Source organism: Bifidobacterium sp. LH_389 (assembly GCF_056357235.1).
In genome coordinates this window covers 516,743-566,063 of the sequence record NZ_JBKEVR010000001.1, presented here as the reverse complement: position 1 = coordinate 566,063, position 49,321 = coordinate 516,743, and the positions used below count along the sequence as shown (strand labels likewise).

The 49,321-nt window shown below is 65.7% G+C and carries 36 protein-coding genes (1 of these 36 only partly in view); 27 read left to right on the top strand and 9 right to left on the bottom strand.

Annotation, left to right across the window (positions count from 1 at the left end; genetic code table 11):
• The first annotated feature begins 343 nt into the window (after nucleotides 1-343).
• From AC1AZA_RS02455 to AC1AZA_RS02430, 6 genes are all read left to right on the top strand, one after another.
• Nucleotides 344-958 (top strand): 50S ribosomal protein L25/general stress protein Ctc, encoded by a 615-nt coding sequence (locus tag AC1AZA_RS02455; RefSeq protein WP_476513142.1) that lies wholly within the window; start codon nucleotides 344-346, stop codon nucleotides 956-958.
• A gap of 272 nt (nucleotides 959-1,230) precedes the next feature.
• Nucleotides 1,231-2,358, top strand: a complete 1,128-nt coding sequence (locus AC1AZA_RS02450; RefSeq protein WP_476513141.1) for a branched-chain amino acid aminotransferase — start codon at nucleotides 1,231-1,233, stop codon at nucleotides 2,356-2,358.
• Between the two features lie 263 nt (nucleotides 2,359-2,621).
• A complete protein-coding gene (locus AC1AZA_RS02445; RefSeq protein WP_476513140.1) occupies nucleotides 2,622-2,855 on the top strand; it encodes a helix-turn-helix domain-containing protein in 234 nt (77 codons plus the stop codon).
• Between the two features lie 179 nt (nucleotides 2,856-3,034).
• On the top strand, nucleotides 3,035-3,334 hold the full coding sequence (locus AC1AZA_RS02440; protein WP_476513139.1) for a hypothetical protein: 300 nt from the start codon (nucleotides 3,035-3,037) through the stop codon (nucleotides 3,332-3,334).
• 1 nt (nucleotide 3,335) lies between these two features.
• Nucleotides 3,336-3,650, top strand: coding sequence for a type II toxin-antitoxin system mRNA interferase toxin, RelE/StbE family (locus AC1AZA_RS02435; RefSeq protein WP_476513138.1), 315 nt, complete (start codon nucleotides 3,336-3,338; stop codon nucleotides 3,648-3,650).
• 236 nt (nucleotides 3,651-3,886) lie between these two features.
• Nucleotides 3,887-4,636, top strand: coding sequence for a trimeric intracellular cation channel family protein (locus tag AC1AZA_RS02430; protein WP_476513137.1), 750 nt, complete (start codon nucleotides 3,887-3,889; stop codon nucleotides 4,634-4,636).
• A 92-nt stretch (nucleotides 4,637-4,728) separates the two neighbouring features.
• On the opposite strand, the gene rpsT is transcribed toward AC1AZA_RS02430, so the two are convergent.
• Nucleotides 4,729-4,989 carry a 30S ribosomal protein S20 gene (gene rpsT, locus AC1AZA_RS02425; protein ID WP_476513136.1) on the bottom strand — a complete coding sequence of 87 codons (261 nt, stop codon included), beginning with the start codon at nucleotides 4,987-4,989 and terminating at the stop codon, nucleotides 4,729-4,731.
• A 198-nt stretch (nucleotides 4,990-5,187) separates the two neighbouring features.
• Here rpsT and lepA point away from each other — a divergent pair, with 198 nt between their 5' ends.
• The 7 genes from lepA (at nucleotide 5,188) to AC1AZA_RS02390 (ending at nucleotide 17,558) form a co-directional block, all read left to right on the top strand.
• The gene (lepA, locus tag AC1AZA_RS02420; protein WP_476513135.1) at nucleotides 5,188-7,068 is read left to right on the top strand and encodes a translation elongation factor 4; all 1,881 of its coding nucleotides are present in this window, start codon (nucleotides 5,188-5,190) and stop codon (nucleotides 7,066-7,068) included.
• Between the two features lie 2 nt (nucleotides 7,069-7,070).
• Nucleotides 7,071-8,285 carry a radical SAM family heme chaperone HemW gene (gene hemW, locus AC1AZA_RS02415; RefSeq protein ID WP_476513134.1) on the top strand — a complete coding sequence of 405 codons (1,215 nt, stop codon included), beginning with the start codon at nucleotides 7,071-7,073 and terminating at the stop codon, nucleotides 8,283-8,285.
• 892 nt (nucleotides 8,286-9,177) lie between these two features.
• Nucleotides 9,178-10,863 (top strand): potassium-transporting ATPase subunit KdpA, encoded by a 1,686-nt coding sequence (kdpA, locus tag AC1AZA_RS02410; protein ID WP_476513133.1) that lies wholly within the window; start codon nucleotides 9,178-9,180, stop codon nucleotides 10,861-10,863.
• Between the two features lie 13 nt (nucleotides 10,864-10,876).
• Nucleotides 10,877-13,033, top strand: coding sequence for a potassium-transporting ATPase subunit KdpB (kdpB, locus tag AC1AZA_RS02405; RefSeq protein ID WP_476513132.1), 2,157 nt, complete (start codon nucleotides 10,877-10,879; stop codon nucleotides 13,031-13,033).
• Nucleotides 13,034-13,064: 31 nt separating this feature from the next.
• Nucleotides 13,065-13,706: a K(+)-transporting ATPase subunit C gene (kdpC, locus tag AC1AZA_RS02400; RefSeq protein WP_476513131.1), complete on the top strand. Its 642-nt coding sequence runs from the start codon at nucleotides 13,065-13,067 to the stop codon at nucleotides 13,704-13,706.
• A gap of 208 nt (nucleotides 13,707-13,914) precedes the next feature.
• Nucleotides 13,915-16,833 carry an ATP-binding protein gene (locus tag AC1AZA_RS02395; protein WP_476513130.1) on the top strand — a complete coding sequence of 973 codons (2,919 nt, stop codon included), beginning with the start codon at nucleotides 13,915-13,917 and terminating at the stop codon, nucleotides 16,831-16,833.
• Complete coding sequence (locus AC1AZA_RS02390; protein WP_476513129.1) at nucleotides 16,830-17,558, top strand: response regulator; 729 nt, start codon at nucleotides 16,830-16,832, stop codon at nucleotides 17,556-17,558. Before AC1AZA_RS02395 ends, AC1AZA_RS02390 begins: the two co-directional genes overlap by 4 nt.
• 271 nt (nucleotides 17,559-17,829) lie before the next feature.
• Here the strand turns inward: AC1AZA_RS02390 and AC1AZA_RS02385 are convergent, their stop codons facing one another.
• Together AC1AZA_RS02385 and AC1AZA_RS02380 are read right to left on the bottom strand one after the other, a co-directional pair.
• Nucleotides 17,830-19,695, bottom strand: a complete 1,866-nt coding sequence (locus AC1AZA_RS02385) for a PH domain-containing protein (protein ID WP_476513128.1) — start codon at nucleotides 19,693-19,695, stop codon at nucleotides 17,830-17,832.
• Complete coding sequence (locus tag AC1AZA_RS02380) at nucleotides 19,695-20,198, bottom strand: PH domain-containing protein (RefSeq protein WP_476513127.1); 504 nt, start codon at nucleotides 20,196-20,198, stop codon at nucleotides 19,695-19,697. The genes AC1AZA_RS02385 and AC1AZA_RS02380 overlap by 1 nt, the downstream gene beginning before the upstream one ends.
• A 176-nt stretch (nucleotides 20,199-20,374) precedes the next feature.
• Here AC1AZA_RS02380 and AC1AZA_RS02375 point away from each other — a divergent pair, with 176 nt between their 5' ends.
• Both AC1AZA_RS02375 and AC1AZA_RS02370 read left to right on the top strand, forming a co-directional pair.
• Nucleotides 20,375-20,989, top strand: coding sequence for a DUF805 domain-containing protein (locus AC1AZA_RS02375; protein ID WP_476513126.1), 615 nt, complete (start codon nucleotides 20,375-20,377; stop codon nucleotides 20,987-20,989).
• Between the two features lie 5 nt (nucleotides 20,990-20,994).
• Nucleotides 20,995-22,491 carry a sensor histidine kinase gene (locus tag AC1AZA_RS02370; RefSeq protein ID WP_476513125.1) on the top strand — a complete coding sequence of 499 codons (1,497 nt, stop codon included), beginning with the start codon at nucleotides 20,995-20,997 and terminating at the stop codon, nucleotides 22,489-22,491.
• Nucleotides 22,492-22,865: 374 nt separating this feature from the next.
• On the opposite strand, the gene AC1AZA_RS02365 is transcribed toward AC1AZA_RS02370, so the two are convergent.
• Both AC1AZA_RS02365 and AC1AZA_RS02360 read right to left on the bottom strand, forming a co-directional pair.
• Nucleotides 22,866-23,825: a hypothetical protein gene (locus AC1AZA_RS02365; RefSeq protein ID WP_476513124.1), complete on the bottom strand. Its 960-nt coding sequence runs from the start codon at nucleotides 23,823-23,825 to the stop codon at nucleotides 22,866-22,868.
• Nucleotides 23,826-24,181: 356 nt separating this feature from the next.
• Entirely contained in the window at nucleotides 24,182-24,904 is a 723-nt protein-coding gene (locus tag AC1AZA_RS02360) for a LuxR C-terminal-related transcriptional regulator (protein ID WP_476513123.1), read from the bottom strand.
• A gap of 122 nt (nucleotides 24,905-25,026) precedes the next feature.
• On the opposite strand from AC1AZA_RS02360, the gene AC1AZA_RS02355 reads away from it, so the two are divergent.
• Entirely contained in the window at nucleotides 25,027-26,979 is a 1,953-nt protein-coding gene (locus AC1AZA_RS02355) for an ABC transporter ATP-binding protein (RefSeq protein WP_476513122.1), read from the top strand.
• A 116-nt stretch (nucleotides 26,980-27,095) separates the two neighbouring features.
• Nucleotides 27,096-28,943: an ABC transporter ATP-binding protein gene (locus AC1AZA_RS02350; RefSeq protein ID WP_476513168.1), complete on the top strand. Its 1,848-nt coding sequence runs from the start codon at nucleotides 27,096-27,098 to the stop codon at nucleotides 28,941-28,943.
• A 19-nt stretch (nucleotides 28,944-28,962) separates the two neighbouring features.
• On the opposite strand, the gene AC1AZA_RS02345 is transcribed toward AC1AZA_RS02350, so the two are convergent.
• Complete coding sequence (locus AC1AZA_RS02345) at nucleotides 28,963-29,340, bottom strand: HepT-like ribonuclease domain-containing protein (RefSeq protein ID WP_476513121.1); 378 nt, start codon at nucleotides 29,338-29,340, stop codon at nucleotides 28,963-28,965.
• A gap of 5 nt (nucleotides 29,341-29,345) precedes the next feature.
• Nucleotides 29,346-29,867, bottom strand: a complete 522-nt coding sequence (locus AC1AZA_RS02340; protein ID WP_476513120.1) for a helix-turn-helix domain-containing protein — start codon at nucleotides 29,865-29,867, stop codon at nucleotides 29,346-29,348.
• Nucleotides 29,868-30,044: 177 nt separating this feature from the next.
• Here AC1AZA_RS02340 and AC1AZA_RS02335 point away from each other — a divergent pair, with 177 nt between their 5' ends.
• Nucleotides 30,045-31,142: an aldose 1-epimerase family protein gene (locus AC1AZA_RS02335; protein ID WP_476513119.1), complete on the top strand. Its 1,098-nt coding sequence runs from the start codon at nucleotides 30,045-30,047 to the stop codon at nucleotides 31,140-31,142.
• A gap of 54 nt (nucleotides 31,143-31,196) precedes the next feature.
• Here the strand turns inward: AC1AZA_RS02335 and AC1AZA_RS02330 are convergent, their stop codons facing one another.
• Nucleotides 31,197-31,847, bottom strand: coding sequence for a TetR/AcrR family transcriptional regulator (locus AC1AZA_RS02330; RefSeq protein ID WP_476513118.1), 651 nt, complete (start codon nucleotides 31,845-31,847; stop codon nucleotides 31,197-31,199).
• A gap of 173 nt (nucleotides 31,848-32,020) precedes the next feature.
• Between AC1AZA_RS02330 and AC1AZA_RS02325 the strand changes: the two genes are divergently transcribed.
• The 6 genes from AC1AZA_RS02325 (at nucleotide 32,021) to AC1AZA_RS02300 (ending at nucleotide 44,319) form a co-directional block, all read left to right on the top strand.
• Nucleotides 32,021-32,722 (top strand): ABC transporter ATP-binding protein, encoded by a 702-nt coding sequence (locus tag AC1AZA_RS02325; protein ID WP_476513117.1) that lies wholly within the window; start codon nucleotides 32,021-32,023, stop codon nucleotides 32,720-32,722.
• Between the two features lie 5 nt (nucleotides 32,723-32,727).
• Entirely contained in the window at nucleotides 32,728-36,063 is a 3,336-nt protein-coding gene (locus AC1AZA_RS02320) for an FtsX-like permease family protein (protein WP_476513116.1), read from the top strand.
• Nucleotides 36,064-36,450: 387 nt separating this feature from the next.
• Nucleotides 36,451-37,428 (top strand): hypothetical protein, encoded by a 978-nt coding sequence (locus tag AC1AZA_RS02315; RefSeq protein WP_476513115.1) that lies wholly within the window; start codon nucleotides 36,451-36,453, stop codon nucleotides 37,426-37,428.
• A 162-nt stretch (nucleotides 37,429-37,590) separates the two neighbouring features.
• Complete coding sequence (gene gltB / locus AC1AZA_RS02310) at nucleotides 37,591-42,162, top strand: glutamate synthase large subunit (protein WP_476513114.1); 4,572 nt, start codon at nucleotides 37,591-37,593, stop codon at nucleotides 42,160-42,162.
• A gap of 1 nt (nucleotide 42,163) precedes the next feature.
• Nucleotides 42,164-43,696, top strand: a complete 1,533-nt coding sequence (locus AC1AZA_RS02305) for a glutamate synthase subunit beta (protein WP_476513113.1) — start codon at nucleotides 42,164-42,166, stop codon at nucleotides 43,694-43,696.
• Nucleotides 43,697-43,842: 146 nt separating this feature from the next.
• Nucleotides 43,843-44,319, top strand: a complete 477-nt coding sequence (locus tag AC1AZA_RS02300; RefSeq protein ID WP_476513112.1) for a DUF2975 domain-containing protein — start codon at nucleotides 43,843-43,845, stop codon at nucleotides 44,317-44,319.
• Nucleotides 44,320-44,446: 127 nt separating this feature from the next.
• Here the strand turns inward: AC1AZA_RS02300 and AC1AZA_RS02295 are convergent, their stop codons facing one another.
• Nucleotides 44,447-46,537 (bottom strand): SWIM zinc finger family protein, encoded by a 2,091-nt coding sequence (locus tag AC1AZA_RS02295; RefSeq protein ID WP_476513111.1) that lies wholly within the window; start codon nucleotides 46,535-46,537, stop codon nucleotides 44,447-44,449.
• A gap of 137 nt (nucleotides 46,538-46,674) precedes the next feature.
• Between AC1AZA_RS02295 and glgA the strand changes: the two genes are divergently transcribed.
• The 3 genes from glgA to AC1AZA_RS02280 form a co-directional block, all read left to right on the top strand.
• A complete protein-coding gene (gene glgA, locus AC1AZA_RS02290) occupies nucleotides 46,675-47,922 on the top strand; it encodes a glycogen synthase (protein ID WP_476513110.1) in 1,248 nt (415 codons plus the stop codon).
• Nucleotides 47,923-48,173: 251 nt separating this feature from the next.
• On the top strand, nucleotides 48,174-49,166 hold the full coding sequence (locus AC1AZA_RS02285; RefSeq protein WP_476513109.1) for an ABC transporter ATP-binding protein: 993 nt from the start codon (nucleotides 48,174-48,176) through the stop codon (nucleotides 49,164-49,166).
• 108 nt (nucleotides 49,167-49,274) lie between these two features.
• On the top strand, nucleotides 49,275-49,321 hold the 5' portion of the coding sequence (locus tag AC1AZA_RS02280; RefSeq protein ID WP_476513108.1) for a hypothetical protein. It continues 1,720 nt past the right edge of the window; 47 of the gene's 1,767 nt are visible here — the first part of the coding sequence; it begins with the start codon at nucleotides 49,275-49,277; its stop codon lies beyond the right edge, outside the window.

Here is a 49,321-nt window from a genome sequence, read left to right as displayed (position 1 = left end):
GCGCACGCCGAGTCCCTCGCGGTTCCTTAGCTCGTCGATGCGGTTTCTTTCCTCGGCCGACAGGTGGGAATACACTTTCGTCATGAGCGCGACACTTTCTCTTCGGTTGTGGACTTGAACACTTCCAACCTTAGAGCGGGTGTTGCGCTTCTATTTAGAACCCGGGCGGGGCACGGGTTGTCCAGCGTGATGGTATACTGGTGGACTGTTGTCTTGGCGAGGGAATGCGGCCGGTCCGCTTCCGTTATCGACTCGACGTGATGGTACGGCTCCTTGGGTCGTTTCGCGGCGCGTCGTGGCGCCGGGACGGAGCAAACTGAAATTATTTCAAGGAGAAAACATCATGGCACATACCATCGTGCTCGAGGGCGAAGTCCGCAACGAGTTCGGCAAGGGCGCTGCCCGCCGCATGCGCGTCGCCAACCAGATTCCGGCCACCATCTACGCCGGCGGCGCCGAGCCGACCTTCATCAAGCTGCCGCTCAAGTCCACCACCTACGAGCTGCGCAACCGCAACGCCCTGTTCAACATCAAGTTCGACGGCCAGAGCAAGATGGCCATCGTCAAGGACGTGCAGCACAACCCGATCAAGCGCATCATCGAGCACATCGACTTCTACGAGGTCCGTGCCGGCGAGAAGGTCAACGTGACCGTGCCGGTGTTCGTCGAAGGCCTGCCGAAGGGCGCCGCCGTCGCGTTCGTGGACCTGCAGCACCTCGAGGTCCGCGCCGACGTGGCCAACCTGCCCGAGAAGATCGTCATCGACGTCAACGGCCTGGCCGACGGCGACAAGGTCCTCGCCAAGGACGTCAAGCTGCCCGAGGGCTCCGAGCTCGTCATCGACGATCCGGATACCTCCGTCGTGTCCGTCGAGGTTCCCGAGGACGCCGCCCCGGAGACCCCGGCCGCCGCTCCCGCCGCGGATGCCGCCGCTCCGGCCGCCGACGCCAAGGCCTGATCCCTCCGATCGGTCCAGAACCCCTGAGCAACGGGGAGTCCGCCGCCACGCGGGCTCCCCGTTCTGGCATTCCGGGCATCCTCGGCATTCCGGGCTTCCCGGGCGGCATGGCGCGACGATCTTTCATAATGTGAACCGTGTCACGCCGCCGGCGTCCGAATGTGCGATAGTGCCTCCTAGGCCGAACGCCACAAGCGCAAGGCATCTTGACCATATCAGCGTCTGCCGCGACGTTCCATCCGCCGGCCGGCGCCCATCAAAGAAGCAAGAATATGACTGAAGCATCTCATCACGATCCGGCGGCGCTCGACAAGCTCACCGAAGCGTTCACCGTCCTGCCCAACGACAACCCGGCCTCCGACGCCAAGCGTCAGGAGCTCATCGACAAGCCGGCGTTCGGACAGGTCTTCTCCGATAACATGACTCACATGACCTGGACCAAGGGCGAAGGTTGGTCCGACCGTCGCGTCGAGCCGTACGCGCCGCTCAAGCTGGATCCGGGTGCCTCCGTGCTCCACTACGCGCAGGAGGTCTTCGAGGGCCTCAAGGCGTACCGTCACGCGGACGGCTCCACCTGGCTGTTCCGCCCGGACGCGAACGCCGAGCGTTTCCAGAACTCTGCCAAGCGCCTGTACCTGCCCGAGCTGTCCGTGGACGACTTCCTCGGTTCCGTGGCCGCGCTCGTCAAGCGCGACGCCAACTGGGTGCCGTCCCGCCGCGAATACACGCTGTACATGCGTCCGTTCATGTTCGCCTCCGAACCGTTCCTGGGCGTGCGCGCCCCGCAGGAGGTTGACTACTGCGTGATCGCCTCCCCGTCCGGCCCGTACTTCCCCGGCGGCGTCAAGCCGGTGAGCATCTGGGTGGAGGACAAGTGGTTCCGCACCGGCCCCGGCGGCACCGGCTTCGCCAAGTGCGGCGGCAACTACGCGGCCTCCCTGCTCGGCGAGTACACGGGCATTGAGAACGGCTGCCAGCAGGTGTGCTTCGTGGACGCCGCCACCAAGACGTACCTCGAGGAGCTCGGTGGCATGAACATGATGATCGTCCACAAGGACGGTCACGTGGAGACCCCGTCCCTGACCGGCAACATCCTGCCCGGCGTCACCCGCCGCTCGCTGATCCAGCTCATGCAGGACCGCGGCATCGACGTGGTGGAGACCATGATCAAGCTGACCGACCTGCTCGAACAGATCAAGTCCGGAGACGTCACCGAGGTGTTCGCCTGCGGCACCGCCGCCATCATCACCCCGATCGGCCGCTTCAAGTCCAAGGAATTCGACGTGACCGTGGGCGACGGTGGATCCGGCGAGCTCACGCTGGATCTGCGCAACGAGCTGCTCGGCATTCAGCTGGGCGAGCGCGAGGATCCGCACAACTGGATGTGGAAGGTGTGCTGACAGGCTTACTGCCAGCCTGTTTTGAGGCCCCTTGCGAATCGCGGTATTCGCAAGGGGCTTTTTCGTTGGTTTTCGTGATGAGGTGGGTGGCTCAGGGGTTGCCGTGCTACGCACGGATTTCGCTCAATCCGCGCGCGTGAGTTCGTGGAGCGAGCGGTGCGATGGATGCGAGGATGGCATGGTTCCGGTGCCTGGTCGGTGAACTCGGCTGGGACCTCGCGTTGCGTGAGTAGAATCGGACTCACCAGAGGTAGGTGAGTCACATGAGTTTGAAGAGTCTACGGCTGAAGCGCGGATGGAGCCAAGCAGAATTAGGCGGCAAGGTTGGCATGTCCCGAGGCAACGTTGGTGATTACGAGACTGGACGTCGTCCGATCGAGAATATGACGTTGGGCATGGCTATCAAGCTATGTGATGCCTTACGTGTGTCTAATCCGCGTAAGTTGCTGGATGATGATTCGCCCGAGGAATCGGCGGGTAATCCGACTCAAGCCTAGGCGTGCTCTTTATGGGGACGTCTGGGCGCTAGGCGTGTCCGATCGGACGCGCTGAAGCTGGGGTAAAAGTGAGCCCACGTAGTTGCACCTACGTGGGCTCATGCCTAGCTAAATAAATATCAAACCAATTCAGTGAGGCATGTCTATTATAGCATGCCTCACAAGGGAGTGAGGTCATTATGACTACATTCGCTGGTCGAGGCGGCGTGATGCTGTATCCTGTAGGTATCCGACGGATCGGGGTGATTGCCATGGTGAAGGTCAGGGGCAGGCGTCCGCATGTGGTTTCGTTCAACCGGAACACGTACGTGCGTGCGATGCGCGGTGCCGCGTTGCAGGGCACGACGTTGGAGGCCGAGCTGAACAAGGTGGTCGCCCGGTATGCGGATGAATCCGATGCGCTGCCGGAGGGTGCGATGGTGTTCCGCACGCGTGATGGGCTGTTGAGGCATCTGCGTTCGGTGCTGGACGGCGAGTAGCGTGTTCGACTATGTCGATACGCCGACGTTCGATGCCGATCTGCGTCGCCTGAAACGGTTCCGTCGTGAGTATGCGGAATCCGTGTTCGATCTGATCGAGAACCATCTTACCGTGTACGGCGGGGTTCCCGAGTCGTGCGAACCGCATGCGCTGGTCAATCCTCGGGGATGCTTTTCCGGGTATATGGAGTGTCACGTCGAACCGGATGTGCTGTTGGTGTACAGGGTGACGCGCAAGCATGTGCTGCTGGCGCGTATCTGTACGCACGGGGAGTTGGAGTCGTGCCGGTTCGGCCGTGAATGGCCGGCCGGCTAGTCGGCGGTTCCGTGCCCCCTTGTTTTTCGTGAAGCCTAGGCGGTGCCATCGTTGCCTAGGCTTTTCCGTTGTCCTTTGGCGTTATGGAGGTTTTTGGGTTCTTCCGATTGTGGCATGTAAGGGCCGTGACCTCGGGCGCGCCGCGGACGGCCGTTGAGCAGGGGAGTGGCTATGCTGGCACGCGGCGACCTGCCCGGACGACCGGCGGGCATGCGACGGACGAGGGAGGGCACACGATGACGGTGGCGCTGGAGTCGAACGCGGTGTTCGTGGGGATCGAGTATCTGGCTATCTTCGTGTGGGGGCTGTCCGGCGGATTGTCCGCCGTGCGCAAGGGCTTCGATCTGTTCTCCATACTCATGTGCGCGTGGATGACGGCGCTCGGCGGCGGTCTCGTGCGCGACACCCTGCTCGGCGACCTGCCCCCGGTGGGCATCACCGACAAGGGCTACATCCTCACCTGTCTGGTGTCAGGTCTCATCGTGGCCGTTGCGCATCCGGAAGTGAGCCGGTTCAAGTGGACGATGGTGGCGATCGACGCGCTGGGGCTCGGCCTGTTCGCCGTCAACGGCACCGCGAAGGCACTGGCGTTCGGATCGTCCGGTATGACGGCTGTGTTCCTCGGCATGGCCACGGCGCTGGCCGGCGGACTGTTCCGCGACCTCATGGTGGGGGAGGTGCCCATGATCATCGGCGACCGGCACCTGTATGCCGTGCCCTCGCTGGTGGGCTGCGTGCTGACGGTGCTCGTGTACAAGGGCGTGCGGGCGTCCGCGATCGGCATGCAGGCGGAAATGATTCTGGACGTGGTGATCGTGATCGTGGTGTTCACGCTGCGCATGGTGTCCGTGGCTTGCAACCTCACGCTGCCCGGTGCGGTGGATCGCAGGAGCGTGACTGACGGGACGGATGCGGATAACGGGGAGACAGTGGACGGCGGGGAGCATTCCGGCGATGCGCAGGCCGAAGGGCATGCCCTGAAATAGTGCCTTGCAATAATGCCCTGAAAAGGGGAAAGTCCCGCAACCCCTGTGCGGGACTGCGGGACTTTCCGAAGGTTGACCCTGAACGGTCAGGATCAGAGCGCGTTGATCGCCACGGCGAGGCCGGACTTGCGGTTCGCGGCCTGGTTCTTGTGAATCACGCCCTTGCTGGCAGCCTTGTCCAGACGACGGGCGGCCACCTGATAGGCGGCTTCGGCGGCGGCCTTGTCACCGGAGGCGATGGCCTCGCGGGTGTGACGGATGGCGGTCTTCACGGCGGACTTGACCTGAACGTTGCGCTGGTGCGCCTTCTCGTTGGTCAGCACGCGCTTCTTCTGCGACTTGATGTTAGCCACTATCTACTCCAAACGACGTAAACGTGTATTACAAGGACATACAAACTGACATGATAACACAGGTTCACCCCAAACGGTGCCGTGTTTTGCGAATTGGCGGGGAATTCGGGGAAAATGCCCGTGAGTCTCGGCACGTAGGGTATGCCGGACGCTACACTTGGTTCGTTTGAACCTTGTGAAGTGAAGGAGCCGAGTCAGGTGGTTGAGCAGAGGAACAAGCCCGGGTATACCGATCAGTCGCTGATCCGCAACTTCTGCATCATCGCGCACATCGACCACGGCAAGTCGACCGTGGCGGACCGCATTCTGCAGCTGAGCGGCATCGTGCCCGAACGCGAGATGCGCGATCGCTTCCTCGACCGCATGGACATCGAGCAGGAGCGCGGCATCACCATCAAGTCGCAGGCCGTGCGCGTGCCGTGGACGTTCGACGGCACCGAGTACACGCTCGGCATGATCGACACCCCCGGCCACGTGGACTTCACCTACGAGGTCTCCCGCGCGCTCGCCGCCTGCGAGGGTGCGGTGCTGCTCGTGGACGCCACGCAGGGCATCGAGGCGCAGACGCTGTCGAACCTGTACATGGCCATCGACCACGACCTGACCATCATTCCCGTGCTCAACAAGATCGACCTGCCGAGCGCCGAACCGGATCGTCACGCCGAGGAGATCGCCGGGCTCATCGGCTGCGACGCGTCCGACGTGCTGCGCGTCTCCGGCAAGACCGGCGAGGGCGTGGCCGACCTGCTCGACCGCATCGTCATGGAGGTGCCCGCCCCGCACGGCGACCCGAAGGCCCCGGCGCGCGCGCTCATCTTCGACTCGGTGTACGACTCGTACCGCGGCATCGTCACTTACATCCGCATGGAGGACGGCGAACTCAAGTCCCGCGAGAAGGTGCACATGATGGGCATCGGCATGACGCACGAGCCCATCGAGATCGGCGTGATCAGCCCGGACATGACGCCCACCAAGGCGCTCGGCGCCGGCGAGGTCGGCTACATCATCACCGGCGCGAAGGACGTGAGCCAGTCCAAGGTGGGCGACACGCTGACCTCCGCCGCCCGCCCGGCCACTGAACCGCTGCCCGGCTACCGCGACCCGAAGCCCATGGTCTACTCCGGTCTGTTCCCGATCGACAACGCCCAGTTCCCCGAACTGCGCGACGCGCTCGACAAGCTCAAGCTCAACGACGCGGCCCTGATCTACGAGCCGGAAACCTCCGTGGCGCTGGGCTTCGGCTTCCGCTGCGGCTTCCTCGGCCTGCTGCACATGGAGATCGTCTCCGAGCGCCTGGAACGCGAATTCGGACTCGACCTCATCTCCACCGCGCCCAACGTGCCGTACGACGTGACCGCGGAGGACAACACCGTGCACCACGTGACCAACCCGAGCGAGTTCCCGGACGGGAAGATCAAGAAGATCGTCGAGCCGATGGTCGCGGCGGACATCATCACGCCCAAGGAGTTCATCGGTTCGGTGATGGATCTGTGCCAGGACCATCGCGGCATCATGGGCACCATGGAGTACATCTCCACCGACCGCGTGGAGATGCACTACCGCATTCCGCTCGCGGAGATCGTGTTCGACTTCTTCGACCAGCTCAAGAGCCGCACCAAGGGATACGCCTCGCTCGACTACCATGAGGACGGCGAGCAGGCGGCGGATCTGGTGAAGGTGGACATTCTCATTCAGGGTGAGAAGGTGGACGCGTTCAGCGCGATCGTGCACCGGGACAAGGCGTACAGCTACGGCGTGATGATGACCAAGAAGCTGCGCGAACTGATTCCGCGCCAGCAGTTCGAGATTCCCATTCAGGCGGCCATCGGCTCGCGCATCATCGCCCGCGAGAACATCCGCGCCTTGAGGAAGGACGTGCTCGCCAAGTGCTACGGCGGCGACATCACGCGCAAGCGCAAGCTGCTCGAAAAGCAGAAGGCCGGCAAGAAGCGCATGAAGATGCTCGGCCACGTGGAGGTGCCGCAGGAGGCGTTCATCGCCGCGCTGTCCACCGGAGACTCCGGCAACGACCGCGACACGAAGGACAAGATCCGTGCCGCGCAGAAGACCGAAGGCTGACGTTGTCCGCATTCGAGGTCTACGTTCATGTGCCGTTCTGTATACGGCGCTGCGGCTACTGCGACTTCAACACCTACACGGCCACGGATCTGGGCGGGGGAGCCTCGCGCGGCAACTACGCGACCATGGCGATTCGCGAGATGCGTCTGGTGCGCGACTGGCAGCTCGCCCATGGCATCGAGGAACCGCCTGCATCCACCGTGTTCTTCGGCGGCGGCACGCCCACCATCCTGCCTGCGCATGACCTGACGACTCTGTTGGACGCCGTGCGCGAGGTCTGGGGCGTGGCTCCGGGCGCGGAGATTACCACCGAGGCGAATCCGGACACCGTGGATGTGGCTTACATTCAGGAGCTGGCGGACGGCGGGTTCACGCGCATCTCCTTCGGCATGCAGTCCGCGGTGCCGCACGTGCTGCATACGCTCGACCGCACGCACACGCCCGCCAACGTGGAGGCCGGCGTGCGCGCTGCGGACGCTGCCGGTCTGCGCTCCAGCGTGGACCTGATCTACGGGGCGCCGGGGGAGAGCCTCGACGACTGGCGTACGAGCGTACGCACCGCCGTGGCGCTCGGTGCGAATCATGTGTCCGCCTATGCGCTCACCGTGGAGCCGACCACGAAGATGGGCCGGCGGATCGCCGCCGGGACGCTGCCCAAACCGGATGACGACGACGAAGCCGCCAAGTACGAGATCGCCGACGAACTGCTGTCTGCGGCGGGCCTCGAATGGTACGAGATCTCCAACTGGTCACGGCCCGGATACGAGAGCCGACACAATCTGGGCTATTGGCGCAACGTGGACTGGGCGGGCCTCGGCCCCGGTGCCCATTCGCACGTCAACGCAGGCACGGATGCACACGGTAATCCCCGCAAGGCCTTGCGCGCGTGGGACATCGCGCACCCGCGCCTGTGGGGCGTGGCGATCGGCGAGGGTCGCGTGCCGTGGGGCGGCAGCGAGGAGATCGATGCGGGGGAGAACCTCGAGGAGCTCATCATGCTAGGGCTTCGCCTGCGCGAGGGGCTGGACCTGAAGCGCGTCGAGTCGGCCGGCGGACGTGCGATCGACAGCACGGCGCTGGAGGGCATGGTCCGGGAGGGGCTCATCGTGATTACGCCCGGCGCAGGGGACGCGGGCGACCGCGTAGTGCCCACGCTGAAGGGCCGCCTGCTCAACGACGCCGTGATCGAGCGGTTCTTCGACCTTGCGGGGGTGTGAGACCTTATCTACGCTGCTACATGGCGTGCCGCCCTGCATATTTCCGATTTGTGTGGTGGTTTTTCGCCCTCCGCTTCGGTAGGCTCCGCGTGAAATGACCGGAATCGGACCGTACTTATCGGACGTACCGCCGGAAAACCACCACACAAATCGGAAATATGCCGGCCGTCGACCTTCGGACGGATCCGACGCGGTACGTAGCTACGTGGTCTTGCTGATGTCAGTCTGACGTTACGTTGTTTGCCTATGTCATATGCACGTATATGTACGTACGTCCATATGCCGACGTCCGGTGAGGGCTCGGGGCGTCCGGTACGGCAATTGCCAACGGGGCATGCCGACATGCAGGGCGGGGGAATGCGCGCACTGCGGCGTGTGCAGGGCGGTCGCAGCGGATCCCGTATGATGCGGATACGCCATCGCTTGGTTGCTGTGCGTGCGGGACGCATGGCCGTGCGCACGGTGCTGCCGAAGGACGGTTTCGGCGGGCGCGCGGAGGCATCGGAGGCCTGTGCCCGAGCTAACCGTTGCCTCACGGTGAACAGTGTTAGCAAACCGTTAGGGAATCGCCATCGCAGTAGGGCGGCGGCATATGGGAACCGTTAAAACCGTCACACAACCTTCAAATCGCCTTTAGAGTGAAACCGCAATGGTCCGGCGAAGGCAACTTCGTCGGATTTTGTTTGACTGAAGGAGAAAACATGCCCTGGTGGGTTGATGTTGCCTACGTGGTCGGCACGATCGCATTTTTCGTCGTGGTCGACCTCTTCGGAAAGTGGGTGGATAAGCTATGATGACCGTTTTCACCACCCTTGGCGTCGTTCTGGGTCTCGTCGGCATCGGATACATGATCTATTCGCTGTGCCGCCCCGAGAAGTTCTGAGGTGTTCCGATGGTATATATCTTCGCATTTCTGGCATTCGCTCTGATTGCCATCATCCTTGCGGCCATCTACAAGCCGTTGGGTGACTACATGTACAACGTGTTCACGTCCGACAAGGACCTCTTCTTCGAGAAGTGGATCTACAAGATCATCGGCGTGGACTCCAAGAAGGGTCAGACCTGGAAGGCCTACCTTCGCGGCGTGCTCGGTTTCTCCCTGATGAGCGTGCTGTTCCTCTACCTGCTGCAGCGCATCCAGACCTGGCTGCCGTTCAACATGGGCTTCGACAACGTCCCCGGCCCGCTGGCCTTCAACACCGCCGCCTCCTTCGTGACCAACACGAACTGGCAGTCCTATTCGCCTGACGTGACGCTCGGCTACACCGTGCAGTTCGCCGGTCTGGCCGTGCAGAACTTCGTGTCCGCGGCCGTGGGCATCGCGGTGGCCATCGCGCTCGTGCGTGGCTTCGCGTGGCGCAAGGCCGAAACCATCGGCAACTTCTGGGTGGATCTCACCCGCGCCACCCTGCGCCTGCTCATGCCCATCTCCATCGTGGTGGGCATCATGCTCATCGCGCTCGGCGTCTCGCAGAACTTCGCCGACTGGGTCCACGTGACCACCATCGCCGGCAACGAGCAGACCATCATGCAGGGCCCGGTGGCCTCGCAGGAGGTCATCAAGGAGCTCGGCACCAACGGCGGCGGCTTCTTCAACGCCAACTCGTCGCACCCGTACGAGAACCCGAACATGTGGACCAACCTCATCGAGATCCTGCTCATGCTGTGCATCCCGGTGGCGCTGACCCGCACCTTCGGCCGCATGGTCGGCAACATCCGCCAGGGCTACGCGCTGCTCGGCGCCATGGTCGTCCTGTTCGCGATCAGCTTCACCTGCGTGGTGACCGCCGAGTCCTTCTCTTCCGACCCGATCACCTCCCTGACCGGCGGTTCGATGGAAGGCAAGGAGAACCGCTTCGGCATCGTGTGGTCCGGCCTGTTCGGCACCACTTCGACCAGCACCTCCACCGGCGCCGTCAACTCCATGCATGACTCCTACACCGCTCTGGGCGGCATGATGTACATGCTCAACATGATGCTCGGCGAGGTCAGCCCCGGCGGCGTCGGCGCCGGTCTGTACGGCATCCTTGTGATGGCCATCGTGACCGTGTTCATCGCCGGCCTCATGGTCGGCCGTACGCCCGAGTACCTCGGCAAGAAGATCGGTCCTCGTGAGATGAAGATGGCTTCGCTGTACTTCCTCGTCATGCCGATCACTGTGGTCGCCGGCGTGGCCCTGAGCTTCGCCGTGCCGTTCGCGCGCGAGTCGATCTTCGACACCTCGCTCAACAACAGCGGCAACCACGGCTTCTCCGAGGTCGTGTACGCGTTCACCTCCGCCGCGAACAACAACGGTTCCGCGTTCGCCGGCATCACCGCCGACACCCCGTGGCTCGACACCATGCTGGGTCTCGCCGTGCTGCTCGGCCGCTTCCTGCCGATCGCTCTGGTGATCGCCCTGGCGGGCTCGCTCGCCAAGCAGGACATCGTTCCGGAGACCTCCGGCACGATGAAGACCGACAACAAGCTGTTCGTGTTCCTGCTCGTGTTCGTTATCTTCATTATCTCCGCGCTCACCTTCTTCCCGACGCTCGCCCTTGGCCCGTTGGCTGAAGGTCTGGAAGGTCTGGTGGCCTGAAATGTCAGCTGTCATGTCTAACGCAGATTCCAACGACGTCATCAAGGACGTCAAGAAGTCCAACAACCAATCCCTCGGTGCCATGCTCATCAAGAGCCTGCCCGACGCGTGCCGCAAGTTCGACCCGCGCAACATGTGGCACAACCCGGTCATGTTCATCGTGTGGGTCGGCGCCGCGTTCCTCACCCTGCTGGGCATCGCCCAGCTGTTCGACCCGGCCGACCTCGCGCAGGGCGAGCCCGTGTTCTTCACGTGGATCGTCGCGATCGTGCTGTGGCTCACCGTGCTGTTCGCCAACCTCGCCGAGGCCGTGGCCGAGGGCCGCGGCAAGGCGCAGGCCGACGCGCTGCGCAAGACCCGTACCACCACCCCGGCCCGCGTGGTCGTGGGCTACGACGAGCAGAACGATCCGGACGCCCGCGGCCCCGAAAAGGGCATCGGCTCGGCGACCATCCAGGAGATCCCCAGCTCCGATCTGAAGCAGGGTGACGTGGTGGTCGTCTCCGAAGGCGAGCTCATCCCCGGCGACGGCGACATCATCTCCGGCATCGCGTCCGTGGACGAGTCGGCCATCACCGGCGAATCCGCGCCCGTGATCCGCGAGTCCGGCGGCGACCGCTCGGCCGTCACCGGCGGCACCCGCGTGCTGTCCGACCGCATCGTGGTGCGCATCACCCAGAAGCCCGGCGAGTCCTTCGTGGACAAGATGATCGCTCTGGTCGAAGGCGCCAACCGCCAGAAGACCCCGAACGAGATCGCCCTCGACGTGCTCCTGAGCTCGCTGACCATCATCTTCCTGGTCGTCGTGCTGTGCATCAACCCGCAGGCCTCCTCCGTGGACTCCTCCGTGAGCCTGACGGTCCTCATCGCCCTGCTGGTCTGCCTCATCCCGACCACCATCGGCGCCCTTCTGTCTGCCATCGGCATCGCCGGCATGGACCGTCTGGTCCAGCGCAACGTGCTTGCCACCTCCGGCCGCGCCATCGAGGCGGCCGGCGACGTGACCACCCTGCTGCTCGACAAGACCGGCACCATCACCTACGGCAACCGTCAGGCGTCCGAATTCCACGCGCTGCCCGGCGTCGACCACGACGAGATCGTCAAGGCCGCCGCGCTGAGCTCGCTCGCGGACTCCACCCCCGAAGGCCAGTCCATCGTGGCCCTCGCCAAGGAGGACGGCTTCGACGTGCAGGACGTCCCCGGCGCTACCGCCGTCGCGTTCACCGCCGAGACCCGCATGTCCGGCCTTGACCTGCCGAACGGCGACCGCATTCGCAAGGGTGCCACCTCCGCCGTCGAGGAGTGGATCGCCAAGGAAGGCGGCGTGATGAGCACCGAGGTGCGCGACGCGCTGCACGACCGCGTGGCCTCCATCTCCGGTCAGGGCGGCACCCCGCTCGTCGTGGCCGAGCAGTATGCGAACGGCGAGGCCAAGGTCCTCGGCGTCGTCCAGCTCAAGGACGTCGTCAAGAAGGGCCTGCGCGAACGCTTCGAGGACATGCGCAAGATGGGCATCCGCACCGTCATGGTCACCGGCGACAACCCGCTGACCGCGGCCGCGATCGCCAAGGAAGCCGGCGTCGACGACTTCATCGCCGAGGCCAAGCCCGAGGACAAGCTCGCCTACATCAAGAAGGAGCAGGCCAAGGGCCAGCTCGTGGCCATGACCGGTGACGGCACCAACGATGCCCCGGCCCTGGCGCAGTCCGACGTCGGCGTGGCGATGAACTCCGGCACCTCCGCTGCTAAGGAGGCCGGCAACATGGTCGACCTCGACTCCGACCCGACCAAGCTCATCGACATCGTCGAGATCGGCAAGCAGCTGCTCATCACCCGCGGTGCGCTGACCACCTTCTCGATCGCCAACGACATCGCGAAGTACTTCGCCATCATTCCGGCCATGTTCATGACCCAGTTCCCGGGCCTTGGCGTGCTCAACGTGATGGGTCTGCACAGCCCGCTTTCGGCCGTGCTCTCCGCGATCATCTTCAACGCGATCATCATCGTGCTCCTGATCCCGCTCGCCCTCAAGGGCGTCAAGTACCGTGCCGAGGCCTCCGAGAAGATTCTGGGTCGCAACCTCAGCATCTACGGTCTGGGCGGCATCATCGCGCCGTTCATCGGCATCTGGATCATCGATCTGTTCATCCGCCTGATCCCGGGCTTCTGATCGGTACCAAGCGAAGGAAAGTGTGCAAGCAATGAAAAACGCAATGTCTCTGAACCTGCGCAGCTACTGGGCCGGTTTCAAGGCCGTGATCGTGTTCACCGTCATCGTGATCGTGTACACGTTCTTCATGACCGGCGTCGGCCAGCTCGGCATGCCGGACAAGGCCAACGGCTCCATGATCACCAACGCCCAGGGCGAGGTCGTGGGCTCCTCCCTGATCGGCCAGTCGTTCGTCGACTCCAACGGCGACGCCCTGCCGCAGTACTTCCAGGCCCGTCCGTCCGCGGCTTCCGACCCCAACCTGCCGGAAGACCAGACCGACAACGTGAACTACGCGGCGAACGCCTCCTCCGGCACCAACAAGGGTCATCAGGACGAGGACCTCATCAAGTCCGTCACCGACCTGCGCGAAGCCATCGCCGAGCGTGAGGGCGTGAGCGTCAAGGACGTTCCGGCGGACGCCACCACGTCCTCCTCCTCGGGTCTCGACCCGAACATCAGCCCCGCTTACGCGGCCATTCAGGTCAAGCGCGTGGCCGATGAGCGCGGTCTCAAGGAGGATCAGGTCGAGCAGCTGGTGGAGAAGAACACCACGCATCGCGGCCTCGGATTCATCGGCGAGGACGTGGTCAACGTGGTGACGCTGAACCGCGATCTCGACGCGCTCAAGTAGCTCCGATTGATCAGGGTCCGCCCGCCCCGGACGGACCCGACGCCCCGGCTCCTCGCCATGCGCCTGCAGTGTGCGGCCATGAGCGGGAAACCGGGGCGTTTACTCTGTCGGGGTACACTGAAAGCCTGAAATCCGGAACCCGAAAAAGGAATTTCGGGTTCGCAAAGTATATCGTTGTACGCCATTTCGACCGTCTGGGGGTTCATTCATGGCTCGCGCACGCGGATCGTTCAGGGTGCTGCTCGGCGCCGCGCCCGGTGTGGGCAAGACCGTCGCCATGCTCAAGGAGGGCCGGCAGCTCAAGACCGAGGGCAAGGACGTGGTCGTCGCCCTGCTGGAGACGCACGGACGCAAGGGCACCGCACGCTCGGCCAGGGGACTGGAGGTCGTGCCCCGCCGTCGCATGCGCTACCGCGGCATGTGGCTCGAGGAGATGGATCTCTTCGGCGTGATCGAACGCCACCCGGACGTGGCCCTGGTGGACGAGCTGGCCCACACCAACGTGCCCGGCTCGGTGCACGAGAAGCGCTGGCAGGACGTGGAGGACCTGCTCGACGCGGGCATCGACGTCATCACCACCATCAACGTCCAGCACATCGAGTCGCTCAACGACGTGGTACGCGAAATCACCGGCAGCACGCAGAAGGAGACCGTGCCGGACAAGGTGCTGCGCTCGGCCACGCAGGTCAAGCTCGTCGACCTTCCCCCCGAAGGTCTGCGCGAGCGTCTCGCCGCCGGTCTGGTTTACAAGCCGGACCGCGTGGATGCGGCCCTGAGCAACTACTTCCGCGTGGGCAACCTGACCGCGCTGCGCGAGCTGGCCCTGCTGTGGCTGGCCGGCCGCGTGGACGAATCGCTCAAGGAGTACCGCGAGGAGCACCACATCAACGCGAAGTGGGAGACCCGCGAACGCGTGATCGTCGCCCTGTCCGGCGGCCCCGAGGGCGACCAGCTCCTGAGGCGCGGCGCCCGCGTGGCCCGTGCGTCCGGCGGCGGCGACCTCATCGCCGTGCACGTGACCAGCGAGGACGGGCTCGCCAGCTCCAACCCCACCCTGCTCATCAAGCAGCGCGACTTGGTGGAGAAGCTCGGCGGCACGTACCATCAGATCATCGGCGAGGACGTGGCGGAGGCGCTGCTGGACTTCGCGCGCGCCAACAACGCCACGCAGGTGATCGTCGGCGTCTCCCGGCGCAGCGCGCTGAGCCGCTGGCTGGGCCGGCCGTCCGCCACGACGGGCATCGTCGAGAAGTCCGGCGACATCGACGTGCATATCGTCACCCATTCGTTCGCGGCGGGACGCGGCCTGCGCCGGCTGCCGCGGTTCCAGCGGTCCATATCCATCAACCGCAAGATCGGCGGACTGCTGTTCGCGCTCCTGTCCGTGCCGTTGGCCAGCTGGTTGCTGTTCATGTTCTCCGATCCCTCCTCGGCCCAGCGAGACGCGTTGATCCTGCAGCTGCTCGTGGTGGTGGGTGCCGTGATCGGCGGCATGTCGTCCGCCACGCTCGCCGCCGTGCTGAGCGGTCTGGCGCTTGACTTCCTGTACACCGAGCCGATCGGCACGTTCCATGTGCTGCACATGCGCGACATGGTCACCATCGTGCTGTACGTGGTGGTGGGTCTGATCGTCTCCGCCGTGGTGGACCGGGCTGATGCGCGCGCACGTCAGGCGCAGCGTGCCTCCGCCGAATCGGAGATGCTCACCAGCATTGCCAGCGCCGTGCTGCGCAGTGACGATCCGCTCGAAGCGATCGTGCACCGCACGCGTGAGGCGTTCGGCTTCACCTGCGTGCGCGTGGTCCAGGACGGCAAGGTGGTGGTTTCCGACGGCGAACCCGGCCTGTTCGGCCTGCCCATCAAGGGCGATGGCAACGCCGTGGGAGACATTGCCATGGCCGAGCACGACACGGTCACCCTGCGTGAGCACGGCCCTCAGCTCGAACTGTACGGCCGGGCCGTGGAAGCTTCCGACCAGCGCATTCTGGTGGCCATCCTCTCTCAGGTGCAGACTGTGCTCGAACATAACGATCTGGCCCGCAAGGCCAGCGAAGTGGGGCCGCTCGCCGCCGCGGAGAAGGTGCGCACCGGCCTGCTCAACGCCGTCAGCCATGATCTTCGCCGTCCGCTCGCCGCGGCCACGGCCGCCGTGTCCGGCCTGCAGCGCATGGGCGACACGATCAGCGAGAAGGACCGCAACGCCTTGCGCGACGTGGCCGCCAACAGCCTCAGGCAGCTCACCAAGCTGGTGGGCGACCTGCTCGACGTCTCCCGCCTGAGGGAGGGCGCGCTGCCGATCTCGCTGGTGGCCACCGACGTGGGGGAGGCCATCGTCCCCCTGTTCGACGAGCTCAACGTGGCCCCCTGGAGCTTCGATCTGGACATCGCGCCCGATCTGCCGCTCGTGGTGGCCGACCCGCCCCTGTTGCGCCGGGCGCTGACCAACGTGGTGTCCAATGCGCTGCGGTTCACGCCCAAGGGCAAGCGTGTGCGCATCGCCGCATCCACGCTGGCCGGCTACGTGGAGATCCGCGTGGTGGACCGTGGCCCCGGCGTGCCCGACGCGCGCAAGAACGAGATCTTCCTGCCGTTCCACCGGCTGGGGGACACGGACAACACCACCGGGCTCGGACTCGGCATGGCCCTGTCGAAGGGCTTCGTGGAATCCATGGGCGGATCGATCAGCCCGGAGGACACGCCCGGCGGCGGACTGACGATCGTGATCACGTTGCGGGCGGCGAACCCCGCGCTCGCCGTGGGCCAGCCGATCCCGGAGGGCGAGAGGCCCGACCCGGCCAAGATTCTCGAGCAGGATACGCTCAGCGTGTCCGGTGCGGTGTCCGACGTGATCCTGCCGCTGCCCGGCAGCGGACCGTCCGACGAGCGCGGGCTGGACCGGTTCATCACGTACGGGATCATGCGCGGGGCGGACGAGCCGGACTCCCCGTCCGGGAATGCCGCCAAGCCGGGGCCGGACGAGGCAGGCGACGATGTCCCCGCTCACGAAGCGTCCGGCTCGGTCTCGGGTGCCGCAGGTGCCGCGGGTGCCGCGGCAGACGGCGGCACGGACTCTGATTCCGTACGCAACGACGGCCCGCAACGGGCGAATGACAAGGAGGAACGATGAAGATTCTAGTGGCGGACGACGATCCGCAGTTCCTCACGGCACTGCGCATCACCCTGCACTCGCAGGGCTACGACATCGTGACCGCGCGCGACGGCGTGGAATGCATTACCGTCGCGGTGTCCGAACATCCCGACCTATTCGTGCTGGACTTGGGCATGCCCAAGATGGATGGCATGGGCGTGATCCACGGCGTGCGCGGATGGACCGATGCGCCGATCCTCGTGGTGTCCGGGCGCACCGATGCACGTGAGAAAGTGGCCGCACTCGACGCGGGTGCGGACGATTACGTGACCAAGCCTGTCTCCATCGACGAGCTGCTGGCCCGCATCCGTGCATTGCTGCGCCGCGCGCCTCAGCAGGAAAGCGCCACCGAGGAACGCTCCTCGGTGAGTTTCGGCGACGTGACCGTGGATCTGGTGGCCCGGGCCGTGTTCCGCGGGCGCGGGGCGCGGCAGGTGCGCGTGCGACTGACGCCCACCGAATGGAAGGTGCTCGAGGCGCTGGTGCGCAACGCGGGCAAACTGGTGACCCGGCAGGATCTTCTGACCGAGATCTGGGGCGCGCAGCATGTGAACGACACCGGCTATCTGCGCCTGTACATCTCGCAGCTGCGCAAGAAGATCGAGGACGACCCCGCGCATCCGAAGTACCTCAAGACCGAGTCCGGCATGGGCTACCGCTTGGAGGTTGTGGACGGTGCCGCGGACGGGGAATCCGCGGCCTGAGGGCTGGCTCGCAGCGCGCGGTGACTCGTGCTGCGAGCTGGTTCGTGCTGTGCATAAGCTGACCCGCATTGCGTGATCTGCATCGTACGATCGGTCCAACATGTGCGGCCCATTTTGCAGCTTGGACCGATTGCGCGAAAAATCGCCCCGAAAACGGTCGTTTTTTCGCATGATCGGTCCAAGCTGCGAAAAAGGGTGCGCAGGTTGGACCGATTGGGTGACGACGAGGAGTGCGGACGATGCGCTCGCGAGCGGTGCCGGGACTGCCGGATTACCGAGATGGTTCGAACCATGCGTCCAAGCGCTCGGCGTCCGCGCGGTGCAGCGCCAGAAACGTGATCTCGTCGGTGCCGTTGAGCACGAACAGCGGCAGCGTGACACGCTCCACGCCGAGCCGTTCGCGCCACAGGGGAGCCGATCGGGTGAGTGACTGCGCGCGCGATCGGCGGGTGAACAGGGTCTGCCAGGTCAGGCCGGCCGTTCCGGTCGTCATGATGCGTCCCGGCAGGAGGCCGTCGCCGTCCGGCAGGAGCACGAACCCGTCTGCGCGGCACTTCATGAGGCGTGAGCCCAGCCACGCCGCCGCCGTGATCGGTGCCGCGAGTGCAATCCACCGCCACGGGGAGGTGAGATTCGCAACGGCTCCGGCGGCAAGTGCGGATGCGGCGATCAGCGCCAGTGCGGGAATCGTACTGTAGTAGCGGGCCAGACTGCGGCCGGTGCGCGTGAATCCCCGTGAGGCGTCCGGCGGCTCGAGCCCCCATTCGGGCAGCATGCGAGGCAGCACGCGCCACAGACGGTCCGCGGCGATCACCGGCAGCACGTCCGCGCCGGTCTGAGCGTCATTGGAGTCATCATCGGCGGCAGCGGGATTCGTACTCAATCCCAGCCGCACCGAGCGCAGGCCGAGCAAGCGGCGCAGCGGATTGCTGCGGATCGCCACGGTCTGGATGCGGCTGACCGGTATGGTGGAGACGCGTCGCGTGAACAGGCCCCGCGAAACCACCAGATCGTCGCCGCGCCGCCAGACCGTGAATCCGTGGAAACGTACGATCGCACTCGCCACGCTCACCATGAGCAGCACGATGAGCGTGAACAGCGCCAGCAGGATGACGGCCATCGCCCCCTGCGCGAGAATGCCCATGACCGAATCGGCGGCGCCCCGCATCAGACGGGCGGGCAAGACGTCGCTGAGCTTCTGCCAGAAGCCCCAGAGCACCAGTGCCGAGGCGAGGAACGCGATGTCGCTCAGGGCGTAGAGCAGAATGTCGCGGCCGGTGGCGCGGAAGACCGGTTCGCCTATCGGCTCGGCGGCTGTGGCAGCAGGGGATGCGGTGGCGTCGGCGGCGTTTGCCGCGGCCGACGGCATAGCGGGACGAGATACGTCGGCACGAGTGGCGGCGTTCGTGGCGGTCGCTGGCGTTGCTGTGTGCGCACCATCGGAGCGAACCGGTTCGATCAGTTTTGCCGCATTTCCGGCAGCGGTGTCGAACATGTTCGATTGAGTGGTGCCGGGCGCTTCGACTCCGGTGCTCGGGACGGCGGATACGACGGCGTTCGCATGCCCGGTCCGGTCGTTGCCATCACCGTCGCCGCTATCGTTCCGGAACGCCTCCGTCCGCAGCCGTTCCAGTTCGAGCTGCACGCCCTCGTCCACCGCATCCAGCACGATGTCCGTCTCGGCGGTGCCTCCCGCGGATACCCTGACCGTCACCGCATGGAACGGCTGCAGGTACCACGGCTGCGCGCTGTCTATGGCGTGAATGCGATCGTAGGCGAGTGAACGGCTCCTGCGGAAGAACAGTCCGCTGCGCCAGGCCAGTTCCCGTTCGCCCGGCATATAGCGCGTGGTCATCCAGTGCACGATCGGCGGGACCAGCACCACCGCGAAGCCCGCCAGCAGGGCGACGACAGCCAACGCCGCGACCTTGGGCGGCAGACCGAGGAAGCCGCCTGCATCATGGCCGCCGGGTCTCGTCATCTCGCGCCCCACGAGAACCATCACCGTCACGATCACGCCGACGAACGACTTCGCCGACCGGGCGAGCGCCACCGCAAGCCCCGCCGGGTGCAGCCGCCGCCATTGCCCGTGCGCCTGCTCTTGCGTCTGTTTCTGCGCGTGCGTGCCCCGTTCCATCACAGGTCCTCCCGGGAACGCGCCACGCGATCGGTGACGAGCTGCGCCACGCGATCCGCCTCGGCGGTCTCCAACGCCTCGATCTCATGCTCGCCCACGGCCGTGTGCACCACCACCTTGGTCAGCCCGTAATGCCGCAGCACCGGATTCTGCGTGGTGTCCACGTGCTGGATGCGGTTGAACGGGATGATGGTGACGGACCTGAACAGCCATCCCTTGCGGATTCGCAGCTCCCGTTCGCCCACCATGAACCGGCTGAACGCATATCCGTACCGGTTCTGCAACGGTTGCGCGGCCAGGCCGATCACGCCGTACGCCACCACGACGGCCAATGCGACCGCGGGCCACGGCCAAATGCCCCACCAGTCATGGCTCCATGCAACGGCGGCGATGATGCCGCACACGGCCCAGACGATCAGCGATTCGATGACGGCGTTGACCGTCCACACCCGCGTGACGCGGCGCGGCAATGCATGCCAGCCGGAGTGAGAAGTATTGTCCATGCTGTTCACCATACCGGCGTCGACATTGCCCGACGCCGCCCGGTACACGCCCGTGGACAGGCCGGGCGCAATACTGGACGGCAGACGGCGAACCGCGGTTGCATGGCATCGTCGGGCTTTTCGGCATGGACGGGAAGCGTCCGGCATCGACAGGAATCGCCAACGAAGGAGCGACCATGAGCAACATCAACCAATCAGGCCCCAATCCCAATCCGTATGTGAGCTACCGGCCCGCCAAACCGGGCCTTATGCAGGGCGGTGAACCGCCGCTGAGCGACCCGTACTACGGCATCGGCTTCGGCAAGGCCGTCTCCCGTTTCTGGCGCAAGGCGTTCGTGTACAGCGGCAGGGCGTCGCGCGGCGAATACTGGTGGAGCGAACTGTTCTGCCTCATCGTCCTGTTCGCGTGCAATGCGGCGGCCTCGGCAGCGGATGTTGCGCTGCTGCACGTGGCCGGGGACGAGGAGGGGCCGATCGCCTCATGGACCTCGCTCATCTGCCTCGTGGCGCTGATCGTTCCGCAGCTTGCCGTGTCCGTGCGACGCCTGCACGACGCAAACCTGCGCGGCTGGTGGGTGCTGCTGCCGCTGGTCTTCCAGATCGGCTACGTCGCCTCGATCGGCGTGGCCATGCTCTCCGGCAGCTCCACCGGCGCGGCCGTGGGATTGCTCACCACGGTGCTGCTCGTGGTGGCGTACCTGCTGAGCGAGATCGTGCTGTTCATTCTTCCGCCGAACCCTCGCGGCGTGCGCTTCGACGGCCCGCGCGCCGGCCGCGCCGACGGCAGGTGAATGCCATGGGCGGCAAAAACGCCGTGAACGCCGAACCCTCGCGGCGTGGCGCAAGTTCTTCCGGTTCTTCCGGTTCTTCCAGCTCCGCCGGTCCCGCGATGGGCGGGCTGCGTGAACGATGGCGCATGTGGCGCCGCGAACCGCATTTCCTCGCCCGTACGCGACTGGCCGGCGCGGGCGCGTGGCTGGCCATGCTGATCGCCGTCCGGCCGCATGACGCATGGTCTGCTCTCGCGGCATTCGCCATGCTGACCGTGATCGCGCTGCTGCCCGTTTCCCCGCGCGTGACGGTTCCGGCGGGTCTGGCCGTGGCGCTGGCCTGCGGCTTCGTGCCGGGCGGGGGAGCGCTGGCGTTCGTGGCCGTCGCCCTGTTCGCCGTGTTCCTCACGGCCGGGTACGCCTGCGACGGGCGGATCGCCGCCGCGCTCGCGGTCGGGTATGCCATGGCGGAGACCTCGTGCGCCGTCTGGCTGAGCGGCTGGGGTGCGCGCAGCGGGGCGATCGAGGTGCTGCGCATGCTCGTGGACGGCATGACGGCGGACGGGCGTGCGATTACGGCTGCGGACGTGCCCGCGGTGATGCTCTGGGCGTTCGGTGCGGCGCTGTCCGCGATGCTCGGCGGATTCGCGGCCCTGTTCGGCCACGCGTTCCGGCGCAGCGCGGCGGCGGGGGAACGACTCGCCCGCAGCGAGGCGATGGTCGGCCGGCTCGCTCGAGAGCAGCGCCTCGCGCACATGATCCACGATTCGGTGGCCAACGACATGTCCGTGATCGCCATGCTCGCCTGGCGGGCCAGAAGCGGGTTGCCGGCCGATGACAAAACGCTCGCGGCCGGCGGCGAGACCGGTAACGGCGGCGCGGTTGGCGTGGAAGCGGGTGCCGGCGCTGCCACGGCGGATCTGGCCGACGTGCTCGACGCGATCTACGCGCGCTCCCACCATGCGCTCGACCGCGTGCACGAGGTGATCGACATCCTCGACGGCAAGCGCGCGCTCGATGACGCGGACGACGAGGCGAACGGGTCCAGCGAGGATTCGCACCCCGCTGACCTGACCGTCGAACTGGAACGCTACCTCGAGGATCAGGACCGCGTCATGGCCATGATCGGCATGCCCGGCGTCTCCCGCATCGTAACGGATGGCACCCCGTGCGAGCCGTCGGCCCCTGTGCGCCGCGCAGTACTGGGGCTGGTGGAGGAGCTGTATGCCAACGTGGTCCGCCACGCCGCATGGCCGGGCGCCGGCAGCGACGGGACCGGCAGCGACGGCCGCGCCGACGATGCCGCCCAAACCTACAGTCTGTTCGTCACCGTGGAACGCGGTCGCATCCGCATCGCCGAGGTGAACGCGATCGGCGACGGCACGTCCGCGGCCGTCCGTGGCACCCGTCACGGCAGGGGACTGGAGCAGCAGCGCGCAACGATCGCCTCCCTGGGCGGAACACTCAACGCCACCGCGCAGGACGGCAGCTGGACCGTCGCCGCCAGCATTCCGCTCGTCTAGTCGCGCGCTCCGGCCTCGACTTGCTTCCTGCGTTCGCGCGTTTCCGTATTCTCGAAGCTCACCGAGCTGGCGTGGTCCTGCGCTTCCATGTCACTTTTCGCATGATCGGTCCAACCTGTGCGGCCTGAATTGCAGCTTGGACCGATTGCGCGAAAAATCGCTCCGAAAACGGTCGTTTTTTCGCATGATCGGTCCAAGCTGCGAAAACAGGGGCACAGGTTGGACCGATCATGCGATGAGTGAGCGGGCTCGGCCAGCGCAATGACTGGTCAGTGCGATGATTGGCAGTGCGAGTGTCTGCCAGCGGGACCAATGCAATGAGTGACCAATGCGATGATTGGCCAGCGTGACCGGTGAGGACATCGCTCAGCGGCTCAGTGCGCCTTGGGCACGCCGACGCGATCGAGCTTGAACCGTACCTTGCTCGGCTCGTGCATGAATTCGTCGAAGGTGGCGCGCACGAACCGTATGTTGCCGTGCAGCCGGATGTTGTCCTCGCGTTCCTTTTCCGCCAACAGCGCATCCACGCCGTCGCCGTCGCCGAGCATGTCCGGGTTGCTGTATTTCTCGCGGCCGTCCAGCTCCAGCACGATCATGTCGCCGTTCGGAAATATCCAGAGGAAATCCACCCGGTACCGCCGGCCGGTGACCGGATCGGTGATCCACTGCTGCAGCTGAGGCGTCTCGTAGCCCCATTCGATCAGCAGCGCGCGCACGATCGACTCGCCGCCGTTGTCGCTGCGGGGCTGCGCATGGGCCGCCACCTTTCGGGCCGCGCCGATGCCCCTGAACCCGCGATGCTGCGCGAGGAAGGATTCCAGTTCGTCCCGCGTGATGCCGTGCACCCGCATGGCGGCGTCGCAGATCGCCAGGGCCTGCGGGAACGGCAGCATGCGCGAGCAGTCGAACACCGTCTGCATGAGCCCCGTGACGCGCAGTCCGTAGTGGGTCGTAGCGGATGGTTCCGCGATCAGGTGGAAGGTGAAGTAGCCGTGATCGCGGCTGTGCGTGTTCAGATCGGTGGCGAAATGAACGAGATCGTGCATGCGGTAGGTTTCGTTGAGCTCCCAGACGGCCGCCGCGCTGATCTGCGCCAGCGTTCGGCCCGGGTACATGGCGGCGACCGCTCGCAGAATGTGCATGATGCGTTCGCGGTACGATAGCGACGACCAGTATGCCGGCCGCGCGAACAGATTGGGTCTCACCGCGGTCAGTTCGCCCTGCGCGGCGCGGTAGTGCAGGACGCGGCGGCTCTGCGCGTTGCGTGCCCACAGGCACCGGCCCGCGCGCTCCGCCTTATCGAGCAGTGCATTCATTCGTTGGTCATGACTCATGCGGCAACGGTATGCAGTTTCACCACGGTTCGTAAAGCCGTACGGGGCCATGTGCACGAACGTGCCCCCCCGGTCTGGCGGTCCGCGCGTGTCGCGTTCGATCGTTCGTTCGATTATCTGGCGGTGTGATCGTGTGATCGTGGCGCGTTTTCGCATGATCGGTCCAACATGTGCGGCCTGAATTGCAGCTTGGACCGATTGCGCGAAAAATCGCTCCGAAAACGGTCTTTTTTTCGCATGATCGGTCCAAGCTGCGAAAACAGGGGCTCAGATTGGACCGATCATGCGATGAGTGAGAGGGCGCGGCCAGCGCGATTGACGGCCAGCGCGGCGAATGCGATTGACAGTCCGCGCGCTCAGCGGCTCAGATAGATGGCGATGGCGTGGGCCAGCGACTTGGCGCCGAGCTTGTCCACCGCACGATGAGCATGGGTGCGCACGGTGGCCGGCGCGATGCCCCACTGCGCGGCGATCTGCTCGTAGCTCAGCCCCTGCGCGAGCATGCGCAGCGTATCCGACTCCTTGGCCCCCAGCTTCGGCCGGTCCGTTCCGGTCCTGCCGGCATCGTCCGCAAACCCGGCATCCTCCAGACGCACGTGCGCCTCTGCCGCGGTCTCGAACGGTATGTTCCCGGCGCCGGGCGGGCAGTACGTACCGCCTTCGGCCACGGTCCGCAGCGCCGCGGCCATGGCCGGCACATCCGCCTTGGACACAATGCCCTGCGCGCCCGCTTCGGCCGCCCTGCGCGCATAGGTGTCGACCGAGAACGCGGTGACCGCCAGCATTGCCACGCGGTTGGTACGCCGGCGAATTCGGGCGCACACGCCGACGCCCGTCCCGTCGTCCAGCGACATGTCCACCAGCAGCAGACGCGGCCTCGTCTGCGGGTCGAGCGCCATGCGCACCGCCTCGCCGGCACCCTGCACGCCCCACAGCCATCGCGCGCCCGGCAGCAGCTGCGGCAGGATCCCCCTCAGTGCGATCAGCGCCATGCCGTCGTTGTCCACCGCCGCCACCAGCGTCGGCGTGCCATCGCCGGCACCGCGTTGCCTGCTGTGACGATCTCGCATTCCATCCATGGCATCCATACTACGGTCATACGGCTTCCTTCGTCGAAACCCGGCGCATGCCGGTGGAAGGCAACCGCCGCCCGATGGCGCTAGGATTGCACTGTTTGACCTTGAATGACGGGGAGCGTTGCGTGAGGACGGTTAGGGAACTGCTGCGGCACATGGGCGAATTCCGCCGGGATGCGATCCTCACGCCGGTGTGGATGGTCGGCGAGGTGGCATGCGAGATGATCATCCCGCTGCTCATGGCCACGCTCATCGACCGGGGCGTGGAACGCGGGGACATGGGCGTGATCGGACGCACGTCGGGCATCATGCTGGCGGTCGCGTGCGTCGGTCTTACGTGCGGGTGTCTCGGCTCGGTGTTCGGCTCGCGCGCGTGCACCGGCTTCGCCCGCAACCTTCGGCAGGACCAGTACGACAACATCCAGACGTTCTCCTTCGCGAACATCGACCGCTTCACCACGCCGAGTCTGGTGACGCGCCTGACCACGGACGTGATGAACATCCAGAACGCCACGATGATGATCCTGAGGATGGTGCCGCGCGCGTTCTCCAGCCTCATCATCGCCATGTGCATGGCGTTCGTGGTCTCCGGCACCATGGCGCTCATCTACCTCGGTGCGGTGGTGGCGCTCGGCACGGTGCTGGGCATTCTCATGTCCATCGCGGCCCGGTACTACCGCCGTGCGTTCCCGGAATACGACGCCATGAACGAATCCGTGGAGGAGAACGTGACCGCCATGCGCGCGGTGAAGGCGTTCGCCCGCGAGAGCATGCAGACCCGCGTGTTCAGGGCCACGTCCAGGCGCATCTACGACCTGTTCATGAAGGCCGAGATGGTGCTGGCATCCGTCGACCCGATCATCCAGACCACCATCTGGAGCTGCTTGCTGCTCATCAGCTGGGTGGGCTCGCACCTGATCGTGCAGGACCGGCTCACCACGGGCGACCTGACCAGCCTGCTGATGTACTGCATGAATATCCTGATGAGTCTGGTCATGCTGTCGATGACCGTGGTGATGATCACCATGTCCGACGCGTCCGCGCGCCGCATCGTGGAGGTGCTCGACGAACGCGACGACATGCCGGCCGCCGCCCGTCCCGTCACCGAGGTGCGCGACGGATCCGTCACCTTCGACCACGTGGACTTCGCCTACCCGCAGGTGACGCTCTCCGCGAACGATCCCGCGGCCCGCCGTCGCGCCGAAGCCGTCCGCAGGCTTACCGGCAGGGGCTCCGGCGGCGGTGACGGCGGAACCGGCCGTCCGACCAACGCGCTGACGGACGTGAACCTCGCGATCCCCTCCGGCGCGGTGGTGGGTGTGATCGGCGGAACCGGCTCGTCCAAGACCACGCTCGTCAGCCTCATTCCGCGGCTGTACGACGTGACCGCCGGCAGCGTCAAGGTGGGCGGCGTGGACGTGCGCGACTACGACCGGACCGTCCTGCGCGGCAAGGTGGCCGTGGTGCCGCAGAACAACGTGCTGTTCTCCGGGACGGTCCTTTCGAACCTGCGATGGGGCAATCCGGACGCGAGCTTGGACGACTGCCGGCGCGTCTGCCGCATCGCCTGCGCCGACGAGTTCATCGACCGCCTGCCCGACGGCTACGAGTCCAGGGTGGAACAGGGCGGCCAGAACTTCTCCGGCGGCCAGCGGCAGCGACTGTGCATCGCCCGCGCCCTGCTCCGGGACCCGAAGGTGCTCATCCTCGACGATTCCACGTCCGCGGTGGACACCGGCACCGACGCGAGAATCCGCCGCGCGTTCGCGCAGGACATGCCCGGCGTCACCAAGATCATCATCGCCCAGCGCATCTCCAGCGTTCAGGACGCGGACATGATCGTGGTACTCGACGACGGCCGCGTGAACGGCGTGGGCACGCATGCCCAGCTCATGGCGTCCAACGCGATCTACCGCAGCATCCACGAACTGCAGGTGAGGGGCGGCGGCGACTTCGACGAGGCCGCGCTCGCCGCATCGGATCTCAGCGTCGCCGCCAACGCGGTCGGATCCGTTGACTCCGTCGAGTCCGACGGCTCAGCGGATTCCGCCGAGTCCATCACAAAGGAGGCCCGCTGATGCCCGCTCCCGGATCCCGCGCCAACGCCGCCCGCGCCGCCGCCGGCGCCAAGGCCGCCCGCGAACTCGACCATCCGTTCCGCACGTTCTTGCGCCTGATCGGCTTCGTGCTGCGCATGTACCCCCTGCAGTACTCGGCGGTGATCGCGCTGATCGTCGTCACCATCTACGCGCAGGTGCGCGGCAACCTGTTCTTCCAACAGCTCATCGACGACTACATCACGCCCATGATGCGCTCCGGCAGCCGCGACTTCGGCCCCCTGCTCGGCGCGATCGGCACGATGGCCGCCATCTACGCGGCAGGCATCGCGGCGGCGGCCGTCAGCGCCGTGCTCAGGGTGTTCGTGACGCAGGGCTTCATGATGAAGCTGCGCAACCGCATGTTCCGGCACATGCAGCGCCTGCCGCTCGGCTACTTCGACACGCATTCGCGCGGCGACGTGATGAGCCTGTACACCAACGACATCGACACCCTGCGTCAGATGGTCTCCCAGGCCGTGCCGCAGATCATCAACTCGATCATCTCCATCGTGATGGTTCTGGCGAGCATGGTCTACCTGTCCGTGCCGCTCACCCTCGTCACGCTCGCGGTCTGCGGCGTGATGGTGTGGACCACGAAGGTGCTCACAGGCAAGTCCGGAACGTACTTCTCCCGCCAGCAGCGGTCCGTGGGCGCGCTCAACGGGTACGTGGAGGAGATGATGACCGGCCAGCGCGTCGTCAAGGCGTTCACGCACGAGGAGGAGGCCAAGACCGCGTTCCGCGAGCTCAACGGCAAGCTGTACGAGGCCTCCAACAACGCGAACAAGTTCTCCGGGTTCCTCGGTCCCATCAACAACCAGCTCGGCTACGTGGCGTACGTGCTGTGCGCGCTCGTGGGCGGCGCGCTCGCCGTGACCGGTGCCACGGGGCTCACGCTCGGCGCGCTGGTGAGCTTCCTCACGTTCGTCAAGTCGTTCACCATGCCCATCAGTCAGGTGAGCCAGCAGTTCAACTCCATCGTGATGGGTCTGGCCGGCGCGGACCGCATCTTCCGGCTGCTCGACGAGCCGGAGGAGTCCGACGAGGGGCGGGTCACGCTGGTGCGCGTACGCGAGGACCCGTCCACCGGCGCGCTCGAGGAGACGGACGAGCGCACCGACCGGTGGGGCTGGAAGCTGCCCGCCGAGGTGTCCGGCGAAGCGTCCGGCGGGGCGTCCGGCGACGGCAACGACCCGCGGATTGTGCCCCTGCGCGGCTATATCCGCCTCGACCACGTGGACTTCGGCTACGTGAAGGGCAAGACCGTGCTGCACGGCATGACCATGTTCGCCAAGCCCGGCCAGAAGATCGCGCTCGTCGGCTCCACCGGCGCCGGCAAGACCACGATCACCAACCTCATCACCCGCTTCTACGACATCGACTCTGGCACCGTTACGTACGACGGCATCGACGTGTCCCGCATCCGCAAGGCCGACCTGCGTCGGTCGCTCGGCATGGTGCTGCAGGACACGCACCTGTTCTCCGGGTCAATCATGGACAACATCCGCTTCGGCCGTCTCGATGCCACCGACGAGGAGGTGATCGCCGCCGCGAAGCTCGCCAACGCGGACGCCTTCATCGAGCGGCTGCCCGACGGGTACGCCACGCAGCTGACCGCGGACGGCGCCTCGCTCAGCCAGGGGCAGCGCCAGATGCTCGCGATCGCACGAGCCGCCGTGGCCGATCCGCCCGCGCTGATCCTCGACGAGGCGACGAGTTCCATCGACACCCGCACCGAGGCGCTCGTGCAGGCCGGCATGGACGAGCTCATGCGCGGACGCACCACGTTCGTGATCGCCCACCGCCTGTCCACCATCCGCAACGCGGACTGCATCATGGTCATCGAGGCGGGGCGGATCGTGGAGCGCGGCACCCACGAGGAGCTTCTGGCCCAACGAGGCCGGTACTACACGCTGTACACCGGGCTGAAGGGGACGAACTGAGCGGCGTGGCGCCGGTCGTTCAGTCTTCGAAGTCCGCCACGACCGGACGCAGCGCTTCGGCCAGCTTCGGGACGTCGATGGAGACCGTGTCGTAGAGCTGCTCCACGTCGATTTCGGCGTAATCATGGATCAGTGCGTTGCGCAGCGCCCGCAATTCATGCCAGGGCAGCCCGGGCATGGCGTCCCGGCACGCGTCGGAGAGTCTGCGTGCGCATTCCTGCGCCTGCGTCATTTCCATGGCGACCGAGTTGAGCAGCATACGGTCGGCCGCGAGATGGTCGGCGTCGTGCGCATGCGTCAGATCCTCCATGGCATGGTCGAGATGTTCCAGCAGACGGATGAGGGTGGTTTCGTCGCGGAACCGCTGATCGCCGTGTATGGCCGTCGCTGTGCCCATGCCGGTCAGGCCACCTTGATGAGGTCCGGCCGGATGTGGGACAGAAAGCGCTTGCCGGCGCGACTGGTTTCCGCGTCGCGTATCAGCGAATCGTAGGAAGTCAGGGACACCCGGTGCCCGAGCGCGCATTCGAGGTCGTCGCGTAATGTCTGGATGACCGTCATAGTGCGGGGGCTGCCCGGAGCCATGCGGTAGAGCAGATCCACGTCCGAATCCGCGTGCGCTTCGCCTCGCGCCACGGAACCGTATACGTACAGGTCCTGCACGCCGTGACGTTGTGCTATCTCGGCGGCGATGACCCGCAACGTTGCGATTTCCGGAACGCTTTCTGCGTGGAACGCCCGTGCATGGGTGCCGGCTCTCGCATTCAGGGCTCGCTCGTAGCGTTCGAGGAACGTCTGAGTGGGATTGCCGTCCCTCTCCGCCCGTGACAGCGCGGATTGCGTGGTGCCCATTGCCTCGGCGACGGCACGCTGCGTCACCCCTAGGCGGATGCGTTCGTTCCGCAGTTCCCCGATCGTTCTCATGGTCTACAGTATAGCGCATATGCTATGTCTCGATCCGTGAGCGCGTGGCCGCGACCGGCGTGTAACCGGTTTCATAATGGGGTCGGGCGGGGTAGAGTGCATACTGTACGTTCAGCGAATATGCGCGTTCGCCCGTCGAATGTGCTCGTTTCCCGGCAGGAATCAAGGAGGACCGTCATGCCGATCGACAACCGCAACAACACCGCAGCCAGAGCCGCCATGCTCGCCCGTACCGGCAGCGTGCAGCAGGCCGCCTACGTGCGTCCGATCGAATACCAGGAGGGCCGCGCCCACGGCCTGAGGGCGATCGAGGCGAAGAACGGACCCATGCGGTTCATGGCCATGGCCGACCGCGCGCTGGACATCGCACAGTTCGAGTACCGCGGCGAGAACCTCACGTTCCTGTCCAAGCCGGGCCTCAACGGGCGCAACCAGTTCGACACCAACGGCCTCGAGGCGCAGCGATCCATCATGGGCGGTCTGTTCTTCACCTGCGGCTTCGAGAACATCTGCGGCCCGTACGTCACCCCGGCGGGCTCGCGCTACCCGGCCGGCAGCTACCCGATGCACGGGCGCATCCGCACCACGCCCGCCGAGCACGTGTCCTCGGATGCCTATTGGGACGCGGAAGGCCGCTACGTGCTGGAGATCTCCGGCGAGATGCGCGAGGCGGAGCTGTTCGGGGAGAACATGGTGCTGCGCCGGCGGATCACCAGCGTGTACGGCACGCCGTCCATCATCGTTGAGGACGAGGTGACCAACGAGTCCTTCCGCGAGGAGCCGCTCATGTGGATGTACCACTGCAACTTCGGCTGGCCCCTGCTGGACGAGGGCGCCGAGGTGGTGATCCCGAGCCGCAAGGCCACCCCGCGCGACGAGACGACCGCCGCGGATGATACCCCGTGGAACGAGATCGGCGCGCCCGTGGAGAACAAGCCGGAGAGCGTATACCTGCACGAGCTCGCGGCGGACGCGGACGGCCGCAGCTTCGCCGGCGTGGTGAACCGGAAGCTGGGGCTCGGCGTGAAGATCGAGTTCGCTGCGGCGGATTTCCCGTATTTCATGGAGTGGAAGTCGATGGGCGCGGGGGACTACGTGGTGGGCCTCGAGCCGTCGAACTCCAGCGTGCTCGGACGCGGCTGGCACGAGGAGCGCGGCGACCTGCACACCATCGCCCCGCAGACGAGCGAGCGCAAGACCGTCACGTTCACCGTGCTCGAGGGGCAGGAGGCGATCGACGCGCTGATCGCCCGCCGTGACGCGCTGATCGCCTGATCCTCGCAGTCCGCCGTTGCGGCCGGTTGCCGCATGGTGCGGTGCGGGAAGTGGTTACCTGCGCATTGTTGCCGCAATGCGCAGGTTGCGGCCGAGCGCGCTGATACCGGCCATGCTGGTGGTGTTGGCGGTGATGGCGGCCATAAGCTCGACGGGTTCCTTGCGGCCGTTGGCGAACCATTCGCGCAGTACGCTCACGATGCCCCCGGCAATATAGGAGAACTGGTAGCTTCGCACGAGTTCGACGGTTTCGCGGTCCGCGTTGGGCACGGGACTGGCGATGGAGACGGGGTCTATGGTCCGGGTGCAGTACTCGTCGATCGATTTGATGATGTCCGCGTACGTGGCGTCGCCCTGGCTGCCGACGATGAGTGAGAACATGTGCTCGTGGCTGTCCGAGAACTGGAAGATCTCGCGGGTCAGGGGGCCGAAGTCGTTGGCGGCGATCTCGTCGCCGTGGCGGGCGATGATCTCCTTGATGGACTCGATGAGCTCGAGCTTGAGTTCATCGAACATTTCGTAGATGTCCATGTAGTGTGCGTAGAAGGTGGCTCGGTTCACGTCCGCGAGCGCGGTGAGCTCGGTGATCGTGATCTTGTTGAGCGGTTTTATCTCCAAAAGCTGCAGCAGCGCATTATGCAGCATGGTCCGTGTGCGGCGGGATCGCCGGTCGAGCGGCTTGGAGAGGACGGTTTCGTCCGGCATGATTCTTACCTCACATTCTGCCCGTGCGGTGTCGTTTATCCATCGTAAGTCGCGGCAATTGGTTGTTGCGCCGCGTTTCCGGCGTTGTTCATAATGATAGGGCATAAAGCGACATGTGTTGTAAAACAAATATGTGTCGTGTTTCAGTCAAGTGTCCGACAAGGAGCAACGGCATGGCCTACATCGAAATGGTGCACAGCTACAAGCGGTACCACATGGGTGACACCACCATCGTCGCCAACAATGACGTGAACTTCGGCATCGAAAAGGGAGAACTGGCGATCATCCTCGGATCGTCCGGCGCAGGGAAATCGACCGTGCTCAACATTTTGGGAGGCATGGACACCAACAGCGAGGGACAGGTGATCATCGACGGGAAAGACATCTCCAACTACACCGCGCGGCAGCTGACCGACTACCGCCGCACCGACATCGGGTTCGTGTTCCAGTTCTACAACCTTGTGGCCAATCTCACCGCCCGGGAGAACGTGGAACTTGCCTCCGAGATCGTGCGCAATGCGCAGGATCCCGTCAAGACGCTCACTGATGTGGGGCTGAAGGACCGCATCGACAATTTCCCGGCCCAACTTTCCGGCGGCGAGCAGCAGCGCGTCGCCATCGCGCGCGCCGTGGCCAAGAACCCCAAGATCCTGCTGTGCGACGAGCCGACCGGCGCGCTCGACTACAACACCGGCAAGCAGGTGCTGCGGATCCTGCAGGATCAAAGTCGTATCAAGGGCGCCACCGTGGTGATCGTCACCCATAACTCCGCCATCGCGCCCATCGCCGATCGCGTGATCCACATGCACGACGCGCGCGTCAAGGCCATTGAGGTCAACGAGCACCCGATGGACATCGGGGATCTGGAGTGGTGATCGCAATGACGCTTCCCAAACCCCGCAAACGCATGCTGTGGCGGGACGTCCGCGTCACCCTCGCCAAATCCAGGGGCCGCTTCGTCTCCATCGTGAGCCTCGTGGCGCTCGGATCGTTCGCCCTCGTGGGATTGTTCGCCACCGTGCCGGACATGCGCTCTACCGCCCGCGCTTTCTACAACGAGCACAACCTCGCCGATGTGACCGTGATCAGCGACTACGGCCTGACCGCCGACGACGAGGCGATCATCCGCGGAACAGCCGGTGTGAAGGACGCCGAATTCGGCTACTTCAAGGACGTGACCATCGCCGGCAGCGACCACAGCCTGCGCGTCCATTCCCTGCCCCAGACCGTTTCCACCTACGAAGTCGTGGAAGGCAGGCTGCCACAGGCCGACGGCGAGATCGCCCTTGATTCCGGCCAGCGCGACAGGTTTGCCGTGGACAGCTCCATCCGCGTGACCGAACTGCCGGACATCGCCGGCGACACCGTGCTCGGACGGACCGACTTCACCGTGGTCGGTTTCGTGGAGGCCAGCGACACCGTCTCCAACCTCAACATGGGACAGTCCACCGCCGGATCCGGCGAACTCGACGGATACGCCGTGGTCGTCCCGGACACCTTCGATTCGTCCGTGGCGATGATCGGCCGCGTCACCTTTGAGGACACAGCCGGACTGAGCTACTGGGATGACGCCTACCGCGACCGCGTGCAGGATCACAAGACCACGCTCTCCCGACGGCTCGCCAACCAGCCCGCCGCCCGACGCGACTCCATCCGTTCCGAACGTCGCGAGCAGATCGCCGAGGCGCAGGAGCAGGTGGACGACGCCAAACAGCAGCTCGCGGACGCCCAAGCCCAGCTTGACGACGCCAAGGCGCAGATCGAATCCGGCAAGGACCGGATTGCCCAGGGCCAGCTTGACGCCGTCGACCAGGCATCCTCCGCGGCCGCCGAGCTCGCCGGCGCCACCTCGCAGATCGCCTCCGCCAACTCCACGCTCGCCGCCGCCCAAACCCAGCTCACCACCGGCGCCCAGCAGCTCAATCAGGGTCAGGGCGGTCTCGGACTCGCCTGGATGCAGCTCAATCAGGCCGGCAAGCAGCTCACCGTGGTCCGCGCGGCGCTCGATGCCTCCAAGACCGCTCTCGACGCCACCGGCCGTCTCCTCGCTTCATGGGAGAAAAACGGGATAACCGGCAAGGCGTACCAAAGTCTCAAAGGGAGGTACGATCAGGCGCTCGCCGACTGGAACACGGCCGCGGACACGTACAACGCCATGCTGGGCCAATACAACAGCGGCCTTGAACAGTTCAATGAAGGGACCGCCAAGCTCGATCAGGGATCCGAGGAGTACCAACAGAACGCGGCCGCGATCGCGGAGGCCCAAAAACTGCTTGCATCCAAGCAGATCGAACTCGGGCACGCCGTCTCCACGGCCGCATCCGGATCGGCGTCCGACGGCGCCGCGCAGATGATCCAAGGCCAGCGCGACCTCGAGAAGGCCGAGGACGAATACGACCAGAAGCTCAAGGAATTCAACGATGCCAAGCCCGAGGCCGAGAAGCGGATCGCCGACGCGGAGCGTCAGATCAAAATGGCGAGCGAAAAGGTGGACACTCTCGAAGTGCCCGCGTACTCGATCGACGGACGGCGCGAGGGACTCACCTCCGAGGGATACCGTGTGTACGAGATCATCGCGGACATCGTCATGAAGCTTGCGCGCATCTTCCCGATCTTCCTGTACTTCGTGGCCGCGCTGGTCACGTTCACCACCATGGGCCGCATGGTGGACGAGGAGCGTGCCAACTCCGGCACCCTCAAGGCGCTGGGATACGGGAACGCGGACATCATGAAGAAATTCCTCGTCTACGGCTTCTCATCCTCCACGGCCGGCACGGTTCTGGGCGTGGCGGCCGGGCACACCATCCTGCCGCTTATCGTCTACCACGCCTATGATTCCGGATTCACCATGCCGCGCATCGAGCTGCACTTCCATCCGGGCGTGACCATCGCCGCGTTCCTGCTCGCATGGGCGAGCGCCGTGGCTCCCGCGTGGATCGCCGCGTCCCGCGAGCTCAAGGAGAAACCCGCCGCGCTGCTCCTGCCCAAACCTCCCGCCAAGGGCTCGAAGATTCTCCTCGAGCGGATCACGCCTGTGTGGGACCATCTGAGCTTCACCCGCAAGGTCACGGCCCGCAACCTGTTCCGTTACAAGTCGCGCGGCTTCATGACCATCTTCGGTGTGGCCGGCGCGGTGTCGCTGCTCACCGCGGGGCTGGGCGTGCAGGCGTCGATCGGACAGATCGGCGAGCGCCAGTTCGGCGACATCATCCACTACGACCTGATCGTGGCGGAAAAATCGGACAACAACGCCGACCAGCGCGACGCCGTGGCCAAGGCCGTCGCGCCGGTGGCAGGGGATGACGGCAACGGGGAGATCGGCCGATCCGCTCCGATCCGCTATGAGGAGCTCACCACCGCCGCCGGCAAACAGGGCGACAAGCAGACGATCACGCTCATCGTCACCGACGACGCCTACAACTTCGGCGACTACATCACCCTGCGCGACCGCGTCTCACGTGACCCGCAGGTCCTGACCGACCGAGGAGCGATCATCTCCGAACGTATGGCGGATATGCTCGGAGCCAAGGCCGGGGACACCATATCCGTGACGGATCCCGACGGCGTGGAGCGCCGGGTGCGCGTGGATGGCGTGACCGAAATGTACATCGGCCACTTCATGTTCATGTCCTCCGGGGGCTATGGTCGCGCGTTCGGCGCCGACTACCAGTCCAACGCCTACATGGTCCGCCTCAAGGATTCCTCCGTGGACAACGCCAACAGGCAGGGGGCGGACCTCATGGCCGTGGACGGGGTCAGGGGCGTGGTGCAGAACACCACCATGAAGAACCAGGTGGCCACGATCGTCGACTCGCTCGACCAGATCATGGAGGTGCTCATCCTCGTTGCCGCGCTGCTGGCCGTGGTGGTCCTCTACAACCTCACCAACCTCAATATCTCCGAACGCATCCGCGAACTGTCGACCATCAAGGTGCTCGGATTCCACACCGGGGAAACGACCATGTACATCTATCGCGAAACGGTCGTACTGTCCGCGCTGGGCGTGCTGGCCGGCTACGGCTTCGGCGCGCTGCTGCATCGCTACATCGTCTCCGAGGTGCCACCGGACGAGGTCATGTTCGACCCGGCCCTCGCCTGGCCCGCGTTCGCCGTGCCGCTCGCCGTGGTGGTCGTGGTGCTCGCCATGCTCGGCTGGGTGGTGTACCGCCGTCTCAAGGACGTGGACATGCTCGGCGCATTGAAGTCCGTGGAATGAGCTGGGAACGGAGAAAAATAGGGAGAACCCATGCACCGTCCGTCGCATTGTAGGCTGTATGCGGGCACGGTTGTTCCTCGTGTACGGTTTCGTACCGCCTGATATGAAACCGTACGCGAGGAAGCCCCAGATGGCGCAAAATGTATCGCCCGATATGAAACCGTGCATCTGGCCCGTGCAGATGGCGTAAATCGTATCGGCCGATATGATTTCGTACACGGGCGGGCCACGTCCGACCACAGCGGGACCGTTATCCACCATGCCATGCACCGTTTCGTGCAGGACACGCCCGAAGCCACCCGTTAGGGGGCCACGTCCGACCACAATCGCCCGTTCGGCTGGCGTAGCTGCGAGCCGCGTCGATACGGTCGAACCATGCGAAGAAACTTGAGAATCGAACGCCTGCTGGACGAGAGTGAACATGAACGCCGTTGCGCCGTCGGGCTCACCGATGCCGATCGAAGGGCGCTGGCCCGTCGCGTCGCCGCGGGTGAGCTGCTCAGTCCGTATCGCAATCTCTATGTGCGCCGCGCCTATTGGGGTGCAATGACGGTCATGCAGCGCACCGTCCATGTTGCGAGGTCGCTGGCCATGCTGCATCCCGAGTGGATCTTCGCCGGGCTGACGGCGGCGACCATCCACGGCTATGACCATTCCCATTCCCTGCACGACGGGACCGTCACCATCGCCAGTCCGCGCACGGCTCAACCCTGCGATTCGGGAAAGCTGCGCCGCATCCGCATGACCGGTCCGCAGGTTCTGACCGTCGACGGGCTCAGGGTCACGGATCCGGTGCGGACGCTGTTGGATTGCGGGAGTGCGTTCCCGTTCGAGGAGATGCTCGCCATCTTCGATGCCGCCGCGCGCAGGGGGATCGGCATGGACGCCGTGGCGGCCGCGTGCAGTCAGGGGGCGGGCGGCGTGGATGCTCCGCGTATTGCACGACTGTGCGAACACGCGGACGGGCGCAGCGAGAACGGCGGCGAGTCGAAGGTCCGTGCGCTGATGATCGGCAACAGGTTCCTCAAACCCCGGCTGCAACGCCGATTCGAGAATCCGGACAACCCGCTCGGGCCGTACCGCAGCGATTTCAGCTGGGAACTGCCGAACGGCATCGTCGTTGCGGAATACGACGGCATGGCAAAGTACACGATGCCGCAGTCGGGTGCCGGGGAGCGATCCCGGGAAGGCTCCGGCGAACGCAGATTGGTGCAGGCCGCCGTGCATGCCGAGCGGCGGCGCGAGGATCACCTTCGCGCGCAGGGCGTGACCGCCATCGCACGGCTCGAATTCGAGGATACGCTGTATCCCGGCCGTCTGATCCACAAGCTGCTTGATGTGGGCGTGCCGCGGACAGGGTATTGACTTTTGCCCTGACTCGGTATATGGACGCCGAAACGTGTTTGACACACCCGGGTTGTACGCTGACTAGCGCATTATCCAAAGAACCGCGGTTTGTCAAGACCTTTGCCGAACTTCGCCAAGGCTTTGCCAAGACGCCGCCAAAACGAGTCGAAGGTGGTTTCGGTGACTTTCCACGCCCCGCTAGATCTCACGATCCATGATTCCCAAGGGTTGTACAACCCCAACAGCGAGCATGACGCATGCGGCGTCGGCATGGTCACTACCCTCAACAAGCGCCCCGAGCGCCGGATCGTCGACGACGCCATCGAGGTACTCGTCAACCTCAACCACCGCGGTGCCGTGGGCGCCGAGGAGAACACCGGCGACGGCGCGGGCATCCTCATGAGCATGCCCGACGAGTTCATGCGCGCCACGGTGGGCGTGGACCTGCCCGCCGAGGGCCGCTACGCCGCCGGCATCGCGTTCCTCGACCGCGACATCGCCACCTCCGGCCAGCAGGAGCAGGCCATCGCGCGGATCGTGCGCGAGGAGGGGCTCGACGTGCTCGCCTGGCGCGTGGTGCCCACCAACCCGGACGGTCTGGGCCTGCAGGCGCTCGCCACCATGCCGAGCTTCAAGACGCTCGTGGTGGCCTCGCCGGACGGCGATCTGGCCGGCATCGAGCTGGACCGCAAGACCTTCCGCATCCGCAAGCGCGTGGAGCACGAGGTGGGCGTGTACTTCGCATCCCTGTCCGCGCGCACCATCACCTACAAGGGCATGCTCACCACCATGCAGCTCACGCCCTTCTTCAAGGACCTCTCCGACGAGCGCATGAAGGCCCGCATCGCCATTGTGCACTCCCGCTTCTCCACCAACACGTTCCCCAGCTGGCCGCTCGCCCAGCCGTTCCGCCTGCTCGCCCACAACGGCGAGATCAACACCATCCAGGGCAACCGCAACTGGCTGTCCGCGCGCGAGGGCCGCCTGAGCTCCAAGCTGCTCGGCGAGTTCAAGGAACTGCTGCCCATCGCCACGCCCGGCTACTCGGATTCCGGCACGTTCGACGAATGCCTCGAACTGCTGCACCTCGCCGGCCGTTCCCTGCCGCACGCCATCAGCATGATGCTGCCGCCCGCGTGGGAGAAGAACGAGTCGCTCGACCCGGACGTGCGCGCGTTCTACGAGTACAACAACACGCTCATCGAACCGTGGGACGGCCCGGCGGACATCATCTTCACCGACGGCACCCAGGTGGGCGCGCTGCTCGACCGCAACGGCTTCCGCCCCGGCCGCTGGCAGCTCGACGCCGACGGCTATCTGGTGCTCGCCTCCGAGGCCGGCGTGCTGCCGAACATCCCGCAGGACAAGGTGGTGGCCAAGGGCCGCCTCGAGCCGGGCAAGATGTTCCTCGTGGACACCGCCGAGGGCCGCATCATCCCGGACGAGGAGATCAAGAAGTCCCTCGCCGCGCTGCACCCGTACCGTCAGTGGGTGGAGGGCAATTCCGTGGAGATGAGCGACCTGCCCCAACGCGAGCACGTGAGCCACTCCGGCCAGTCCGTGCAGCGCCGCCAGCGCGCGTTCGGCTACACCGAGGAGGACCTGAAGCTCCTGCTCACCCCCATGGCCAACACCGGCAAGGAACCGCTCGGTTCCATGGGCAACGACAACCCGCTGCCCGTGCTCTCCAAGCGCAGCCGCATGCTCTTCGACTACTTCCACCAGAAGTTCGCGCAGGTCACCAACCCGCCGCTGGACTGGGAGCGAGAGGAGATCGTCACTTCGCTCGAATCCGCGATCGGCCCCGAGCCGAACCTGCTGGAGGACACCGAGCTGCACGCCAAGAAGATCCTCATTCCGCTGCCCGTCATCAACTCGGACGAGATGGCCCAGCTCAAGAGGCTGGACAAGGCCAAGGTGCTCGGCGGCTACTACCGGCCGTTCGTCGTCAAGGGCCTGTATCAGGTGGCCGGCGGCGGCAAGGCCCTCGAGGAGCGTCTCGAGGAGATTTTCGCCGAGGTCGACCGGGCCATCGAATCCGGCAGCAACTTCATCGTGCTGTCCGACCGCGACTCCAACCATACGTGGGGACCCATCCCGTCGCTGCTGCTCACCGCGGCCGTCCAGCACCACCTGCTGCGCCGCCACACACGCACGCAGATCTCCATGGCCGTGGAGGCCGGGGACGTGCGCGAGATCCACCATGTGGCGCTGCTCATCGCGTACGGTGCGGCCTGCGTGAACCCGTACCTCGCGTTCGAATCCGTGGAGAATCTGGCACGCGCCGGCTACCTCAAGGTGGACGCGCCCACCGCCGTGAGGAACCTCACCAAGGCCCTGTCCACCGGCGTGCTCAAGATCATGTCCAAGATGGGTGTCTCCACGATCATGAGCTACCGCGGCGCCCAGCTGTTCGAGGCCGTGGGCCTGAGCCGCGACGTGGTGGACAAGTACTTCACCGGCACCGTCTCCCAGGTGGGCGGCGTGGGGCTGGACGAGCTGGCCGAGGAGGTGGCCATCCGCCACCGCGTGGCCTATCCGAACCAGTGGACCGCCACCCCGCACATGAATCTGGAGATCGGTGGCGAATACAAGTGGCGTCGCACCGGCGAGGACCATCTCAACGATCCGGAGGCCATCTTCCTGCTCCAGCAGTCCACCCAGCGCGGCGACTACGAGATGTTCAAGAAGTACTCGCACCACATCAACGACACCTCCAACCGTCTCATGACCCTACGCGGCCTCATGAAGTTCAAGCACGACCGCAAGCCGATCGACATCTCCGAAGTCGAACCGGCCAGCGAGATCGTCAAGCGCTTCTCCACCGGCGCCATGAGCTACGGATCCATCTCGCAGGAGGCGCACGAGACGCTTGCCATCGCCATGAACACGCTCCACGCGCGCTCCAACTCCGGCGAGGGCGGCGAATCGGACGATCGCATTAACGATCCGCTGCGCTACAGCCGCATCAAGCAGATCGCGTCCGCGCGTTTCGGCGTCACCTCCGACTATCTGATGCATGCCACCGACCTGCAGATCAAGCTCGCGCAGGGCGCCAAGCCCGGCGAGGGCGGTCATCTGCCCGGCGCGAAGGTGCCGCCGTGGATCGCCAAGGTCCGCCATGCCACTCCGGGCGTGGAGCTCATCTCCCCGCCGCCGCATCACGACATCTACTCCATCGAGGATCTGAAGCAGCTCATCAACGACGCGAAGATGGCGAACCCGAAGGCGCGCATCCACGTCAAGCTCGTCTCCGAGTTCGGCGTGGGCACCATCGCCGCCGGCGTGGCCAAGTGCCATGCGGACGTGGTGCTCATCTCCGGCTACGACGGCGGCACCGGCGCGGCCCCGCTCAACGCGATTCGCCACGCGGGCACCCCGTGGGAGATCGGTCTGGCGGAGACCCAGCAGACGCTGATCCTCAACGGCCTGCGTTCGCGCATCGTCGTGCAGTGCGACGGCGAGCTGAAGACCGGCCGCGACGTGGTGATCGCCGCGCTGCTGGGTGCCGAGGAGTTCGGCTTCGCCACCGCGGCGCTGATCGTGGAGGGTTGCGTCATGATGCGCGCCTGCCAGAAGAACACCTGCCCGCAGGGCATCGCCACCCAGGACCCGGAGCTGCGCGCCCGGTTCCGCGGCAAGCCCGAGCACGTGATCAACTTCTTCATGTACATTGCCGAGGAGGTGCGCGAGATCCTCGCCGAGCTGGGCTTCCGCACGCTCGAGGAGGCCGTGGGCCACGTCGAGTGCCTGGACCAGAACGAGGCGATCAAGCGCTGGAAGGCCGACGGCATCGACCTGTCCAATGTGCTCATGCAGCCCGGCCCGGTGCCCGGAACCATTCTGCACAACACCGAAGGCCAGGACCACGAGCTTCAGAAGGCGCTCGACAACGAACTCATCCGCCTTGCCGAGCCGGCCTTGGAGCGCAAGGAGCCGGTGCGCATCGAAGTGCCGATCCGCAACGTGAACCGTACGCTCGGCACCATGGTCGGCTACGAGATCACCCGTCGCTACGGCGCCGAGGGTCTGCCGGACGATACGATCGACATGACCCTGCACGGTTCCGGCGGTCAGTCCATCGGCGCGTTCATTCCGCGCGGCGAAACCATGCGCGTCTACGGCGAGGTCAACGACTACGCCGGCAAGGGCCTGTCCGGCGGCCGTCTCATCGTCCGCGCGGAGGATGGCGTCACCTTCGACCCGCACACCAACGTGATCGCGGGCAACGTGACCGGCTTCGGCGCCACGTCCGGCGAACTGTTCATTGCGGGCCGGGCCGGCGAACGCTTCGGCGTGCGCAACTCCGGCGCCACCTTTGTGGTGGAGGGCGTGGGCGACCATGGCTGCGAGTACATGACCGGCGGCACCGTCGTGGTGCTCGGCCCCACCGGCCGCAACTTCGGCGCCGGCTTCTCCGGAGGCAACGCCTACGTGCTCGACCTCGACATGAAGCAGGTCAACCCGGAGGCCGCGCACAACGGCTCCCTGCTCTTCCAGCCGCTCGAAGGCAAGGAGGAGGAGCTGGTCCACGCGCTCGTCAAGAAGCACGCCGAGGAAACCGAATCCGCCTTCGCCCAGAGCCTGCTGGACGACTGGGCCAACACCGTGCGCCGCATCACCCACGTGGTGCCCGCCCACTACGTCGCCATGCTCGAGGCGCTGGCGGACGCCGAAGCCAATCACCTCGACTTCTCCGCGCCCGGCGTGTGGGAGAAGACTTACGAACACGTCATGGAAGGAGCCCACTGACATGGGAGATCCCAGAGGATTCCTGAAGGTCCGCACCCGTCGCGAGCTGGCCGAACGTCCGGTCGCTGAGCGCATCAAGGACTGGCTTGACGTCCACGCCGAATCCGGCCTGCAGCCGTGGACCACCGAGCAGGCGGCCCGCTGCATGGACTGCGGCACCCCGTTCTGCATGTCCGGTTGCCCGCTGGGCAACGTGATCCCCGAGTTCAACGATCTCGTGCGTCAGGAGCAGTGGGAGGACGCCTACAACCGCCTGTCGATGACCAACAACTTCCCGGAGGTCACCGGCCGCATCTGCCCGGCCCTGTGCGAGCAGGCGTGCGTGCTCGGCATCCACCAGCCGCCCACCATGATCAAGAATGACGAGGTCACCATCATCGATCAGGCGTGGGACCTCGACTACGTCAAGCCCCTGCCGCCGCAGCGCCTGACCGACCAGACCGTGGCGGTCGTCGGCTCCGGGCCCGCGGGTCTCGCCTGCGCGCAGCAGCTCACGCGTGCCGGCCACACGGTGGTCGTCTACGAGCGCGACGACGCCATCGGCGGACTCATGCGCTACGGCATCCCGAACTTCAAGCTCGACAAGCGTCTGCTCGACCGTCGCGTCAAGCAGATGGAGGCCGAGGGCACCCGCTTCCGCACCGGCGTGGAGATCGGCAAGGACATCTCCTGGGACGACCTTCGCTCCCGCTACGACGCGGTCGTGGTGGCCATCGGCTCCACCGTGCCGCGCGACATGAAGATTCCCGGCCGTGAGCTCGACGGCATCCACTTCGCCATGGAGTACCTGCCGGACGCCACCCGCCGCGTCTACGGTGTCAAACCCGTGCATGACATCACCGCCAAGGACAAGCACGTGATCGTGATCGGCGGCGGCGACACCGGCTCCGACTGCCTCGGCACCGCCATTCGTCAGGGTGCCAAGGACGTGACCGTCCTGCAGATCATGCCCAAGGAGCCGTCGAGCCGCCCGGACAACGCCCCGTGGCCCACATTCGCGCGCCTCTACCAGAAGACCTCCTCCATGGAGGAGGGCGGCACCTACGTGTACAGCACCGACTCGGTGAACTTCATCGGCTCCGAGGAGGAGCAGGCGCGCGTGCACATCGAGAACTCCACCGCGTCCGAGGGCTTCGTGTCCGACGAGCACGGTCACGTGACCGGCCTCAAGGTGGTGAACGTGGCTCCCGGCGAGAACGGCCCGTTCACCCGCCAACCCGGCACCGAGCGCGTGCTGCCCGCCGATCTGGTGCTCATCTCCGTGGGCTTCCTCCACCCGGACACCTCCACGCTCGTGGATCAGCTGCCCGTGGAGCTCGACCGCCGTGGCAACGTGGCGCGCAACGACGGTTTCGCCACATCGCAGGACGGCGTGTTCGCCTGCGGCGACGCCGGGCGCGGCCAGAGCCTCGTGGTGTGGGCCATCTCCGAGGGACGCTCCTGCGCGGCCGCCGTGGATAGGTACCTCACCGGTTCCACCGAACTGCCGGCGCCCATCACCGCCTCCCAGCGGCCGATGATGCTGCCGCGCTGAGTCGGTTTGCTCGGATCCGGCCCGGGCGGGTTTGGCTTGGGCTGATCCGGCACGCCAATCCGCCTCGCGAGAGCATCCGACGAATCTGAAGGTCCTGCGGTACAGTAGTCCGCAGGACCTTTTTCCTATGAATCAAAGGAGTTTCCATGCCCAATCGTGCCGAGCGCCGCGCCGCCGCCAAGAGGGAGAAGCGCGGCATTCCGCAGCAATACGACCAGACCCGCGGCAGGGGACGGGCCAACATGGTGGACGAGTACGCGCTGCAGGAGAAGTCCCGCCGTCTGCAGGAGGGCATTGACGACTCCGGCCCGTGGAAGCCGACCGCTCACATCGAGGACGATGCGGCCGAATCCTCCGCGGCCGTCAACCCCGACTACCGCAACCCCTCCAAGGGACTGAGCGCCCCCGCCAGCGCGCGTGGCTGGCTGCGCGCGATCAGCTGGACGCTCATCGCACTGTCCATCATCGGGTTCTTCGTGGTCATGTGGCTGCCGGACGCACCCATGTGGGTCATCATCACGGTTTCCGCCGTGTTCGCGGTCGGCGTGCTGAGCCTGTTCTTCGTGGCGGCCAAGTCTCCGCGCGAAAATCCGAACGTGGACGCGCACGGCACTGCGGTGTGACGCGGGTGTGATGCGGCGATTGTCCGATTCGGCGGCTATCCGATACGAAAACGGACATCTGGGGCGGCCAGATGGCGTAAATCGTATCGGCTGATACGAAACCGTACGCGAGGGGATCGGTTCCCTCCTACAGCATGAACCGCAGCTCCTCGGCCAATGCGGGTCGGTTCGGATACCTGTCCACCACCAACCGCGCGAGCTGCCGGGCCTCGTCCTCGCCGAACACCGTCGCCAGACGTTTGAGCTGCTTGGCGATCTGCCGGTAGACGGGACGGCGGGCGTCAAGGTTGAGGCCGTCCCCGAACCCGGTGTCGCCATAAAAACCGTCAGGCAACGTACCCGGCGGCATGGCGGCGTAGATTACGTCGCGCGCGCGGTCCGGGTGACCGATGGCCATGGTCCTGAGCAATGGCAACGGCGGATAGTCCACCGTGGTGCAGTAGGTGAGCGCATCGTCGGAAAGCCCTTCGTCCACGATCAGCTTTTCGTACGCGGGATTGCGCCAGGCGCTGTGACGGGAACTGCTGCCGTCGTCGCCCGTCATCTCCGGCCGGTGCTTGATGCGCCATGCGATGTTGCGCGCACAGTCGCGTGCCAGCCCGAGCGCGGTGGCAGTCCAATCGTCGTCCGATTGCCCGCACACGCGCAGCAGCCGGCGCAGGCGGTCCACGTAGACCGCGTCCGCACGGTCGTTCGCGTGAACGATGTAACGCCGGTAGAGCGAGGCCAGTGCGTCCGCATCATCCGTGCCCTCCGCGCAGCATTCCAGCAGCGTCAGCCAGCCGTGCGGCAGCAGGCCGTCGAGCAGGCCGCCCCGGCCGATCTCGGTCTCGCCGCCATCATGCCCCGCGTCGGCAAGGAACGATCGGATCATCAGCTCTGCCCGGCGGAAGCGGCCTGCGCGCATGAGCTCGACCACGCGGACCAGCTGCAGCGGCGCGAACGTCGGGTATGCACGCAACAGATCGTCCCGCCCGTCACGGTCGCCGGCGAGAGTGCGCAGATCGTACGCCACCATGAGCAGGTAATGCCGCAGCACGTGCCGCGAGGTGGCCAGCGCGTCCAGCGGCAATTCACCGTCGTGTTCGGGGGAGAAGCGTTCGAGGGCAGTGTCGATCACGTCGTACGCCCATATCGTCTTGTCGTCGTGACGGGCGAAGGCCAGGGCGGACGCCAGCAGCATGGCGGCGTTCATCGGATCGTAGAATTGGATGTCCGGACTGTATGCGGCCTCCACGATGCGGTCCAGCGCCATGCTGGCGGTGGGGGAGTCGGCGTCGGAGGCCACGTTCTCCATGGCGCAGCGGATCTGGCTGACGAGTACGTCGTTCGCGTTCGAGAGGATGTGCCGGTCGTCGCGCGTGGCGTTCGTGAACGCGGCCAGCGCCCGGATGGCCACGGCCAGATTGAGGCAGGCGTTCGCGTAATCCGTGGAGTGCAGCGCGTTCTCCACCACTGCGTTGAGGCCGGAAAGCGCTTGGTCGAACGGGTTGACGCCATGCAGGGCGTCGAGGGGAAACGGATTCGGGGCGCCCGGTGCGTCGGGATCGTCCGGGTCTTCCGTGTCGCTGGCGTGCAGGCGACGGTATTCCTCCATCGGACCGAGGATCATGCGGCCGGCCTCGGGCGCCGGAATGATCGGCACCTCGGGTTGCGGGGCGATCAGACGCAGATGATCGGCGTAGTCGACGCAGTTGACCGACCAGAAGAACAGCACGTGCCGCCCGTTCGACTCGTTCACCTCCTGCTCGATGCGTTCCATGATGGGGGCGAGGACGTACCGGGGGATTGCCGTGGTTCTCGGTGCTGTCCGGTGGTTGCGGCCATCATCGTCCGGCATGTCGCCGCGCAGACGTTCGCGCAGTTCATACAGGACCGCGCCGATGTGCTTGCAGTAGGGTGTCGTCTCGTACGGGCAGTCGCAGGAGGTGCTCACGATTGCGAGGTCTGCAATCGTGGTGTCCGTGACCGCGGAATCGCCGCCGTCGCCGAGCTCGTCGCCGTTCGTGGACCGCTCGAGCCGGACCTCCACCGTGTAGACGGCGTCCCCGCTGCCCAGCACGGTCGCGCGGTAATGGAGCGGCTCCGATGCTGCCGCCATGACCTCCACGATCCGCCCGTTCGCCCAATAGTCCGTCGCCCGCCCGAGAATCTGCGGCGTGGCGGCGAACAGCGTTTCGAAGTTGCGCAGGGTGGCGTGGGACGGCGAAGTGCTCATGCCTCCAGTGTAGGGCGTCGGCGTGAGCCGGTGCCGTTCGTCCTGTGGACCGGGCAATGCCGCGTGTTGCCCAGTCGGTGCCCTACAGTTGGTAGTGGTACTGAACGTACTGAACCATTCAAGCAAAGAGGTGGCCGATGAAGGTTGACATTCTTACCCGCGAATACCCGCCGCACGTCTACGGCGGTGCCGGCGTGCATGCCGAGGAACTGTCCAAGGTGCTGGCCGAGCGCATCGACGTGACCGTGCGCGCGTTCGACGGCCCCCGTACCGCCTCCGACGTGCCGGCCATCCCCAACGCCGAGCAGGCCAAGGGCAGCCTCAAGGTTGTCGGCTACGACGTGCCGGCCGAGCTGACCGACGCGAACCCGGCGCTCAAGACCTTCGGCGTGGACCTGCAGGTGGCCAACGACGTGGACGCGGACCTGATCCACGCGCACACCTGGTACGCGTGCCTGGCGGGCCGTCTGGCGCAGCAGCTGCACGAGGTCCCGCTGGTCATCACCGCGCACAGCCTGGAGCCGTTCCGCCCGTGGAAGCGCGAGCAGCTCGGCGGCGGCTACAACCTGAGCTCCTGGGCCGAGCGTGACGCCTACGAGCACGCCGACCGCATCATCGCCGTCTCCGGCGGCATGCGCGAAGACATTCTCGCCGCCTACCCGAACGTGGACCCGGACAAGGTAGTCGTGGTGCACAACGGCATCACCATGTCCGAGTTCGCCACCCCCGCCCCGGACGATCCGGGCTGGAAGGTGTTCGAGCGCTACCACATCGACCGTTCCAAGCCCACCCTGCTGTTCGTGGGCCGCATCACCCGCCAGAAGGGCCTGCCCTACCTGCTCAAGGCGCTCCATCTCATCTCCAAGGACATTCAGGTGGTGCTGTGCGCCGGCGCCCCGGACACCCCGGAGATCGCCGAGGAGGTCAAGACCGCGTTCGCCAAGCTGGACGCCGAGCGCGGCAACATCATCTGGATCGAGGAGATGCTGCCCCGCCCGGAGCTCAACGCCCTCGAGCACGGCTGCGACGCGTTCATCTGCCCGTCCATCTACGAGCCGCTGGGCATCGTGAACCTCGAGGCCATGGCGAGCGGCCTGCCCGTCGTCGCCTCCGCCACCGGCGGCATCCCCGAGGTCGTCGTGGACGGCGAGACCGGCTACCTCGTGCCGATCGACCAGCTGCACGACGGTACCGGCACCCCGACCGACCCGGACAAGTTCGTGCACGACATGGCCGCTGCGATCGACAGGATCATGGCCGATCCGGAGCTTGCGAAGAAGATGGGACAGGCCGGCTACGAGCGTGCCCGCGACAAGTTCAGCTGGGAGTCCATCGCCGACCAGACCGTGAAGGTCTACCAGTCCGTGCTCGACGAGCGCAAGTAGCCGACGGCCGACGTCTGCGTCGGGCCGACGCCGCGCTCGGGACAGATGTGCCGGGCTGCGGACGGCCCGCCGCGCAAGTAACAGGTGCATACGGCGGGTGCGTCGCGCTGCGTCTCACCGCGTCTCATCACGTCGCACCGCGATGCACTGCGACGGAAAGGGGCTTTCCCCGCAATGGGGCAAGCCCCTTTCCTTCCCCTTTTCTCACCGTTTCCCATCTTTCACCTATCCGTCTGAAAGGAACCCTTTTCGTGAACGACGTCGTCCTGCAGCTCGAGAACGTGGAATTCCGCCGTCGCCGCCGCGTGATCATCACCGACGTGAACCTTACGATCCGCGCGGGGGAGCGGTGGGTGCTGTTCGGACCCAACGGCATCGGCAAGTCGACCGCCGTGGGCATGCTCGCCACGCGCACGTTTCCCTCGGAGGGCCGCGTGTTCATTCTTGGTCACCAGCTCGGCAAGTACGACGTGTTCAAGCTGCGCACGCGCATCGGGCTCGCCTCCGCGGACCTGGCCCGCCAGTTCCCGCCGTTCGAGGATCCGCTCGACGCCGTGGTCACCGGGCTCACCGCCGTGACCGGTCGCTGGCAGGACACCTACACGCCGGAGCAGTACGACCGTGCACGCCAGCTGCTGCGTGACTTCCGCGTCGGCTACCTCGAAGGCAAGCAGATGTGGCGCCTCTCGGAGGGGGAGCGCACCCGCGTGCTCATCGCCCGCGCGCTCATGGGGGACCCGGAGCTGCTCATCATGGACGAGCCCACCACAGGTCTCGATCTGGGCGGGCGCGAGCAGGTGATGCGCACCCTGAGCCGCATCGGCTCGGAGGATTCCCGCCGTGCCGTGGTGCTCGTGACCCACCGCCTCGAGGAGATTCCCGCCGGATTCGACCACATCGCCATCATGGGCCGCAAGCCCGTGAGCGTGGAGGACGCCACCGGGGAAGTGCCCGGCAGCGTGTCTGGCGGTGACGGCGGCGCGGGAACATCCGGCGGCGTGCCCGGTTCCGCAAGTGCGTCCGGCCTCGGCATCGTGCCCGGCGGCATCGAGACGATCGGCGCGGGGGCCGGGACCGGCCTCATGGCGGACGGCATCGACGCAATGGGCAATCCCTCCGCCGGCACCATCGTCTACCGCGGCGACCTTGCCGGCGGCCTAACGAACGAACGCCTCTCCGACCTGTTCGGCATGCCCATCGAAGTGGAGCACTCGCACGGCCGCTGGGCCGCGTATGCGGTGTGAGGGGTAGGGAACGCAGGCAACGCTGACGGGCAGAGTCCGGCGGGAGTGGCAGATGCGCATCGTCACCGCGATGTCCGCCGCCACCGATTTGCCGCTACCATGGGTGCCATGAGCAACGATCGCCCCTTCATGCAGTATTCCGCGATCATCGGATG

Coding starts and splice junctions, on each gene's coding strand:
- AC1AZA_RS02455 (WP_476513142.1), top strand. CDS start 344: ATGGCACATACCATCGTGCTCGAGGGCGAAGTCCGCAACGAGTTCGGC.
- AC1AZA_RS02450 (WP_476513141.1), top strand. CDS start 1,231: ATGACTGAAGCATCTCATCACGATCCGGCGGCGCTCGACAAGCTCACC.
- AC1AZA_RS02445 (WP_476513140.1), top strand. CDS start 2,622: ATGAGTTTGAAGAGTCTACGGCTGAAGCGCGGATGGAGCCAAGCAGAA.
- AC1AZA_RS02440 (WP_476513139.1), top strand. CDS start 3,035: ATGACTACATTCGCTGGTCGAGGCGGCGTGATGCTGTATCCTGTAGGT.
- AC1AZA_RS02430 (WP_476513137.1), top strand. CDS start 3,887: ATGACGGTGGCGCTGGAGTCGAACGCGGTGTTCGTGGGGATCGAGTAT.
- kdpA (WP_476513133.1), top strand. CDS start 9,178: ATGGTATATATCTTCGCATTTCTGGCATTCGCTCTGATTGCCATCATC.
- kdpB (WP_476513132.1), top strand. CDS start 10,877: ATGTCTAACGCAGATTCCAACGACGTCATCAAGGACGTCAAGAAGTCC.
- kdpC (WP_476513131.1), top strand. CDS start 13,065: ATGAAAAACGCAATGTCTCTGAACCTGCGCAGCTACTGGGCCGGTTTC.
- AC1AZA_RS02395 (WP_476513130.1), top strand. CDS start 13,915: ATGGCTCGCGCACGCGGATCGTTCAGGGTGCTGCTCGGCGCCGCGCCC.
- AC1AZA_RS02390 (WP_476513129.1), top strand. CDS start 16,830: ATGAAGATTCTAGTGGCGGACGACGATCCGCAGTTCCTCACGGCACTG.
- AC1AZA_RS02385 (WP_476513128.1), bottom strand. CDS start 19,695: ATGGAACGGGGCACGCACGCGCAGAAACAGACGCAAGAGCAGGCGCAC.
- AC1AZA_RS02380 (WP_476513127.1), bottom strand. CDS start 20,198: ATGGACAATACTTCTCACTCCGGCTGGCATGCATTGCCGCGCCGCGTC.
- AC1AZA_RS02375 (WP_476513126.1), top strand. CDS start 20,375: ATGAGCAACATCAACCAATCAGGCCCCAATCCCAATCCGTATGTGAGC.
- AC1AZA_RS02370 (WP_476513125.1), top strand. CDS start 20,995: ATGGGCGGCAAAAACGCCGTGAACGCCGAACCCTCGCGGCGTGGCGCA.
- AC1AZA_RS02365 (WP_476513124.1), bottom strand. CDS start 23,825: ATGAGTCATGACCAACGAATGAATGCACTGCTCGATAAGGCGGAGCGC.
- AC1AZA_RS02360 (WP_476513123.1), bottom strand. CDS start 24,904: ATGGATGGAATGCGAGATCGTCACAGCAGGCAACGCGGTGCCGGCGAT.
- AC1AZA_RS02350 (WP_476513168.1), top strand. CDS start 27,096: ATGTACCCCCTGCAGTACTCGGCGGTGATCGCGCTGATCGTCGTCACC.
- AC1AZA_RS02345 (WP_476513121.1), bottom strand. CDS start 29,340: ATGGGCACAGCGACGGCCATACACGGCGATCAGCGGTTCCGCGACGAA.
- AC1AZA_RS02340 (WP_476513120.1), bottom strand. CDS start 29,867: ATGAGAACGATCGGGGAACTGCGGAACGAACGCATCCGCCTAGGGGTG.
- AC1AZA_RS02335 (WP_476513119.1), top strand. CDS start 30,045: ATGCCGATCGACAACCGCAACAACACCGCAGCCAGAGCCGCCATGCTC.
- AC1AZA_RS02330 (WP_476513118.1), bottom strand. CDS start 31,847: ATGCCGGACGAAACCGTCCTCTCCAAGCCGCTCGACCGGCGATCCCGC.
- AC1AZA_RS02325 (WP_476513117.1), top strand. CDS start 32,021: ATGGCCTACATCGAAATGGTGCACAGCTACAAGCGGTACCACATGGGT.
- AC1AZA_RS02320 (WP_476513116.1), top strand. CDS start 32,728: ATGACGCTTCCCAAACCCCGCAAACGCATGCTGTGGCGGGACGTCCGC.
- AC1AZA_RS02305 (WP_476513113.1), top strand. CDS start 42,164: ATGGGAGATCCCAGAGGATTCCTGAAGGTCCGCACCCGTCGCGAGCTG.
- AC1AZA_RS02300 (WP_476513112.1), top strand. CDS start 43,843: ATGCCCAATCGTGCCGAGCGCCGCGCCGCCGCCAAGAGGGAGAAGCGC.
- AC1AZA_RS02295 (WP_476513111.1), bottom strand. CDS start 46,537: ATGAGCACTTCGCCGTCCCACGCCACCCTGCGCAACTTCGAAACGCTG.
- glgA (WP_476513110.1), top strand. CDS start 46,675: ATGAAGGTTGACATTCTTACCCGCGAATACCCGCCGCACGTCTACGGC.